Raw genomic sequence first — 54,093 nt, forward strand, 5'->3', positions numbered from 1 at the left:
GCGGGGCGCCTCCCACCATACGAATGCCGACCGTTTTTTTAGTTCCTTTTAATTTACTGGGGGCGGCCTCCGCCGTATGCTGGCCGGGGCGGGGGGGGGGGGGCTGGCGGGGTATCCGCGCCATGGATGGCGCGGCTAAGCCCCCAGGGATGGGTTCACGGCGTCCCCGCCAGCCCCACCCTCCCGGCCAGCCCTCAGCGATCCTGCTTTTCGCCACCAACCCAAGCCACCCACGAGGGGCTGCGCCGTTGGCTGGAAACTACGGCCACCAGCCGTGCCCGTACCGGGCGTAATGATCGGCGGCCCGCTCAAACGGGTTGCGCGCACTCACTCCCCCGCACAGCAGATACACCGGCAGGTACAACGGGCCCAGCACCAGGTACTGGTAGACATGCGCGCGCTCGTGATCATCCAGCCGGATCAGCGGCTCCACGCCCCACCCGGCCTGGTGCGCGTAGGTGCGGCAGGACATTCCCAGATCATGCCCGGTATGCAGGATCACATTGCCCAGGGTGATTGCCCCGCCCGGCCCCCACGGCCAGTGGTCGAACACCAGGGCGCAGTCGCGGCCGCTCCAGCGCGCTTTGGCGCCCCCCAGCATCCCGGCCAGTCCGGCCAACAGGCCGATCAGTGAATTGGGCAGCGTCCATGCCGCGCCCAGCGCCTGCAGCGCGCGCAGCCAGAGCGGCCTGGGGCGCCCGGTCGTGTTCAATCAGCCTCGTTGGGGATCAGCAACCACAGGATCAGGTAGACCAGGATGCCGGGAAACGCGGCCGACGCCAGCGAGACCAGCACATAGATCACCCGCAGCAGGGTGGCATTCCAGCCGAAACGATGGGCGATTCCGCCCATGACGCCCGCGATCATGCGGTCGTTCAACGAGCGCGACAGCGTCCTGGGTGCAGTGTTCATCGCGGCGCCTCCTCGGCTACGGGCACGGCCCGTCGAGCATCGCTCGACTCTACACGGGGTCCATGTCTACGGCGTGCGTTGGCGCAGGGCCTGCAGGCGCGCGCCGAACCAGGCTGCCGCCGTCTGTTCAGGCTGGCCCGGGCACTGGATGCGATAGGCCTTGCCGCTCATGCTGCTCTTGCTGGCCGCACGCTCGATGAACTGCTCGGCGCTGTCCACCATGTCCTTCTTCAACAGGTAATCGTATTTGCGTTGCAGGTGCGCACGCGCGTCATTGCCTTCGTACCAGCTGCCGTTGCGCTGGAACCGGCAATGGGAGCCGTCCAGGCTGGAGATCAACTGCGCGATCTCGGCACGTGCCGCGGCGCTGGGCGCGGCGCTCGCGATACCGGCCAACGACGCCAACAGCCCGGCAGACATCACCACCCCACCCGCTTTTAGGAAACGTCCCATGTCACCTCCGGTCAACTTCGCTGATTGTATCGGCTACACGCGACTGCCGGAGCTCCCGATGCGACGTCTCATCCTGGCCACCCTGCTCAGCGCTGCCGCCACCAGCGCCCATGCGCTCGACTGCCCGCAGGCCGGCCCGTCCGCGCTGACTCTGTCGCGTACCGTCTGGCTCACCACCGCCGTGTACGAAGGCACCGACAGGAGCCACAACGTGATCGACCAGTACCCGGCCGTCGTCGGCGTATCGCTCTGGGATGCCTGCAGCAACCGCTTCGAATACTTTGATCCGGCCAGCGGTGCTTCGCGGCGTGCGACCGGCGGCGCGGGCTATTTCCTGTTCACCGGTGATGGCATCAGCCAAATCACGCTTCCCGACAATGGCCCGACGCTGCGTCGGCGCATGGAAGTGCTCGACGCATCCGAGTTCACCTACTCGCGGCGGGTGCCGAGGCACTTCATCGCCGGCCAACCCGAGATCACCCTCCACGTCGTGCATACACCTTTCACCGGTACGCTCGCGTTGCCGGCGCGGCCGGACTCAGGCCCGCGTTGAACCCGGCGTGCGCAGCTTCAGCCAGCTGTCGATCGTCGCCGGTACTTCGCGTTGCGCGCGCCCGGATACGTAGATGCCGATGTGGCCCCCACGGAAGCTGGATTCGGTGTAGTCCTGGGTTCCCAGCAGGCCACGCATCGCCCGTGACGCATCGGGCGGCACCAGATGGTCCTGCTCAGCGTAGATGTTCAGCACCGGCAGGGTCACCTGCGACAGATCCACGGCCTCTTCGCCGATCGTCACCGTGCCGTTCATCAGCCCATTGCCCTGGTAGAACTGCTTGATGAAATCGCGGAACGCCTCGCCGGCCAGGTCCGGTGAATCGAAGATCCACTTTTCCATGCGCAGGAAGTCCTCCAGCGCTGCCTTGTCGTCAAGGATGTCGAGCAGTCCCACGTACTTCTGCACGTTCAGGCGGAACGGCTTGAGCATCAGGTAGCTGGCATTCATCAGATCGGCCGGGATGTTGCCCAGCGTGTCCACCAGCAGGTCCACATCCACCTGCTGCGCCCAATGCGAAAGCATGTTGTCGGCGGTCTGGAAATCGACCGGCGTCACCATGGTGATCAGGTTGCCCAGCTTCTGCCTGCGCAGTGCGGCATAGCACAGCGCGAATACCCCGCCCTGGCAGATGCCCAGCATGTCTACGGCACCACCGCTGCGCGCATGCAGCGCATCCACCGCGCCGTCGATATAGCGCAGCAGGTAATCCTCAAGGGTCTGGTAGCGCTCGGAGCGGTCCGGATAGCCCCAGTCCAGCACATACACGTCCTGGCCAAGTGCCAGCAGCTTCTGCACCAGCGAGCGGTCAGCCTGCAGGTCCACCATGTAGGGACGGTTGACCAGCGCATAGACAATCAGCAGCGGTGTGCGCCGGGTTGGCGCGTGCTCGCCGACGAAGCGATACAGCACCACCCTGCCATCGCGCCAGACCTCCTCGCGTGCAGTCACGCCATAGTCGACGTCCTCCACCTGCGGCAGCAGCTTCAGCCCTTCCATCAGCTTGCGCTGCATGGCCAGGGTCTCCTGCATCAGGTCATCGGCGTTGAAGCCCAGCGGCCCTTTCATCGGTCATGATTTCCGCGTGGTGGTACGGGGTGCCTTCTTCGCTGCCGGCGTCTTGGGCGCTGCCGCCTTCTTCGCAGGGGCGGCCTTCTTTGCCGCCTTGCGCGAGGCCGGTTTCACCCTGGCCGGCGCCGGCTGCGCCGCTGGATCGACAGCGGCGGTACCGGCCAGCACAGCCACCTGTGCCTGCACGCGGCGCAGGCTGCGCTCCAGCTCGGCGATCCGCTTGTGCGCGGCATCCATCTCCGTGCGGGTGGGCAGGCCGATCCGTTCACTCATCTGCTCGACCTCACGCTGCACACCCGCCCGCAAACGCATCTGTGCATTGCCCAGCGCGGCGTAGATCTGCTGGAATGGCTCGGACATGGCGACCTTGGCGTAGGCTTCCTCGGCCACCTCGATCCACAGATCGAACATCGCCCGGGCGCTGGTCAGCTGGCTGCCCGGCTGCTCATGCTCCCGCAGGCGCTGCTCGAACAGATCGAAGGCTTCTTCCAGTGCCTGCTTGATCTGCTCGACATACGCCTGCGAGTGCTGCTGATACTCTTCCTGTGCGCGCAGCAGGGTCTGCCAGCGCGCCTGGTGTTCGCGACCGGGGCCGAACGCCGGGCTCTGCAGCCACGGACCGGCCTGCAGCTGCCACTGCTGCAACCAGGCAGCGAACTCAGGCAATGCAGCGCTGGCATGGGTACTGCCGCGGGCGCCCTGCAGCATCCACTGCAGCATGCCGTCGCCCTGCCCCTTCACCGCTTCACGCCAGGCCTGGGCAACCTCGGCACTGCTGGCATCGCGACCGGCAAACCGCGCGGCCACCTCCTGCATCGTGCCGTACCAGCTACCGGCCTGCTGGCGGAACCGCCGCACGGCATCTTCCGGCGCGCCACCGCCCTGTTCGGGCAGCAGCTGGCCCCACCAGTCGAACAGGCGCTGCCAGCTGCCGGGATCATCGCCGGCAGGCGCGCCAGGCACCGCCGCATGGCGCAGGGCGTCCCCCCAGGCACCAAAATACTGCCGTGCCAGGTTCTCGAAATCGCTGCTGCCTGCGTCGTTGGCCGCCTGGCTCATCGCATACCTCTGCGGAACGGGTTCATGGCTTGGGAATGCGCAGGGTCTTGCTGATCATCAGCGACCCCGACAGGGCAAACAGCAGCACCAGCGGGTGCAGCTGCCAAGGACCGACCTGCCACTGGCCCAGCCACAGGTCGTGGCCGATGGCGTCGGTGCCGGCAGCGATGGCAAGCACGATCACCAGCGCCAGGCTGGTCGGAATCGGCGTGCCTTCGAAGTACTTCACCTTGCCCTCGTCACCGCTCATGGCCTCGGCGGTCACGTTGTAGCGGGCCAGGCGGCTGACACCGCAGCAGACGAAGTAGCTCAGCACCAGCCAGTCCCAGCCACCCTGCATGCCGCAGGCGTAGGCCAGCGCGGCCGGGGCCACGCCGAACGAAATCACGTCGGACAACGAATCCAGCTCGCGCCCCAGCGTCGAGCTGGACTTGCGCCAGCGCGCGATGCGGCCGTCCAGCGCGTCAAAGATGAAGGCCAGCGGGATCAGCGCCATGCCAAACAGCAGGTAGCCGCGCTCCCCGTCCTGCAGGAAGCGCATCGCGGCGAACACTGCGCCGGTGCCGCAGAAGGCGTTGGCCAGGGTGAACCAGTCCGCCAGATGGAACTCGCGCAGCATCGAGAAGTGACGTTTCATGAAGTCTCACGGGGCATCAAGGCCCACAGGGTACCGCGAGCGCTGCCACCGGCAACAGCGCCGACCGACCGCCACCTTCACCCGCCACTCACCCATCCTCACCTGCGGTGAATTTTTCGCCACCCATCTTGACAGCCTAGGGGGGTGGCGCCTGGCAGCGCTTATCCACAAAGTTGCCCACGTGTAATCCACACCCCCTGTGGACAACCACTTCTCACCGACTGCGACGCTGGACATTTCCTGATCACCACAAGCCGGGGTTTTCCTACTTCCCATGCCGAACCGTCGGCGCTATGGTCAGCGGCGGACCCGCCGCCGCCACGTCCGATTCCTTACTGATGGACGATGTCGATGCTGGAAGCACGCACCCTGGCCGCGCAGTTGCGGCAGCCCCACGGCGAGGCCGCGTTGGCCGTGGCCGAATCGATGAACCGCAGCAACGGCGCGCTCAACCATGCGGCGATCGGCCTGCTGGCAGTAACCCGCGCCGAGCAGGTGCTGGAAATCGGCCCCGGCAATGCCGCCTTCGCGCCCCTGCTGCTGCAGGCCAAAGACAGCCGCTACCTGGGCATCGATCTTTCCACCGCCATGGTCGAGTCCGGCAACCAGCGACTCAACGCCGCCGGCTTGTCGGCACGCGCGATGCTGCAGGCCGGCGACGTCCACGCGTTGCCGTTGAATGATGCCAGCATGGACGCGGCACTGGCGGTCAACACGCTGTACTTCTGGCCGAACCTGGCGCCAGTCCTGGACGAGCTGGCGCGGGTGCTGCGCCGCGGCGGCCGGTTGTGCCTGGCCTTCGGCGATGCCGGCTTCATGCGCAACCTGCCGTTTGCCGCCGATTTCCACCTGCACGAGCTGGACGCGGTGGAACTGGCCCTGCGCGTGTCTGGTTTCAGCATCTCGGCCTGGCGCGCGCATCGGGAAAGCGCGGCCGGCAACGATGGCCAGCAGCGGGAAAAGCACTTCCACCTGCTGCTGGCGCACCGGCGGTAATCGAGCCGCCGGGCATGGCCCATCCAGGCCAATAGCGCCGGCCCGTGCAAGACGGGCACCGCACCTCAGTCGGCAGCGGGAAGTCGGCGCCGCCACCGGGCAAAACACAGCAACTGCAGCGCCAACACCGCCAGCAAGCCCAACGGCCACGCCCACCACAGTCCAGCCAGACCATGATGTGCCTGCAACCACTTCGCCAGCGGCAGCTCCAGCAGCAGGACCGCCGCCATGCCCAGCAGTGCCGGCAGCAGCACTGTGCCGCTGCCCCGCATCACCCCGACCAGCACCGCGCTGATACCCATCGCCAGCACGCCCCATACCACCGCACGCAGCTGCAGCGTGGCCAGATCGCGTACCGCAGGCGCTTCCAGGATCAGGCCCACCAACCACGGCGCCGACACCATCACCAGCGTCACCACACCCGCCAGCAGCACTAGACCAAGCAGCACACCGGTCCGGGCGATGGCAGGCAGGCGCGTCGGACGCCCTGCGCCCATCGCATGCGCCGCGAGGATCGTGGCCGTGATACCCAGCGACATCGCTGGCAACTGCACCCAGCTCATCAGCTGATTGACCGCACCATAGGCTGCGGTGGCCTGGTAGCCATGGCGGTTGATCCAGCCCAGCAGCACGATTTCAGCGACGGCCAGACTCAGCATCTGCAGCGAGGCCGGTACGCCGATGCGCAGCATCGCGCGCACCAGGGCACCGTCGAAACGAACCGAACGCAACAGGGCGCGGTCCGGCGCCAGCGGATGGCCCACGCGATGCCAACGCCACAACAGCCAGGCCAGCGCCAAGGCCGAGGCGAGTACCGCCGACACCGCTGCGCTGGCCGTGCCCAGCCGTGGCAGCCCGGCCCAGCCCAGGATCAACAGCGGCGTGCACAGCAGACCAACCACGGTGGCCAACAGCAGCGCATGCAGTGGCGTCTTCGCATCGCCCACGGCGCGGCTGACCGAGGTCGCCAACCAGAGCAGGAAAAACACCGGCGCACCGAGCAGCAGGACACGCGCATAGACGATGGCCTCGGCCAGGATGGGGGCTGGCGTGCCCAGTGCCGCAAGCACCTGCGGCACCAAGGCGCCGCCCGCGACCACGACCAGCACCGACAGTGCCAGCACCACAGCCACGGCGGTACCGGCAGCCGCCTGCGCCTGCAGCGGTCTGCCACCTCCCCAAGCTTGCCCGATCAACACGGTGGCACCGGTGGCCAGGCCCACCACCAGCGCCAGCATCAGGAAGAACAATGGAAAGAACGCGGCTGCGGCGGCAACCGCGTGGGCGCCGAGCAGGTGGCCGAGGTAGATGTTGTCGAGCGTGCCTGCGGCCAACTGCAACGCATTGGTCAGCAGCATCGGCAACAACAGGGCCAGGTAGGTGCGCCACAGCGGCGGAACGACTGGCAGTGGGGGATTCATGGGCGAGCGCATGGGGTTCTCTGGGCAAGGCGATGCCCTGCCCGGCGTTTCCGCCAGCAAAGCAAGCACAGTGGGAAGCGGGTCGCAGCCCGGGGTCAGATGAAGCGGTGGCTCAGCAGCCGCGTGATGGTTCAACCATCGGTGCCATCCATGGGGTCGTCGAAGGCCAAGCGCAGGGCGTGGCCGCCGATGTCCCCGGGCCAGGCCTGCAACGCAGCCTCCAGGCCCGCGCGATCGTGCGCGAACAGCAGGCGGATGGCTTCCTCGAAGCCCGGAAGATCACCGGCAATGGCCTGCAGGAAGTGGTACGCGCGCTCGGTGTGGCGGCGCTGGCGGTCCTTGTCCACAGCCGCGCGACTGGCCGCTTCCACCAGCCGGCGCAGCACCACCGATGCGCCTCCCGGCTGCTCGGCCAGCCATGCCCAGTGCCGCGGCAGCAGCGTTACTTCACGGGCGACCACGCCCAGTTTGGGGCGCCCGCGGCCCCGCAGGGCTACAGGTTCCTCATCGGCAGAGGGCCCGGCGTCTGATCCGGTTGCCAACGGAAATGCCTTGGCTACCCGTGCCAGCAATTGCGCATCACTGCCGCGCGTATCGAAGTCATGGCTGCGCCCGGTGGCGTTGTCGAACACCAGCAGCCGACCGGCCGGATTGTCGGCGCGCAGCCGCTTGAGCGCCAGCGCAGCCACTTCCGGGGTACCGGAAGCAACCAGACGAGGGCCGTCGAAACAGCTGAAAGCAGGAAGTCGGGACGGGGACATGACGACGGCATCGAAGACGACGCGCGAATATTGCCCGGGTAATTTTACGAAGTCAATATCACCCGGGTATTAATCATCCCGCGCGCCCGTACGGCGTGCCGAACAACGCCGGTCCAGGTTACAGCCGGCTGTACGACCAACTCTGCATGCGTCCATCCCGGTACGGCATCACGCCGTGGAACGGGCGCGGATCAGCATCGAACACCAGCGGCAGGAAGTTGCGGTCGCCCTCCCACATGGGCAGCGTGTCCAGCTTGTCCACGTCCACCCATTCCAGGGTGCCTTCGTGGTTGCCGCCGTGCGGAGTGCCCTCGAAGCTGTCGATGACGAACACGAAGCCGAACCAGTCCTCGCCGTGCTTGCCGAAACCCGGCCAGCTGAGGGTGCCGCGCAGGCGCATGGCCGTGCAGTCGATGCCGGCTTCCTCGGCGATCTCACGGCGCATGCCGGCGGCCACGTCCTCGGTCGGTTCGACCTTGCCGCCCAGGCCGTTGTACTTGCCAATGTGGTGGTCGCCCGGCCGGGTATTGCGATGGATCATCAGCACCTGGCGACGATCAGGCGAGAGCACATAGCCCAGGGTGGCGACGATCGGGGTATACGGCATGCGCGGGTCCGGCGGTGGGTCAGCCGTCGATTATGGCCGATCAACGCACCAGCGACAGGCGCCGGTCACGGGCACTGTCCGCGCTGCCGTCCGGGTCGCGGCGCAGGGTGGCCACGCCATGACCGCGTTCGGCCAGGTATTCCAGCCACTTGCCCAGGAAGGTATTCATCCGCATGCGATGGCTGATCAGCTCGGCCGGCGGCGGGTACAGCCCCATGGTGTCCTGCCAGCGGCGGCCGACGTAGCAATGGGTGGTCTCGGCCTGGCGCGCATCGCGGTACAGCCGCACATAGGCCGAGGGGTCCGGTTCACCCGTGACCGGGTCGGCCAGGTCGTAGGTCAGGCGCAGCTCGACTGTGTAGCGGTGGCACTCGATCACATCCAGGCGCACGTCTAGGCCGTCGCCGATCGAGGAGATGTAGCTGCCGGCGACCAGCTCGGCCGGTGCGAACAGGCGCACCAGATGCCGGTAGTTCTCCGCGTACAGCCCCATCAGCCAGCTCAACCGGCTCAGGCGGGGAATGCGTTCGGTACGGGGCAAGGCTCGGGCCATGGGTCGATCCTACACGTTGGCCCTTCAACGTGGGGACTGATCGGCCCCGGCCAAAGTGCCCGCGTATCGACCAACGGCCGATACCCTCCGCGCAGGCAGGCCACGACCATTGGTCGTGGCGCGCCCGTCAATACAGCTCGCGCTGCAGCCCCAGCGTCCCCAGCACCTTGCTGGAGATCTCCTCGATCGAGGTATGGGTGGTGCTCAGGGTCGGGATGCGTTCCATCTGGAACATGACCTCGGCCGCGGCCACCTCGCGCTTGCAGGTATCCAGGTTGGCGTAGCGCGAATTCGGCCGGCGTTCCTGGCGGATCTGCTGCAGGCGGTCCGGGTCGATGGTCAGGCCGAACAGCTTGCGCCGGTAGTTGCGCAGTCGCGGCGGCAGGCGGTCGCTTTCCAGGTCTTCGTCGGTCAGCGGGTAGTTGGCCGCACGCACCCCGTAGTGCAGGGCCAGATAGATGCAGGTGGGCGTCTTGCCGGCCCGGGAGACGGCCACCAGGATCACGTCGGCATCGTCGTAATTGACTGCGATGCCATCGTCATGGGTCAGCGCGAAATTCATCGCATTGATGCGCCGGTGGTAGGTGTCGAAGTCGACCATGCCGTGCGCCTGCCCCACCCGGTTCAGCCGCGAGCTGGACAGTTCCCGCTCCAGCGGCTCGATGAACGGGGCGAACACATCCAGCATCAGCGCCCCGCTTTCGGACAGGATCACGCTCAGGCTCTGGTCCACGCAGGAGTTCACCACGATCGGCCTGACCTGGTAGCGCTCCCCCGCCGCCTGGATCCGGGCACAGGCTTCACGGGCTTTTTCGGGGTCATCGACAAATGACATCCGGTCGGTAATGAAGCTGAACCCGGAGAACTGGGTCAGCAGGCTATGCCCAATGGTTTCAGCGGTGATACCGGTTCCATCGGAAACGTAGAACACCGGACGGATGGTCGACATGCGCGCTTTTACCCCCTACGAAGCCTAAAAGGGCCGTCAACACAAGCTTGTGCCGACGGTGGTCTGCCCGGCATCATATCGACTTCTTCCTACGGACGCGGCCATTCAGCCCGCCTCGGGCGATGGCCAAACGGAGCATCGCGCTTGAACGAGAACATCCTGTGGTTGCACGAACTGCGTCTGGCCGACCTGGCCCGCGTAGGCGGCAAGAATTCCTCGCTGGGCGAGATGATCGGCAACCTCGCCGGTCTGGGCGTCTCCGTTCCTGGAGGTTATGCGACCACGTCTGAAGCCTTCAAGGACTTCATCGCGCACAACGACCTGTCCAAGCGCATCTTCGACAAGCTGGCCACGCTGGACGTCGAGGACGTCAACGCACTGACCATCGCCGGCAAGGAGATCCGCAGCTGGGTGATCGATGCGCCGCTGCAGCCGCAGCTGGACCAGGACATCCGCACGGCATACGCCAAGCTGAGCGCCGACAACGGCGGTGGCGACGTGGCCGTGGCCGTGCGTTCTTCGGCCACCGCCGAAGATCTGCCCGATGCCTCCTTCGCCGGTCAGCAGGAAACCTTCCTCAACGTCACCGGTGCCGACGATGTCGTGCACAAGGTCAAGGAAGTGTTCGCCTCGCTGTACAACGACCGTGCCATCGCCTACCGCGTCCACCATGGCTTCAAGCACGAGGATGTGTTCCTGTCCGCTGGCGTGCAGCTGATGGTGCGTTCGGGTGTCGGTTCTTCCGGCGTGCTGTTCACCCTGGACACCGAGTCCGGCTTCCGCGACGTGGTGTTCGTCACCTCGTCCTTCGGCCTGGGCGAAATGGTCGTGCAGGGCGCGGTCAACCCGGACGAGTTCTACGTCTACAAGCCCACCCTGCAGGCCGGCAAGCCGGCGATCCTGCGCCGTTCGCTCGGCAGCAAGGCGATCCGCATGGTGTATTCGGATGTCCCCGGCGAGCGCGTCAGGATCGAGGACACCCCGGCCGAACTGCGCACCACCTTCTCGATCAACGATGAAGACGTGGCCGAACTGTCGCGCCAGGCACTGACCATCGAAAAGCACTACGGCCGCCCGATGGATATCGAGTGGGCCAAGGACGGCGTCAGCGGCAAGCTGTTCATCGTGCAGGCGCGCCCGGAGACGGTGAAGTCGCGCAGCCACGCCACCCAGATCGAGCGCTTCGCGCTGACTGAAAAGGGCGGCAACGTGCTGGCCGAAGGCCGCGCCGTTGGTGCCAAGATCGGCGCAGGTGTCGCCCGCGTGGTGAAGACGCTGGAAGACATGAACCGCGTGCAGCCGGGCGACGTGCTGATCGCCGACATGACCGATCCCGATTGGGAGCCGGTGATGAAGCGCGCCTCGGCGATCGTCACCAACCGCGGTGGCCGTACCTGCCACGCCGCAATCATCGCGCGCGAGCTGGGCGTGCCGGCCGTGGTCGGTTCGGGCAACGCCACCAAGGTCATCGAAGATGGCCAGCTGGTCACGGTCAGCTGCGCTGAAGGCGATACCGGCTTCATCTACGAAGGCAAGCTCGGTTTCGAACGCACCACCACCGATCTGGGCAACATGCCGCCGGCACCGCTGAAGATCATGATGAACGTGGCCAACCCGGAACGTGCCTTCGACTTCGGCCAGCTGCCGAACGCCGGCATCGGCCTGGCGCGTCTGGAAATGATCATCGCCAGCCACATCGGCATCCACCCGAATGCGCTGCTGGAATACGACCGCCAGGACCCGGCGACCCGGAAGAAGATCGACGAGAAGATCGCCGGTTATTCCGACCCGGTCGGCTTCTACGTGGACCGTCTGGCCGAAGGCATCGCCACCCTCACCGCCTCGGTCGCGCCGAACCCGGTGATCGTGCGCCTGTCGGACTTCAAGTCCAATGAGTACGCCAACCTGATCGGCGGCAGCAACTACGAGCCGCACGAAGAGAACCCGATGATCGGCTTCCGCGGCGCCAGCCGCTACGTCGATCCCAGCTTCTCGGCCGCCTTCGCGCTGGAGTGCAAGGCCGTGCTGCGCGTGCGTAACGAAATGGGCCTGGACAACCTGTGGGTCATGATTCCGTTCGTGCGCACCCTGGAAGAAGGCCGCAAGGTCGTCGAGGTGCTGGAACAGAACGGCCTGAAGCAGGGCGAGAACGGCCTGAAGATCATCATGATGTGCGAAGTGCCGTCCAACGCACTGCTCGCCGATGAGTTCCTGGAGATCTTCGACGGCTTCTCGATCGGCTCCAACGACCTGACCCAGCTCACCCTGGGCCTGGACCGTGATTCGTCGATCGTTGCCCACCTGTTCGACGAACGTAACCCGGCGGTCAAGAAGTTGCTGTCGATGGCGATCAAGTCGGCACGTGCCAAGGGCAAGTACGTCGGCATCTGCGGCCAGGGCCCGTCCGATCATCCGGATCTGGCCGAGTGGCTGATGCAGGAAGGCATCGAGTCGGTATCGCTGAACCCGGACACCGTGGTGGATACCTGGCTGCGCCTGGCCAAGTTGAAGGCCAAGGGTTGATCGGTTGACGCTTGATGGCTGACACCGATTTCATCGGTGCCTGCCCATAATCAGGCTGCATGCAAGCCCCGCTTCTGCGGGGCTTGCTGTTTCTGGCGTCCCCGCACGCCACATCCGCCCCTGCAAAGGAAACGCCATGATCGCTGCTGTATCACCCTCGCCCGCTACGACCTCCTGGTACCACTCCCTCAACTGGGAACGCCTGCTGGAAACCTACGGCGTACCGTTGCTGGCTGCGATCGTGGTGCTGCTGGTCGGCATGTGGCTGTCGCGGCGCCTGTCCAATGCGATGCCGCGCGCCACAGCGCGCATGGGCGTGGACCCGATGCTGGGCAGCTTCCTGCGCAACGTTGTGTATGCGGCCTCGCTGGTGATCGTGGTCATTCTGGCCATCGGCACCCTGGGTGTGCAGATCACCCCGCTGCTGGCCGTGCTCGGCACCGCCGGCCTGGCTGTAGGCCTGGCACTGAAGGACTCGTTGTCCAACATCGCCTCCGGCGTGATGCTGGTGACATTGCGCCCGTTCCGTGTCGGCGACGTGGTGACGATTGCCGGGCAGACCGGCACGGTGCGCGAGGTGCGCATCTTCCAGACCGTGATCACCGGCGCTGACAACCAGCACACCACCATTCCGAATACGCTGATCACCGCCGCGCCGATCATCAACCTGACCGCCGAACCGACCCGCCGCGTCGAACTGGTGGTAGGCATCGGCTATGAGGACAACATCCAGCTGGCGCGTGACACCGCGCTGCAGCTGATGAAGGCCGACCCGCGCGTACTGCAGACGCCGGCGCCGGACGTGGTGGTGTACGAACTGGGCGCGCATGCGATCAACCTCGGCATCCGCTGCTACGTCAAATCGGCCGACCACTTCGGTACCAAGGTCACCCTGCTGGAACAGATCAAGCTGGGCTACGACAAGGCCGGCATCAACATTCCGTATCCGCAGCAGGACATGCATCTGTACCTGCACGGAAAGGATGCCGGGGTGATCGAGGCCGATGCACTGGTGCGCGACAAGCCCTGATCGGGAGTGCCGACCAACGGTCGGCACACACCCACCGGCATCGGTAGCGCCGGGCCATGCCCGGCGATGCGGCGTCAGACCACCGCGGTCTCTTCCAGCACCGGATAATCGGTGTAGCCCGCTTCACCACCACCGAAATACGTCGCGCGATCTGGCAGATTCAGCTCAGCACCGGCGCGCAGCCGTTCCGGCAGGTCCGGGTTGGCGATGAACGGCCGTCCGAAGCCGATCAGGTCGGCCCAGCCTTCCGCCAGACCCTGCTCTGCGCGCTCGGCGCTGTACTTGCCGGCGTAGATCAGCGTTCCCGGATAGACCATGCGCAGCGCCTGCTTGAATGCCACCGGCATCAACGGGGCATCCTCCCAGTCGGCCTCGGCGATGTGCAGGTAGCCCACGCCAAGCCCGCCCAGCAGGTGCGCGGCGGCCAGATAGGTCGCCTGCGGCGTGTCGTCCACCGCGCCCTGCAGCGTGGTCAGCGGCGCCAGGCGCACACCTACGCGGTCACCGCCGGCCACTGCGACAACCGCCTGCACCACCTCACGCAGGAAGCGCAGGCGATTCTGCAGCGCGCCGCCGTAGCCGTCGGTACGCAGATTGGCCTGCGAATCGATGAACTGGTTGATCAGGTAGCCGTTGGCGCCGTGCAGCTCGACGCCGTCGAATCCCGCCGCCAACGCGTTGCGGGTGGCCTGCGCATAGTCGGCGATGATGCCCGGAATCTCGTCCTCGGCCAGCGCGCGCGGTATCGAGTGCTGGAGCATCTCGCCCACTCCGGATTCCGGGCCGGCACCGGTCGGGTCGACGAACACCTTCACGCCTTCGGCCAGCAACGCCGAAGAAGACACCGGCGCCGAACCCCCGGGTTGCAATGCTACGTGCGAAACGCGACCGACATGCCACAGCTGGGCATAGATACGGCCACCAGCGGCGTGCACCGCATCGGTCACGCGCCGCCAGCCCTGCACCTGCTCGGGGCTATGGATACCCGGCGTCCAGGCATAGCCCTGCCCCTGAGGGCTGATCTGGGTGCCCTCGCTGACGATCAGGCCGGCACCGGCGCGCTGCGCGTAGTACTCGGCCATCTGTGCAGTGGCAACATTGCCGGCCGCCGCACGCGAGCGGGTCATCGGCGGCATCACGATACGGTTGGGCAGCGTCATCGCGCCCAGGCGGTGAGGAGTGAACAACATGGCGGCATTCTCTTGCGGGGGATTGCCGGCAAGGATGGGGATGACGTTCCGCGAGCAACAGGCGCATCCACGCAAAACAGTTGTGCTGCCACGGCAACGATGCCGCATCCACCCAAGGCGTGGATTACAACGTCGGCTCGATCAACGCCCCGCCGTGCGCGATCCGGTCGTAGCACGTGCGCACCACGTCCTCACCGTACTTCAGCTCCAGCCGGCGCACGATGAAGTGACCGCGGGCCATGTCCTGGTAGTAGTCGGTGAACATGGTGTTCAACGTCGCACCGGCCGCGGCGCCGACGATCGGCACCGCCTGCGCGGCGAACTTCTCGGTAACCACCACACCGAATCGGGCGGCCACCTTTTCCACCAGTTTGGCCAACAACTTGCCGGCCTCCTTCGGTGCCACGCCCAGGGTCAGGTCGCGGCCGGTGACCACGCGTCCGGCCAGCTCGGCCGACAGGTGGCGCATCACATCGGTGGTAAAGCCACGGGCCAGGTAGTAGCCGGTCTCGCTGGCGTCATCACGTGGCGAATTGCCGCCCAGCGCAAACACTTCCAGGCAGGCCTGGCGGGTACTGAACTGCGATAGATCGAAGCCCTCGCTGCGGGCCACATCGGCCACGGCCCGCATCATGATGGTTGTCGACACCGGCAGTTCGATGAAAAGCGCGGCGAAGCCAAACGCACCGCCGACCGCGCCGGAGGTGGCCGCTGCCAGTTTGTGCCAGCGTGTCGAAGCACGCTTGCCCGGGGTGTTGCCCATGCTCCACAGCGCCGCCTGCGCCGACTTGGACAATGCCGCCTGCACCGCGCCGTGGATCCGGTTGGAGACGGAACTGGGCAGCGCTTTCACCGCGAACTCCAGTGGCGTGCCGACCACGTTGGCCATGCGCGCGGTCAGCGTCGGCGCCTCCAGCAGGGCAACTGCCCGCTGCAGGTCAGACCAGTCGCCCGCATCGTGGGCGATATCGCGGGGCAGCAGGATGGGCTCGTTCATGGGCTGATCTTAGCGCTGGAGAGTTGAACGGTTCGTGGTGGCCCGGTCGCAAGGGGGCTATGATCCCGGCAGCCGCCCTGTATGCCGGGCGGCATGGATGAACCACTACAAGGACGCGCCATGTACGCACGAGTGCTGCTGATCGGAACCCTCTTCCTTGCCAGCCTCGGCTGGGCAGGCCGCGTGAATGCCGAAGGCCGCTGCCCGCCCGGCTCCTACCCCATCGGCAGCGAGTCGGGGGTAATGGGATGTGCGCCGATTCCTGGGGGAGGAGGTGGCGAATACGCGCCCTCATCGGTCGGGAGCTGGAAAAAAGTACCGCAGTGGATCGCCTATGCGCGTTCGCCGGACGGTCTGGTACTTGGCTGGAGTGTTTTCCAGCACAAACAGAAGGGGGCAAACAAGCAGGCGCTGAAGGCCTGCGACGCGCGCAGCGGACAGAAGTGCGAGATTGTTGCCTCGTTCACCGGGAAGTGCTCCACCGCACTGCGGCGCAACGATACCGCCCAGCTTGAAGTGGTGCTTCGCGATTTCACCGAAGCGTCCAACCTGGACAGCGAGGAAGTAACGCGGATCTGTTCCAATGGCTGCCAGAGGATCACTTCCGATTGCGCCCGCGACTTCCATGCAGGCGTAGGCGGCCCCGACCGAGGGCCGAACTGGTTCCCCTGAGCCGGCACGCCGCGACGTAGCGCTCGCCGGGCATGGCCCGGCGCCGGCACGATCGTCAGACGCCCGGCAGGCCCGACAGTGCGCCCATGAACTGGCGATAGTGGCGCAGCTCGGCAATCGAGTCGTGCACATCGCTCAGGGCGGTGTGGTTGCTGTTCTTGCCCACGCCAGCGGCCACGGTGGGTGCCCAGCGCTTGGCCAGTTCCTTCACCGTGGACACGTCCAGGTTGCGGTAATGGAAGTACTTCTCCAGCCGCGGCATCTGCCGGTGCAGGAAGCGGCGGTCCTGGCAGATGGAGTTGCCCGACATCGGCGACACGCCGGCCGGAATCCACTGCGCCAGGAAGGCCACGGTCTGCGCTTCAGCCTGACCCAGCGTGGTGGTGCTGTCGATGACGCGCTGCCACAGGCCCGAGCGGCGATGCTGGTTGCGGTTCCACTCGTCCATCGCTTCCAGCGTTTCAAGCGGATGATGGATGGCGAACTCCGGGCCCTCAGCCAGCACGTTGAGCTGGGCATCGGTGACCACCGTGGCAATCTCGATGATCGAATCGTTGTCGGTATCAAGCCCGGTCATTTCCAGGTCGATCCAGATCAGTCGTTCGTTGGCCGCGCCGTTCTCCACCATCATGTCGCCTCGTTGCTGGGCAGGCGCGAGGCCGGCCGGTTAAAGGAAAGATGCAATCATCATACCCTTTCGCCGCTCAGCCCTCGCCGGCATGATCTTCCAGCAACAGCGGCGGTTTGCCGCGCTTGGCGCGGAAATAATTGGTCAGGCGATTGCTCGCCTCCTTGGCCAGCACGCCCGCGTGAACCTCCACCCGGTGGTTGTGCCGGGCATCGCCCAGCAGATCGAACACGCTGCCGCAGGCGCCGGTCTTGGGATCGCTGGCGCCGTAGACCAGGCGCGCGACGCGGGCATGCACGATCGCCATGGCGCACATCGCGCACGGCTCCAGCGTGACGTACAGCGTGCAGCCGATCAGCCGGTGGTTGGCCAGCACTTTGCCACCTTCGCGCATCGCCACGATCTCGGCATGCGCACTGGGGTCGTGCGCGGCGATGTTGAGGTTCCAGCCCTCGCCCAGCACTTGGCCATCGGCACCGACCAGCACCGCGCCCACCGGGATCTCGTTGAACTCGCGTTGTGCACGCTCAGCCAGCGCCAGCGCGTGGCGCATCCAGTGTTCGTCGGCATCGTGCACCGGCACGCCCAAAGCGTCGGTCATTGCGTTTCTCGGGTTGCGGGACTCATGCCGGGCCAGTTTAACGTAGGGCTCCGGGCACGGTTGTCCCTCGTCACGACGCGTCGCGATGAGGGAGGCGATGCAATGCCGCTTGATCTTATGTGAAGACTCCTTCACGCTGCGCGCGCGCCCACCGTCGCCGTGATGGTCGTGCGCTGCCAATGACTGGCGCTGATTTCACCTTACAGGGGGTAGTTTTGAACGCAGTTGCAGACACCACCGTGCAGGCCAACCCTGCCGGAAAAGCCGCATGGATCACGCTGGCGATCGCTTGGTTGTGCTTCCTTATTCCGTTCCCGGGCCTGGGCCTGTTCCTGGGCTGGCCGCTGAACCTGGTCGCCTTCATCCTGGCCATCGTCGCCATGTCCAAGGGCGGCGCCAAGAAGGGCCTGTTCCAGCTGCTGGGCTCGTTGATCGTGTCGCCGGTGGTGTATTTCATCGGTCTGGCAATCTTCGCCGGCACCATGAGCGGCATCACTGAAAAGAGCCGCGCCGAGTACACCGCTGCAGCGGCCCAGGCCCAGGCCGAGATCAGCAACGCTGCTGCCGAGGCAGAAGCCGCCGCCGGCAACGCCGCCAACGAAGTTGCCAGCGATGTGCAGGCCGCCTCTGCCGTTGAAGTCAGCACCTCGACGCTGTTCCAGGATTACCAGGACAACGAGATTGCCGCTGACGGCAAGTACAAGGGCAAGGCCCTGCTGGTTTCCGGCACGGTCGATTCGATCAGCTCGGACTTCATGGACAAGCCGGTCGTGCAGCTGAGTGCCAAGCCGTTCGGCTTCGTACAGGCCAGCGACCTGCCCAAGGACGTGGCTGCCGGCATGAAGAAGGGACAGCAGGTCACGCTGGCCTGCACCGGCAATGGCGAAGTCATCGGCTTCCCGGCGCTGTCCGGCTGCACCGTGCAGTAAGACGCAGTACACGGTGACACCCAAAGCCCCGCTTCGGCGGGGCTTTCTGTTTGCAGCAGCCCCATCTCTACAATGGAGGCCTTCCCGAAGCACCTTGGACGATTCAATGACCACCCTGCGCCCTTCCCGTGCCAGCGACGGCGACTGCCTGATCGACCTCTGGCGACGCGCCGTCGATGCCACCCATCACTTCCTCAGTGCCGAAGACCGGCAGGCCATCGACGTTGAAGTGGCCGGCTTCCTGCCGCAGGCGGCACTGACCGTGGCCGTGGATGCGCAGGACCGGCCGCAGGGTTTCATGCTGATCGACGGCTCGCACATGGAGGCGTTGTTCATTGATCCCGAGGTGCGCGGCAGCGGCATTGGTCGGCAGCTGCTGCAGAGCGCCCTGGCCGCGCATCCACGACTGACCACCGACGTCAATGCGCAGAATGCGCAGGCCGTTGGCTTCTACCAGCGCATGGGGTTCGTCGAAACGGGGCGCTCGCCGGTGGATTCACAGGGCCGTCCGTATCCGCTCATCCACCTGCGCCATCAGGGCTGACCGGCCTCGAACGCTGGCGAGTACCGCACCTCCCCCTGTGCCATCGGCGGCTGCAGGGTCAGTGCCTGGAAGTATTCTGCCGGCACGCCTGGAAGCACCAGATCCGGCACTGCGCGGAAGCCGAAACGCCCGTAGTACCCCGGCTCGCCCAGCAGCACACAGCCGCGCGCGCCTTGGCTGCGCAGCGCATCGATCGCGGCCTGCATCAGCGCCGTACCCACGCCACGCCCCTGTTGATCGGGCAACACCGAGATCGGGCCCAGGCCGAACCAGCCCGGACTGCCGTCCTGCACGCTGACTGGCGAAAGCGCCACATGACCAACAAGCTGGCCAGCCTGCTCTGCAACCAGCGAGATGCTCAGTTCGCCGCGTTCGCGCAATGCGTCGACGATGAACTGCTCGGTATGGCTGCTGTGGGCAGCATCGCGGAACGCAGCTTCGGTGAGCGCGTGGATGGCGGCGTGGTCGTTGCTGGATTCGGGGCGGATTGTAAGGTTCATGGCGGGCATCGTATCTGGGTGAGGAAACTGTGAATTGATGATTCAAGTCACAGATTTACGGTAAGCGCTTATTGCGACGTTTCGTCGCCCTGGCGCCCTCGAATCTCCTGTGCCGCAGGCGATTCGCTGCTGACGCCCGTCGCGGGGCGCGTCAATAAACCGGCATTCCGGGCCGAAGGCGACTGGCGCCAGGTTTCCCGGGCACTCCATAATCGCTGGACCTGTCACCAGGGAAGGATAGATGGACATGGATGCACGATGCAGTAACACGCCATGGACCTAGCGATGCATACGCACGGTGCCCGCCCCCTGCTGCAGGCGGCCGCCCTGCTTGTTCTGTCGGCATGCTCGCCGTACTCAGGCGCCGAGCGCGATGTCGCCGCAGGTGGGCGCGGCCTTGCCAAGCTCAATCCCGCACCACGGCAGGCCTACGAACTGGTGCTGACACTGAAGGATGCCCCCGGCCCGTTCGCCGTTGTCGAGGGCGTCGCCCAGTACGACGCCAGCAATTACCCGGACTGTGGGCGGATCGTGCCTGCGACCGGGACTGCGGGGCGCATCACCAGCCAGGAGCCGGTCGAGCTGCGCAAGGTCGGCGAGAACGAGTACCGCGGCACGTTCTACCTCGACCGCATGCAGGACGAGGACTACTACGGACGCGGCGCCTGCCATTGGACGCTGACCGGTGTCGGCGCGATGCTGCGCGCGACTGACGGCGAGGCCGATACCCGTTTCCTGACGTTTCTCGATAGGGAACGCATGACCGATGGGGCGCCTTTGACACTTTACTATCCGTGGCTGATCTATCCACGTGCCGATACCGTCGCCAATTATGGCGCGAGTGGCGAACAAGATCCCACCGAGTACAGCTCCGATCTGCGCGACGCCTTGTTCTCGACCACGACCACCGTGCAGAAGATCACGCCGTGAATCGCCAGTTCCATGCTTCCCCCTATCCCCAAAGGAGGCCGACATTGCGAAACAAGATGCTTCCGTGCCTTGCTCTGCTTCTACTGACCGCCTGCAATCCGGAGACCGCCATGAACCAGGAACGTGCCGCTGCTGAAGCCGATGTCGCCCAGGGCGGCCGCGGCCTCGCCAAGCTCAACCCCAGCCCGCGCAAGGCCTATGAGCTGGTACTGCGCCTGAAGGATGCCCCGGGCGATTTTGCGGTGGTCGAAGGCGTTGCGCAGTACGACGTCACCAACGAAGACCAGTGCGGCCACATCGAGCCGGCCACCGGCACCGCCGCGCGCATCACCAGCCAGGAGCCGGTGGAACTGCGCAAGGTGGCTGATGGTGAATACCGCGGCACCGTGTACGTCGATCGCATGCTGGATGAGGATTACTACGGCCGCGGTGTCTGCACGTGGGAGTTCACGGGTGCGGGTGCGATGCTGAAGGCCACTGGCGCTGAAGGCGAGACCCGTTTCCTGACGTTCGTCGACGCCAAGCCGTTGACCGAAGGGAGCGCGCATACGCTGTTCTATCCGGATGAGGCCTACCCGCGCGCGCCCCTTGCTGCCAACTACCCAGCGACCGGCAAGGCCAATCCTGCTGACTACGTCGCCGAACTGCAGGGCAAGCTGTTCACGATGAGCCTGAGCGCCAGTGAGGTCACACAATGACCATCACTTCCCAGGACTATGCCGCGCTTTCCGATGATGCCTACAAGGACCGTGCGGTTGGGCGCCGCGATCCCGGCCAAGAAGAAAAAGTCACGCTCAACGGGCACGAGTACAAGATTCTTGAGCACGTCAACAATCGCCTCAACGGTTACCAAGGTACCGTCTACCGGCGAACCGACACCGACGAGATCGTCGTCGCTCATCGCGGCACCGAACAGATTGGACGTGATGCGATCCTGACTGACGGAGGCATGGTTGTCGCACGTACCAACGTACAGGCGCCCGACGCCATCGCGCTGACCCGAAGCGCTCTTGATTTCGCCAAGCAGGACGCCGCATTTGGAGGCCATGCTCCCGAGGTCACCGTCACCGGCCACTCCCTTGGCGGCACCCTGGCCCAGATCACCTCGCACCACTTCAACATCAAGGGCGAGACCTTCAACGCCTATGGTGCGGTCAGTCTCAGCTACCGCATCCCCGAAGGCGGCAGCACCCTGATCAACCATGTCATGGCATCCGACCCGGTCAGTTCCGCGTCGCCGCACTTCGGCCAGGTACGCATCTACGCCAACCCGGATGAGATCAAGCGACTGTCAGCGGCTGGCTTCAGCAATCACCCGCTGCGCGACCTGATCCCGGATCGGCCGATCCTTGCGGCAGGCAGCTCGTTCGGCGCGCACAAACTGGGTAACTTCCTCAACGAAGGCTCGGTGCTGAAACATCCGGAAACGCAGCAGTTGGCGAAGGACAACGCCAAGATGATCGAGGAGTACCGCGATGACGTGGAATCGCTGCGCCGTGGCGTGACCCGCACTGCGCGCGGCATTCCAGGTGGCGCGATCGATCTGTACGACCACGTCCGCGGCCCGCTTCAGCCCGGCGAACCCGCGCGTCGCGAAGCCGAGAAGAACGGCCAGCACACCAGCATGCTGCGCATGGATGATGCCAACCATGCCGGCAACCCGTTGTTCAACGATGCGATCCGCGGCGTGCACGCGCAGGACGTACGCGCTGGCCGCGCACCGGACGTGATGAGTACGCAACTGGCCGGCTCGTTGGCCGCTGAAATGCACGCGGCCGGCGGCAAGCGCATCGACGAGGTGATGATGAACGCCGATGCTTCCCGCAGCTTCGCCGTGCAGGGTCAGGGCGGCGACCCCAGCCATCTGCGGGTATCGGTGGATACCGCGCTGGCGATGAACACACCGCTGGAGCAGAGCAGCCAGCGCATCGACCAGCAGGCTGCCGAACAGCGCCTGGCGCAGAACCGCGATCAGCAGCTGGAGCAGCAACAGAACGCGTCCCGCAGCATGCAGGCCTGATGGAGACAGCGGGAGCCCGTTCATTGGCTCCCGCTTTTCCTGTCGAGCTATCTCAGGGGCTGGACACGGCCGAGGCGGTTGCCGTATCTACCCGCACATAGGTATCCGGGCCGGAATCCGGGAAGCCACCACAGGCCTTGTCACCCGGTGCAACCGGATCGCACGGCCACTGCTGGCGTGTCACCGTATCGCGCAGGTCGAAGCTGCGGCCATTCCAGACCACGAAGGCCAGATGCTCGCGGTTCCAGTCGCTGAAACTGTGCGGGCCGGTCTTCTGCGGCGATTCCGGATACTGCACGAACCAGCGCATCGCCGGGCCGTACTGCAGCTTGCTGTGGTCGAGACTGACCTTGCCTTCGCGGCTGCGATGGCGGGCACGGTCGGACTCGGCAATCACCGGTGCGGCTGGCATTACCTTGGCGGTCACATCCACCGGCACACCATCGCTACCCTGCTGGTACACCCGCTGGCGGACGTAGGCCTGGCCGCAGCTGCCTGCCGCAACACGCACCGGCTCGGGGGAGCCTTCGCTGGGCAAGGCACCATCGGCGCAATCGAACGGTGCTGATACCAGGTACGTCGTGACCGACGCATCGGCGCCTTCGAACGAACGCACCCAGATGTCGCCCAGGCGAGCGATGAAGTCCGGCCGCTGACCCACGCCGGCCACGGCCTTGAACCACGCCTTCTGGCGTACCTCGCGCTCGCGCCAGCTCCGCGGCAGGTGGATGTCCTGCTCGGGCAAGGCGACCAGCAACGCGGCCAGATGGGGCGGCAACGTGCCTTGGCAGGCACCGATCATCAGATCGCCCTGCGGCGCCAGCCGCCCGGCCAGATCGACCGGACAGCGCGCACCCAGCTGGCGTTCGACGGCCTGGTCCGGCGCCAGCGGGATGATGGGGAGCGCGGCTGGGGGTGCAGGTGCCGCAGATGCGGGAACGGCATCAGGTGCAACCGCCACTGGCGTGGGCACCGGGACTGGTTCCGCTGCCGGCAGGGGCGCAGGTGCCTGCGCGGCTGGCTGAGAGACCGGCTCAGGGGCTGCGTTGGGCGCAGCGGCGGCAGCCACAGGTGCGGGTTCCGGCTCCGGCGCCGCCGCGGGGGCTGGAGCAGGTGCGGCCGGCGCGACTGGCTCGGCAGGTGCCGCAACAATCGCTGCAGCCGATGCCGGCTGCGGCACGGGCGCAGGTGCCACCACGGCCGGCGGTGTAACGGCCTCGATGGATGCAGGCGCAGGCGCTGTTTCCTGCGGCAGACCGGCCGCGACAACGGAGGCGGCAGGCGCCGCAGCGGGCGCCTCGGTGACCGCCACGGCTGGTGCCGTCGCGGCAGTCTCCGCCTCGACAGCCTGCGCAGCCACAGGGGGCTGTGCTGCTGCTGGCGGCTCCTGTGCCTGCGCCACCGCCGCGGCCAGGCCGAGCGGCAGCAACCACAGCGCGGGCAGGCGTGCGCCCGGTCGAACCTGGCAAATCAGGGAAGCATTTCGCATGTTGTGTCCTTACAAAAGAGATCCATATCCGCACCCGAAGGTGCCCGGCGTCGTGCGATGGGCCCGCCGGTCTCCGACCTGCAGGCGGTGCCCAGATTACATGGAACGCGAGCGATTCTGCTCCTGCTCGCGGCTTACCGAAACCGCCTGTTCCTGGCGTGCCGACGCATCGGCCGCCAGCTGCTGGCTGCTTTGCTCCAGCGGCTGCTGGGCGGCGGCCTCACGCTCCACCATCGAGCGCTGCATCGCGGGGTCACCCATGGCGCCCTGCACCGCGAACAGCGCCCTGCCATCGGTACCCGCCACCACGTGATCGATGCGGCTCATTCCCGCCCTCTGTGCGCTCAGCGCCAGTGCGCCTGCCGCATTGTCCAGTTCCTGCGCACTGCGCAGGCCGCTCTGTGGCCCCAACTGCTGCAGGTGGCCGCGCGCATCGGTGAACAGGCGGTTGCCCGCATGGGACGGATCGGACATGTCGCGGGGGCGCTCCGGTTCCGGCAGCTGCGCCCGCTCGCCTACCTCGCCGCGCGCAAGCCGGTCCATCACGTCCGGCGTCAGCTTCTGCTGCCACGCCTCGAAGCGCTTGAGGCGATCCTCCACGCCGTTGAGGGCGCCGTTGATCGCATAGGTCGCTTCCCGCACGTCTTCCCGTGCCTGCTCCGGCACGCGGCTCTGCCACTGCCACACGGCAATCCGCCCGGCATGCTCAGGCTGCGACGCCAGTTGCGGCTGATTGAGCAGGTCCAGGTCCAGCGCCTTGCCGGCGCGCTCGTAGTCTTCCTTGCCGGTCAATGGCAGATACCCGCGCCCGTGGTACTTCAGCGCATCGCCGGGCGTATCGTTGCCCATGCGGCCGCCGTACATCAGCTCGGCCAGACCCTCGGGACGGCCGCGCAGCGCTTCCTGGCGCGCAGACTCCAGCGTGTCACTGCCATTGCGCCAAGCGGCTTCCACCGGAATCTGCGAGATACCCCGGGTGTAGTTGAAGCTTTCGTTGAGCCGGCTCAGCCCACGCGATTCGTGCCCGGCCTGTGCCATGAAATTGGCCAGTTCACGGGGGGACTCGATACCGGCATTCGTCGCCTGCCGCAGCAGTTGCGACTCTCTATCGGTCGACACAGTGCAACTCCTGAATTCTCATCAGCGCGGATTCCTTTCCGCCGGTTGGAGCATGGCTCATGGAAGCGACACCTCGGCGACAGAGGACGGGTCGAAGTCCTCGAAGCGCACCCGTCCCAGTTCGGCCACCGAGAAATCCCGGATGTTCATCGCTTCGGTCTCGATATCCACGACCTTGCGTCTGACACCATCGACCCAGCACGCCCGATCCGCCGTCGCATAGCGGAAGGTATAGGTGCTGCTCCAGCGCTGGCGACTGCCGCCGTTGGTGATCACGCTGAAGGTGTCTTCCTCAACCATTGCATACGCAAAAGGGTCGCCAGCCAGGCCACCCCGGGTAGAACACGGCACCAGTTTGTCGTTGCGGGCGGCCAGCTGCCAGCGTCCGCGGCCGTCACCGCGCAGCAACAGCAGCACCCGGTTCGGCCCGTGCTGGCCCGGGACCAGTCCCTCCGGCAAGGGCTGGTCGATCACCAGCAACTGGTACTCGGTGCCATCGCCGCTGAGTTCGCCCCTGACGGCCTCCAGCAGGTTTGCGCCCGACGGAACAAATGCCAGGGCATCGTCCATGTGTGCGCCACGCCTGTCGTCCATCCCCTCCCACTCCTTCAATGTCGTCTTGCCGGTGCCTGCGCTGCAGTTGTACATCTTGGCAGCGACCGGCCACTCCGCGAAGGCCGATGATAGCCCCGGAAAGACCACAGCCGCGATGGTGGCAAGCGTCATCCGTTGGACGGGCAGACAGGGTCCTCATGGACGCAAAAGCTCCTGCAATCGATAGCGCCGGCGCGTCATTTTTCTGACGCGCGGAGAGCTTACCGCGAGGGGGCCGGTTGCGTCGAAGGGAGGAAGGAGTAAAAAGCGCTCTTGATCACAGAAGACGATGTATTGTCAGCACAGATCGTCGCCAGGGCTGGCGGCGGCCAGCGACGTTCATGTTCCACACCTGCGCCCCGGCTCTTCGGCGCTCCCCCCACAGCCAGTCACATGCAGTTGTTGAACACCAACGGACAGTATCTGGCTTCGGATTCTATGCAGTCGCCTACCGCCGCTTCCTCTGCTTCGGGCAGCGTCTTGGCCACACCCGCGAAGGTCTGCACTACGTCGCTGCCCTTGCTGCGGCTGCGTACTACCGCTGCGCATTGGCCAAGGGTGAATGCTGCGACCACCTTGCAATCGCTGGACCCACACTGCCTGACCGCAGTATCGCGCGCATCGCGCTCGTTCACCCCCAAGTGGATCGCATAGGCCTTGGGCGCGCTGCCTGCGGCAATCGCGCTCCACGCCTGCGCCATGTTCGCGACCATGCGTCCATCCTTAGCAGTGCCAGTGGATGTACCCCGCTTCTCAAGGGGTTTGGCGATGAACTCCGCGGCGCCTGGGAATGGTTCGAACTTGGGATCAGCCACCTTGCCCAGCACGTTCAATGAAACGCGCTGGATGAAGCGCTCTGCCGCCTTATACCCGTGCTTCCAGCCCGTACAGAACGCCTGTTCGGGCGGACTCTTGCATTCGCCGCCTGCACCCGAGCAGGCGGCGTTGGCTGCGGCGCCTGCCTCCTGTTTGCTTCCGCCATGTCCGAGGTACATCCCGCCCTGTCCGCTGTACGCCGGCGCCACGCAGGTGTTGGCAAATGTCACGATCGGGTAGCAGACGCCCTTGCATGCCTTCATGGCGTTGGTCAGCGCATCGTCACTGGTTTCATCATTGAGATGGACGAACCAAGAGCCATCTTCGGTATTGACCGCCAGCGCCCCCCACCAGTCACGCTTCGCATCCTTCCTCAGCTGCGCGTTCCGGGCTGCAGCGATGTTTCGTGCAATCTGGTCGGCGATATAGTCCTCCTCGGTGTACACATAGCTGCTGGCCTGTTGGCTCTGCTGCCACTGCACATAATTGTTGACGTTCTGTGCATGTCGCTGCATCTGTGCCTGGCGCCCGTCCTGGGCCATCGCCGGCACCACGACAGACGTGAGTAGGACGGCACATAACCATCGCAGGCCGCGGTCAGAAGCAGTATTCACTTTGCACTCCGCATTTCTTCGCACCAGAAGCCTGGCAACGATCCATGGCCTTGCGGCTCAGCTCATCGGCTTTCACTGTACGACCATCACCTGCCTCGACGAATGTTGCCCGGACACTGGGCCGGGAGTCTGCGTCGCTGGCGATCGCCATGCAGTGGTGACGGATCGGGAAGACAACCAGATCTTCGCATTCGCCCCACTTCTTGCTGCAGTCGCGTCGCGCCATCAGCTTGGCCTCGACCTCCGAACCGCCGACGGCGGTTGCGATCTGCTGCTTGGCATCGCTCACCGCCATGCCGATGAACATTTCCCTTCCTTCGGGAATCTGTGCAGTCATCGTTCCCGGAGGCGGCAACCCCTCCAGGCCAGACTTCTGCTGTGCGATCGCCCCACCACTTGCGAGCAGCGCGAGCAACAGCCCACATCCCATGTGCTTCATGCGTTGCGGCATGCTTTTTCTCCAATGATTGGCAGACCGGGCGCATATCGAGAGCACCCGAAGGCAATACGATAGCCCCCAAGGGTTCGCCATCGTATCGGGATTTCCCTACATTGAATCGGCTGAAGAATTACGCGGACGTGTTGATTCTTGCACGAACTTGACTATGTCCTGCGTGCTGCTCAATAGGGGCCGAAGCCGATGAACGGCACCAAGGCGACTTGGTACAGCAGCAGCATCGAACCCGAAGTCACCGCTGAGCCGCCGGCGCCCTGGCCAACTGCCCACAAGGCACGATTACTTCAGAGGCTGACCGCGCTTCAACCTAATCCACCACACGTTCGATGAAATCACTAAATTGCCCAAAAAAATAGTTTAAAATTTCTCAAACAGCGGCTCAGTGCAGCCTGAATAAATGACTTTGCAGCCATTACTTCCACGCTTCGTGCATATATTCATAGCCGTTGCCATCGCAACATCGACAGAGCCAGCTCGCGCATAGGTCGAGCCACCCAACTCTCCGTCGCTGGGGGAAACAAGCGCCGTGCATTGATTCTTGAAGGTCAGTACAACCTCACAGTTTGAGGCGCCGCGCTCGGAACAGTTGGCCAAGGACTCAGCGGATGCTTCTGACTTCGCTCGCTTCCCCAGGGCGACTCCCACATCCCCGTTGTCAGCCAATGCAATTGCCCCCCATGTTTTGATCCATCGGCCCATTGGCGTAGGACCGGTCTCCGCCGCTCCCTGCCCACCAGGGATTGGCGCGCACCCGCCAACGCCCTGCCCGCCCACGGGATACTGGCCGGGGGGGCATCGCCCCTCAGCATGAGCGGAAAGAGAGCTACCTAGAATCAACGCACTCGCTAAGAGTAGTAGCGCCATACTCCAACGAAATTGTACTGCTCTCATTGCAAAGCTCCTGCTGATCTACAGCCAAGTATTAATGCGGCGCGAGGCCCTTACGACCCATGTCGGGACTCGCCACGGCTGACGTTGAACTACTGCCCATTACGTTGACATTGGAACCAACAGAAGTACTTGCCCCTCCTTGAGTGGAGCCGCCCTTTTCCGGAGTGCTTGGCATGTAGCTACCTGGCGGCTGTCCATTCGGTCCCGGCGCAGCAGCAACGGGGCTGCCACCTATCTGCGAATATGCCATGAAGCCACCCAGCGTGCCCTGGAAGAACATCGCTGCCATTGGGGGCGCAGTCAGGATCAACGTTGTGAGGATCAGACCCATGCCGCCCTGCTGCAGCGCCTGGCTGGTCATGTCGACACTGCCATTGGGGTCCAAGAAGTACCTGTCGATCAACGCGCTGGTCCAGAATGCAGCCGACACACGAATAACCATGTCGAGCGCAATGGAGATCATCGCCGTCAGCACGGCCATTGAAAACATCGTGCCGATGCCATAGAACACCCACTTCTGGAACAACTGCTTGGTCTGATCGTACAACGGGACAGGACGATCAACTGCGTCAGATCGATAAGTGACGCCACAACGAAAGTATCGAGCCGACTGTCACAGTCGCGGTGTGGCCAAACGCCGACAAAGCTCAACTCTTGTTGCCGGGCAGATGACCGACAGTAAGGGGTCTGACATCACCAATGTGATACTCAGCAGGCCCAACTGCACATCTGGCAGCCTACCTTCATCGAATACATTAGTTGACCACTGACCCGTCAATTACAGCAGCAGCTTCAGAACTTCTCGAACTCAGGCTTCGTGCAGTTGGAATAGAAAACCTCACAACGCTTTCCGCCAGAATCGACACACTGCTGCCGCGCATTGCTCTTGGCGATAGAGAGTGTCTTCCCACTAGCTATTCCCGATTTTGAGTCAGAGTTCTTCGTCTTGGGAACGAGCCACACAGCACACTGATTGGCGTATGTCAGAATAACAGAGCAATCCTGCGCACCTTCAGCTTGGCACTTCCGGGATGCCTCCAGCTTCGCATCCCACCCGGAGTAAAGGCCTGTGGACACCCCTACAGCAGAGGTGGATTCCGAATGAGAAATTGCACCCCAAGTTGTGTGCCAACGACCGTTAGGAGTCGGCGGCAGCGCAGGCGCGCTCGAATCTCCGGTCGCTCCCCCTGGAATCGGGGCACAACCGCTGACACCTTGACCACCAATGGGAAAATAGCCAGGCGGACAACTCCCACTCTCCGCCAACGCGCCCCTAATGGAGAACAACCCACAACACACAAGGACGACAATGCATCGACGAAAAGCAGCACTCATAAATCCAGCCTATTTCCTACGCGGCCTCCAGCCCAGTAGACGTCTGACCACTTCCCTCAGAAAAGCCAAAATCGATCACGAATCTGGCTTTATAAAAATATGTCACCTAACACAGACTCGACTGTGGCTTCAAGTTAAAAAGAGAACTCTTATCAACCTGAAAAATCAGCACGCACGGATAGCTAGTCGAAAAATTCTTCTCATAACAGACTAACGGTAACGCCTAAACTCCGACATGCTGCAAGCAGAATAGGCCACCTCACACTTCCCACCGCCGTTTATCGAAGAGCACTCACTCAGCGCCGCAGCCTTCGCTTCATCTATCGTCTTCGCACTCACCGCCGTTGACTTTGCTGGAAAGTGCTCTCCAGCTGAAAACGTGAAATCCGCAATTGCTGCACATTGATTGTAGTAGGTCATCCGCACATAGCACTTTCTTCCACCGCGCCGCTCACACCTTTCAAGCGCTACCGCCTCTGCCTCCCGCTTGGAAGGTTGACCCACCACGGCCCCGGTGGCCATTGGCACTCCTGGTTGCGAATCTTTATCTTCCGCGACCGCACCCCATCTAGTTTCCCATTCGCCAGTGGCAACGGGCGCCTGTTGCTCGCCCTGCCCTGCGTTGCCTCCAGGAATTGGGGCACAACCAAGCACACCATTCGAACTCCCGATAGGATATTGACCAGGCGGACACCTCCCCTCCGCATACGAACTCAAAGGAAAGCCAATTGCAGCGATCAAAAAAAGCAACCTATACATTTAATGACTCCAATATCCTGCCAAACACTACTATAAAGACGTTATTTGCCTGGCGCCTTTCCATATGTCCCAGGCCCCATTCCAGGACCTGATGAACCGCCGTCATCGACTGATCGTCCACCAGTTGATTGTGCTGCGGCCGAGTTGTGATGCAAGACAGAATTAGTGGTCTGAGCCGGTGTATAGCTACCTGGCGGCTGTCCATTCGGTCCAGGCGCAGCCGCAACCGGGCTGCCGCCTATCTGCGAATATGCCATGAAGCCACCCAGTGTGCCCTGGAAGAACATCGCCGCCATTGGGGGCGCAGTCAGAATCAGCGTCGTGAGGATCAACCCCATGCCGCCCTGCTGAAGCGCCTGGCTGGTCATGTCGACACTGCCCTCGGGGTCCAAGAGGTACTTGTCGATCAACGCGCTGGTCCAGAATGCAGCCGACACACGGATAACCATGTCGAGCGCAATGGAGATCATCGCCGCCAGCACGGCCATCGAGAACATCGTGCCAATGCCGTAGAACAGCCACTTCTGGAACAACTGCTTGGTCTGATCGAACAGCAGGCACAGGATGAACAGCGGACCCAAGCCGATGAACAACGCCAAGGCGACTTCGTACAGCAGCAGCATCGAACCCGCCGTCACGGCCGGGCCACCCGTGCCCAGGCCAACGGCCCACAAGGCACGATTCTTGTCATCGCGCAGGTTACCGTCATCGAGCACCTTGATTGCATCAATGCTCGACAGGCCCACCTGCATCCAGGCCAGGCTCTTATCGATCTGGTCTTCCGGCGAATCATTCTTGCCGGTCACCACGTAGGTGATCTCGTTCTTGACGTCCTTGATCAGGAAGTTTTTCAGGCTGCCACCGAACATCGCCATGCTGGTGGCAACACTGACGATCAACGCGGCACGCGCCATGTTGGTCACCAGAACCATCATCGAGTCGCGGCTGCGTCCGGTGACGATACGGAAGCCCTGGATGAGCACCCACAGGGTCATCAGGGTCAACGCAATACCGCCAACCCACGCCATCATGTTGCCCAGCAACTCGATGCCGAAATCGTCGATCCGCTTGCGCAGGTAAGACAGGATCGACCGGAAGAAGACGAAGTCCCCGATCGACTGGACCCGCACGGCGTAACCCAGGAGCTCGTGGAGGCCGCCTGAAAAATCAAAGCTTGTGATCGATCGAATGTTCATTCCTGATGTTCCTGTCTGATTCCTTCACGCCGGGCGCCGTTACCCGGCAGGTGCATCCACGCATTCCGGCTTCGATCACTTGATGCTCAGCGCTGCATTCAGTGCGACGGTCTTGACCAGATCACTGGCCAGGCCCTTCTTGCCCTTCAATGCCTGCTGCGCCACGATCTTCTGATTGGCTTCCATCACCTCAATGTAAGAGTCGTACGCCTTGATGCGTGACTCGAAATTCTGGATCGACGCGTTCATCTCATTGGCGGTACGGAGCGAATCATTTGCAACCGCGTTCATGTCACCGAGGCGATTGCTACCGAAACGAATCGAAGCGATTTCATCGAGACTCTTGATGAAGGACGGCCCGGTCCTTTCCATGAAATCGACCGCATCGTTGTACTTTCGATTCTGCATCATGCGGATATTCACGCAGATCTGCTTCTGCTGATCCTTCCAGTCACCGGTGGAATCGAAAACGATGGAGGTCAGCATGCTCTTCAGATCGGCGCCGGTACCACAGGTTTCAGCGACCAGATACTTGGGAGTCACCCGGGTCAGCGGCGCGGCATCAGGCAGGCCGAAATCGTTGGTGATGCCCTGGATCTTCACCAGAAGCTCCTGGTACTCCTTGATCGTCTGCGTCCATTCTTTCACCCAGTTCGCGTTTTCCTTGATGTACTGGGTCTTTTCCTGAATCTTGGATGTGAGCGTATTGAGTTGGTTGAAAATGTGCTGGAACAGTGCAGGACCGGTTTCCTGCACGGGGCCGATGGCACCCGCATTCGTTGCCGAAAGAGCCAAGGCAACGCCGAGCACTTTGGCCACCGGCTTGAGTACCTTGCGGGCGTTGGCCCGATGCTTGACGTTATCCATGAAGAAACTCCTGTTGTGCTGATTGACGTCCACTTGCCTGTCTCCTGAGCGCGCCACCGTCAGGCGGCATCGGACTGGGCCCCTTTGCCCGAACCCTTTCGATTCTTGTAGAAATCTTCAAGCCACTGTTCCGGCGTCAGTTCATCCACCGTCACTCGTGCGCGTACCGCAGCCGTCTGCAATACGCGATGCATGATGTCGATGTTGTCAGTGGACGCCGAAATCACCGACAGAATGTCGTCCATCCCGCGGAGGTTGAGCTGGCACACGCTGGACGCGTGACCCTGCTTGACCAGGAAACAACGCGAGCGCTCATCCAAGGCGGTGACCACCTTGAACTCGGCCTCGGTCAGCTTCAGGCCGTCCATGTAGTCGCTCTTGCTGGCGTTCGGGTTCGGAAGCAGGATTAACGTGGCGGTCTGCTCGATCAGGGCTGCGGAGATGTCGCTCTTCAGCGCATCCTCCGGGCTCTGCGTCGCGAAGATGCCCAGGCCATTCTGCTTACGGATGGTCTTCTGCTTGTTCTTGGCGAACTCCTTCAGGCCACCCTCACCGTCCAGAATTTTCCAGAACTCGTCCATCACGTAGATCAACGGGCGACCGTCGATCAGCGACTCCAGGCGATGCAGCAGGTAGTTGATGACCGGCACACGCACTTCGGGGTTGTCGATGATGTCGGTGTAGTCGAAACCAATGATGTTGGCCTTGCTCAGGTCCACGGTATCGACCGGGTTGTCGAAGACCCAGCCCAGCGAGTTGCCCGAGGTCCAGCGGCGCATGCGCGCGTACAGGCCGTCATCGCCCATGTTGGGCAGGCTCTTCTGGAAATTGGTCATGCTGCGCAGGTGCATCGGCGTGTCTAGCATGCTCTCCACCGCGCGATAGATATCTTCTTCTTCGCGGGAGCTGTACTCACGCTTTCCTGCCAGCACCTTGATCAGGTCGGCCAGGAACTGCACATTGCTTTCGTTGTTCTCGCACTGGAACGGATTGAAGCCGGTCGGCGCGCCGTTCTCCAGGGCCAGATAGTTGCCACCACAGGCACGCACGAAGATCTCTGCGCCGCGGTCCTTGTCGAAGAAGAAGATGGTCGGCGATGGGTCGTACTTCTGCACCTGGCTGAGCAGGAAGTTGATCAGAGCGGTCTTACCCGTACCCGACTTACCGATCACCATGGTATTGGCGATCGCCTTCTCACCCAGCGAGTTCTCTGATGGGTGGGTAGCGTGGAAGTTGAAGTAGTACGGCTGGCCGTTGGTCGTCTGCAAGGTGGTGACACAGTCACCCCACGGATTGTTGTGCTGCTTGCCGGTGGCGAAGTTGTGCAGTGGCGACAGGCCAAGGAAGTTCAGCGAGCTGACGTTGGCCAGGCGGGTGCGGTAGCGCCAGTTGGCCGGAATCTGCGAGTAGAACGACGAGGTGACAGCCAAGTCTTCCTTGGTCGTCACGAAACCGGCGTTGGACAGCTCGGCACGGGTGGTAGCCACGTTCTGGGACAGCTTGGCCTGACTGTCACCATAGACCGCCATGATGAAGTGGTACTCGCCCAGCACGAAGTTGCCGGATGACAGATGGTCCATCGCCTGGTCGAGCTCGACGATCTGGCTGACGGCCTTGTCGCCGGAAGAAATCATCATGCCTTTGGTGCGGTCGAGCACCTTCAGCGCGTCCTGGCGCCCCATCGGGCTGAACGAATGGCTGATGACGTACTCGAAGTCCAGATACTTCAGGCCGTTGAGGATGCCCGGGTAGGTGCCCTCGGCATACTCCTTGATGTTGAGGATGGCGCCGAAGTGATTGACGCCGTTGGGCGTATTGATCACGAAGTCGCCGGTCTTGGCCGAGAACATGTGCCGGCTGACCGGCAGGTAGTCCTTCACTGGCGCCGACAGCACCGGCACGGGCTCATCGATGCGATTGATCAAGTAGCCGAAGAGCTCCAGGGTCTCGGAGAACACCACGCCATTCTTGGCTTCGTACATGCCCAGGCGGTACGGCGCGTAGTCGCGGATGACGGCTTCGACGTTGCCAGCCAGTTCCATCAGCTTCTCGACGGCCTGTTCCTGCTCGGCGCGGAGCTTGTCGACGTTGGCCGACTTCTCCACGAAGCGCTTGCCGGCCACTACCGGCCGGTAGAGCATGGTCAGGTACAGCTCGTTCTGCATGATGCGCTGCGAGGACAGCATGCCCATGTACTGGTCGGACACGTCCTGGTTGAAGCGCTGCTTGTAGCTGCTTTTGCCCTTCAGCGTGCGGCGACGGCGGATGTCATGCACCCAGAAGGCGACGTTGACGAAATCCGGCGCGCGCAGCGTCTGCAGCAACCGATTGAAGGTGTTGTGCCGATGCTCCAGCTCCCACTCCTCGCGCCCCACGAACGGCAACCCCTCTAGGTGCCAGGTCAACAGATAGTCGCCGCCCGTGGTCTTCACCACGTTTGGGGCTACATGCGAGGACAGGGGAATGAATTCGCTGATGGACGTATCTGGGCTGAACATACGACTGCTTCCAAAGGGTACTGCCGACGAAGATTCGGAGTGGACCAGGTGGGTGTCTGACGCCCACCTGGTCCGATCCAGCCCTCAATCCATTCGGGCCGGTTTGTTGCGGTAATGATTCGGATTGAAAACCCACATTCCCTCGTGTTCCTGCACGTTGCGAACCCGGAGCTTGAACATCAGCCTCAGGCCCAGCAGCCGGAAGATCATTTCGTCACGCTTGGCCATCTGACGCATGATGAAAATGGCCACCGGAATGGTCAGCAGGAACCAGAAGTTCGTGTACATGCTCAAGAGCAGCAACCCGCCGGCCACCATAAAGAACGGCAGGTAGGGAACGCCCAGGAACATCGCTGGGCGTGTGCAACCCCGGAACAGAACGTTCTTATGCACTGTAGTACTGGATGGCGTTCTGGATGTGGAGGGCCATGCCGCCCGCAGCACCGCCGCCGCACTTGCCGTCGCTGCCATCACCCAGCAGCATGCGGGCGATCTGCCCTGCAGCACCGATCAGCACGCCACCGATCAGGATCGACGCGACATCAGAGATGCGCTTGTGCGCGAACGCAATCTGGTAGCCGGCGAAGATGACCGCGATGGTGACCACGGCGATCGAGGCAATATTCAGCAGGCCATTGATGTTGTTGAAGAAGCCGCAGACCTTTTCGTCGGTGCCACCGAAATCGGTGGCGCCGGAGGCAAACACCTGCGGAGCAAACACGGCGCCAGCAAAGAAGGTGGCCATCAGCAGGGTCTTCAGCGTGCGCTGGGCCTGGACGAGGTCGAGATTGGATCGCTTCATGGATTGATTTCCTTGTTGATGGACTAACACAACTGAATCGACCAGCCGGGGGACTGGCCGTACCACGACTTCGTCAGAACACGAAGGCCGCATCCCCTGCGGGAATCTGTTGCACCGGCGCTGCCGCTGGCGCGTTGTATGCGTTGCCGTTTCCCGCCACGGGTGCGTTCCGCTCGCTCCAGGGGCGCAGCATGACCGGAGCATCGTCGCCGGCGACGGCTCCGGGAAGCTGCTGCGGCATGACAGGCCCACCCTGCCCCTGCCTGACCTGCGGATTCTGCTGCGGCGACTGCGGATAGCCCGCGCCTGCCGGGCCTTCCGGCTGCATCATTCGATCCACCGAGCCCAGCACAACGCGGGACAGCGCCTGATCGGCAAGATTTACCAGACTGCTGCGCGCCATCGCACCGGTGGACGGATAGACGGTATAGGCTCGTGCCGGATCGTTGGACGGCACATACACCGGAGTACTGGCCTGGGCGACGATGCGTGCCTGTGCCGGAGACGCCAGCTGCGGGTGATGCTCCACCTTGACGGTACGGCGCTCACCACGATTGATCACGTCGATCGGCGCAACGCCACTGGAGGCAACCTGCTGTCCACGACGGATCGAGTCATACACTTTCTGCACATAACCATGGCGGAAGCCGGTTTCGAAGTTGCCCGAGTAGTAGCAACTGAACGACTTGCCCCAATCCTTGCCCGAGCGCTTGTAGCACTCGGCAAGGATGCGGGAGCCCGCCTGCAGGTTCGGACACTGCTGGAAGGCCTTTTCGTACGAATCCAGACCGTATTTGGCCAGGTTGTAGCGATTGACCTGGGCCAGGCCGATGGAGAAGTTGTAACCCTTCTCCTCCAGCATGCGCACGGTGGCAAGCGCTTCATCCAGCGCCTTTGGCTGCCGCGCAAGTGCACCACCGACCACACCGATGGCGTAGGGGTTGCGCGAGGATTCCACATTGATGACGTGCTGCATGACGTCCATCGATACGGCCATCTCCGGGCACGCCATCATTTCAAGTCCTGGCAACATCGCTCAGCCCTCCTGCCCCTGGGCACGCCCAGGGTTGAAATCGATACCGGTGATGTAGCGCGAGCCTGCATGCGCCTTGATATGCACCACGATATCGATGGTCATCATCAACAGTCGCTTGATGACGTTGAATTCGAGCCCCGAACCTTCGGTCGAGGCCTTTACCATCAGAGCAAGCTGATCCCACGTCTGTTCCGGGCTGCCCGCATGGCAGCTGGTGATCGAGCCGGGGTGACCCGAAGCGCAGTTTCGAATGAAGTAGAACGCTTCATCGCCGCGCAACTCGGCCAGGATGATCCGCTCAGGCTTCATGCGCAGGCACGCTTCCATGCAGCTCTTGGCCGTCACGTTGCTGGCACTCTGCCCGCCCTTGGAATACAGCAGGTGCACGACATTGGGTTGGGTCAGAAACAGTTCGCGTGCATCTTCGATCGTGACCAGACGTTCGCTGTCCGGGATATGATTGACCAACGCTTTCATGAAGGTCGTCTTGCCGCTGCCGGTCGCACCGGATACCACGATGTTTTTGCGGTACATCACCGCGCGCCGGAAGAACTCGGCGTACTCGCGCGAATGGCGCAACTCCAGCAGTTCGCGATCCTGCTCGCTGACCCCACCATCCTGCTCGAGGATCTGGTTGAAGAAGCCATCCTCGTGATACTGGGTGAGCGACTTGGTGTGCTTGGACGGCAGACGGATGGTGATCGACACCTTGCCCGCATCGCAGGCCGGCGGGATCACGAACTGCGCACGCTGTCCGGTCGGGAAGGTCAGCGACACAACCGGGTCGGCATCGGTGATGCGCTGGCCGGTGTTGCTCTCGTTGACCACCGCGGTGCAGAACTGCCGGGCCCGTTCGAACGTCAGGCCCGGCACATCCACCTGCTGCCACCCTGCACGCGTCTCCAGGTACAGCTCGCCCGGACGGTTGATGCAGATTTCCGTCACGTCAGGCGAAGTCATGTACTCGGCGATGCCCAGCACTTCGTACTGATAGCGCAGGAAATCGCTGGAGACGAGGGCGAGAGGTGACACTTCGGCGTCCATGATCGTTCTGGTTTACCGGCGCGGGTTCAGCACGCTGGTGAAATCGACGTCCTTTGCGACGTAGACATTCACGATCGTGCCTTGGTTGATGGTGACAGTCGGCGGACGACGACCTTCGCTAAGGGCCTCATTGGCCAGACGCTCCATGGTGCGTGCGGTAGCGCTCTCATAGGGCGAACGGACGGCGAAGCCATTGCTGGCGACGGTGGTCGACTCCGGACCATGCTCTGCGGCGGCGTACTTGAACGCATCCGCAATCAGGCTGATCATCAGCGCCGAACCGATGCGGCTTGCCCAGTGAGCGCTGTACTGGCCCGGGTGACCGGCGCCACCCAACTGGTCCACGCCAGGGCTCGACATGGCAACGTCGATACCATTCGGGGTGGTGATGCGATCCCAGATGACTTCAACGCGCTTGCCAGTCGGGCCGCCACCGTACGCACCGTAGATCTTCGAACCCTTCGGCAGCAGCAGGTTACGGCCGTTGATCGAATAGACCGGCTCGGTCACCAGGCAGGAGGTATAGCCGGCGATATCGGTGATGATGCGGGTTTCCAGAACGCAGCGCAGATAAGTACCGCGTACCAGCAAGGCATCCGGGCTGCGGATGTAGCTGGCGTTGGACACATCCTCCACATCGGGCCCGCGACGTACCTTGGCTGGCGCGCCCGCCTGCCCGCCCATCATCGCCGCCTGCATCTGCAGGGTACGGGTCAGCTCATCGCCCTGTGCAGCCTGGCCTTCCACGGCATCGCCGTTACCAACGAAGCCTCCGCTACCCACGCCCATGCGGCGCTCGGCCAGGGTCGGGCCACGCGGCCCTTCGCTCTCGCTCATGCTCAGCGGTGACGGTGCGCGTGTCGGCCCCACCGGCTCCTCTGGCAGCAACGGCAGCGGCTGGGCCACCGGAATCGGTGCCGTGGCCGGATTGTCTGCCCCCACGTTGGGCAGGGTCGGAGTGGTGGCACGTGCCACTTCCGGAACCTTGGAGCCGGAATCCTTGTCTTCCTGCCCCTTGCGGAACAGCAGGAAGCCCATGGCCACCAGCAGCACCACGATGCCGCCCAGGAACAGCAGCGCCTTGCGGTTCAGGCGTTGCTCCTCGGCCGAGCGCAGCTGCGGTGCACCAGCGTCCAGATCCGGCGCAGGGCCGGCCTGGGTGTTGCCGAAATAGGGATTGGAAGACGCCTCGGGCGCAGCGCCAGAAACGCTGCCGTACGGGCTCTGGCTGTCGTCGCGCCCGTTGTTTGGATCGCTTCCGGGAGTGTTCTGCTGGCTCATTTCTTCACGTTCCTTCGCAGACCAACGACGAAATCGCCGTGGCGGATGACCAGGTACGGGTAGGTCCCGTGGACGATCAAGGTGTTGCCTTCAACGGTGGTGTTGACCACGAAATCCTCGCCGTACTCTTTCTCACGACCGAACACGGCCGGGAAAATGCCGGTCTTGTACTCCGGCGAGTTCGGAAGTTTCAGGTAGGTGAAACGACCATCGTCGTACGCATTGACCGGAATCAGCCACCCCATTTTCTTCGCCTTGCTGGTCGAATAGGAGTAGTTGAAGTTGTACTGGCGATCCTTGGCCAACTCCGTGCTCAACAGCGGCTGTGCCTCTTCCTCCACGGCCTCCTGGGCAACACCGAACACGGTGTCGTTCGGGTAGCTGAAAGCAATCTTGTACTGCACGCCGGCACGACGGGCCTGCTCGAGCTGGCGCCAATCGGTCGCCACCACCTTCAGTTCGAAGATGTACGAATGGGTCTCGGTGCGCACCATCATGTTGGTGTCGACATCGACGTTTTTCGGCTTGATGTAGAACACGTTCTCGCGGCGGGTCAGCTCCCAGCCGCTGCTGAAGCCGGTGCTGTAGTCGAGGATCTTTTCGTTCGGGCTCAACTCGATCTGGGTGGTCAGACCCAGGCCGGTGCGAACCGGATAGATGCGGTCCTTCTCATACTCGTAGTGGTCTACCGCCTGTGCCATCGCCGCAGCGGAAAACACCAGCGACAGCAACGACAGCAGCGCCAATGCGCTCCCCCTTACTTTTCGACTACTCATCGGTTGCTTGCTCCATCAGCATTTCCGGTGGAATTGTTCGGCGCCGGCTGCATGGTCTGCCCCTGCTGCATCGGTTGCCCCTGCATCGGTTGTCCCTGTATGGGCTGGCCCTGCATCGGTTGCCCCTGCTCATTGACTGGCACTGCTACAGGCTGGCCCGTTGCAGGATCAATCATGGTTGCCGCGGCGGGGTTGTTCGGATCGTAGATGCCCTGTGCCTGCTGCGCGGCCTGCTGCGCCTGCGCCTGCATCGCGCCATCGTCCGGCACCGGCACGCCACGTGCGTAATCGTTGTCGACGCGGTACTCGGTGACCTGGAACGCCAGCGGGTTGAGCACACGATCCTGCTCGGACAGCGCCAGGTTCTGGTTGTACTCGAAGCGCATCGTTACCAGCTGGTTGTCCAGGTAACTGGCTGCACCGGAGCGTTTGTCCAACAGGCTTCGCTGGATGCGCACCGATGCCCCGCGGAAGCTGCCGTTCGCTTCGGCGCCCAAGGGCGTGATGCTGAGAATCTTGACCCGGATGGCCTTTTCACGCCCGTACATCACGAAGGGATTCTGCGGATTGTTGCCGGCATAGCGCTGACGCATGCTCTGTGCCACCGGACTGCTGGACATGACAAACACCAGCTCCCAGTCACGCAGACCCATCACCGCCGAGTCGTAGGACTCCCGTGCCAGCACGTATTGGGCGACGTTGCTGCGATTGATAGCTTCGTTGGCGGTGATGGTCTCGCCCTGGAACGTGCCGCGTAGACGCGCAACCGTAGCCGTGCCGGTATACGCATCGGCCATCACCAGGAACGGCACCTTCTCCTTCAGCGGCAGCATGTAGTAGTAGCCACCGGCCAACGCCAGCGACATCAGCAACGAGCCTGTGGCGACCCACCAGGCGCGACGTTCGCTGCGCCGGGCCATGTCGGCCACGGTGATCTCGTAGCTGACCGCCTTGGCGACCGACTGCTCGACCTTGGGGCTGTTGCCTGCATCCTTCTTGCGGAACATGGGTTCTTCCGTACTGCTGAAACATCAATGGGCGTGGCGCCCCTGCGCCAAGCGCGGGGTGCAGCACGTTCGATGATTTCGGTGCGGCCTCAGCTGCCGCTGCTGGCTTCGGGATCCTGGGCCGACGCGGTCGGCGTCGATCCAGCGCTCTGCACGACGATCTGATTGCCGACGATGGAGACGGAAACGCCCTGTGCCGCATACGCTGCCGTGAGATCGATCACGGCCTGCTGCGCGTTGGTGGTGTCGATTTCAGACACCGCGCCGTACAGGGTAAAATCCGAACTGAGGCGATAGTCCAGCGTGCGGCCGGAATCCTTGGCCCAACGCTCGAGCATGGCCTTCAGCGTGCGATCCATCGGCGATGCCTGATAGACGTAACTGGAGTACAGCGGAATCTCGGTCGGAGCCGTCGCGAAACGGTTGACCGGCTTCCAGCGTCCCCCGAAGTCGGGTGCGGGCTTGGTAGCACAACCTGCCACCATCAGCGCCGCCACTGCGGCGATGGACATTTTTGCAATAAACGCCTGATTCATACGGGCTTCACTTTGACGTACGAAAAAGCAGTCCCGATGTTGGTCCCTTGGTCGTCCGGCACTGCGCGATGCACGCCGGAAACGTAGCGAATGCACTGCTTAACAGCACATGGGCACGGTTCCCCTGCAGCTCGAAAGCTGCCAACCAAGTCGCGTGGAGCAACCTCATCCGAGGCCCCTCTCACACACCCTCACCAACGTCGGAACCATCCCTGTTCCCATGGCTGAAACTCCTGGCCACTCTTGAAAGCATGACGAATCACACAGATCCGCAAGCCACGCATAGAGTCGCACAACTGCGCGTCAATTCGATGTCAGACAAGTCTGAATTTCGACCAACGTATGGCGCTTCTTTGACGCACTTCACTAATTCACTTCCATGAATGCGTGCATCCGTCACACTTTCAAGTCTGCAAGTTAGACATCAAGCATCGGCACGTCAACCTTTGGCAGTAGACGTGACGTGAAATAGCGATCCTTGTAATAGCGGATCTTGTCGCACTTCACCGGGTGCGGTATGCCTTCGTAGAGGAAAACTTCCTTGTCCGGCCCCATCGCCTTTAGTTCCTGCGGCAGCATCAGCGCGCGGCGCTCTTCGGTGAAGCTGTGGGTCTTTTCACGCGCGTGGGTGACGTTCTTCTTGCGGATGGTGGTGTAGCCCAGCATGTCCGAATAGTCGTTGGCATCCTGCTGCTCGCGCGGGGCGTAGAGGATCTGCAGCGCATGGTTGGTGATGATGGTGCGCGAGACTTCGCGGCCATAGGTCGCGTCAAGCTGCGACATGCTCTGGATGATCGGCAGCAGGCGCACGTTGTAACCGGCCATGTAGGACACCGCCGAGGCGATGATCTCGACCTTGCCGATGGAGGTGAATTCGTCCATCAGCAGCAGGCACTGGTACTTCAGGTCCGGATTGGACTTGGGCAGTTCCTTGGTATTGAGGTTGATCAGCTGGCTGAAGAACAGGTTGATGATCAACCGGCTCTCGGCCAGCTTGTTGGGCTGGATGCCGATGTAGATGGTCATCTTCTTCTTGCGCACGTCGGTGAGCAGGAAGTCATTGGTGCTGGTGGCCTTGTCCAGCACCGGATTGATCCAGGGGTTCAGCGGTTCCTTGAACGTACCCAGGATCGAAGCGAAGGTTTCATCGGCCTGCGACAGCATGTTGGCAAACGCCGAGCGCGCATTGCTGCTCAGGAACGGCCGCTCGGACAGGCTCTTGAGGAACTTCTTCAGGTCGGTGCCGTCGCCGGAAGACAGGCGGTACACCGCGCCCAGCGTCGGCGTGCCCTGCCCGCCCGGGAATCCGCTGCTGCGCTCGTCATCCCAGTTCTCGAACAGGTACAGGGTGAAGGCGATGAAGGCGTTGCGCGCCTGGCTGATCCAGAACTTCTGGTCTTCGGAGCCATCGGGATAGAGCATCGCACCGATGCTCATCAGGTCCGAGACCCGGAAGGCGGGGTCGTCGGAGACGTAGCTGAGCGGGTTCCAGCGATGGGTGCGACGGTCTTCGGCGAAAGGATTGAACAGGTAGATCTCCTGCCCCTGGCTGGCGCGCCAACCACTGGTCAGGTCGAAATTTTCCTGCTTGATGTCCAGCACCACCAGCGATTCGCCGTACTCCAGCAGGTTCGGGATGACCACACCGACACCCTTGCCGGAGCGGGTCGGCGCGGCCAGGATGACGAACTGCTGGCCGTCCAGGCGCACCAGCTTGCCACCGTGGCTGCCGACCACGATGCTCTGGCTCCCCTTCTTGAACATGCCGTGCTTGGCCAGATCGGCACTGGTGGCAAAGCGTGCATCGCCATGCAACGAGCGCTTGTCCTTCTTCAGCAGCAGCACCAGACCGACGATGGCCAGCACCAGCAGCGGCAGGCCGAAGCCAAGGTAGCCGGCCCACTTGATCTTGCCCACGAACGGGGCGACCTGCGGCTGGCCGATGGCGTTGAAATACTGGTAGTAGGTATTCCAGGTGAACAGCTTGGTATCCAGGCCAAGCAGCAGCAGCGTCAGGTAACCGGAAAACACGAACCCGAGCAGCAGGGTCGCCAACGTGATGATGGCGATGATCAGATACTTCTTACTGGGCGACACCCGAATCCTCCATGATGCGCCCGAGGGCGCGACGGCTTAGCGGCGGCGTCGTTGCGACACCTTCTTCCGCAGGTTGGTTTCATTCTCCAGCCCAGGCTCGACGCCCTCTTCGCGCTCCAGTACCTCCAGGTACCGACGCGCTTCGGCCAGCGACATCAGGTCGGTCACGCGTTCCCCATCGTCAACGATGACCGCATGGCCAACCACATCGCCCGGAGCGTACACCGGCTCGTGGGTCACCGCTACCAGTCGGAAGCGACCGCGCAGTTCCAGTTGATGCGTGTATTCCTGCATGTTTCATCTCCTTGATGGACGCCAGACACGTTCCTGCAGCATCTGATGATGCCTGCAGGCGCGTGGTGACGGCATGCAGGTGATGCGGACGACCGGTTGCGCCCCATGACCGGCAGCACCACCTGTCGAACACTGTTTTACCGCAGCCCGGGTGATGCCTGCTGCAGCGCAGCAGTACAATGTCGCGCTTCCCCGCCCCTTTGCGTCCCCGCATGAGCCCCAACTCCCCTCTGGCCGCGCGGCTGACGCCACGCCAGCGCACCCTGATCATCCTTGCCCTTTCATTGGGCGGCTTCGCCATCGGCACCAGCGAATTCGCCAGCATGGGCCTGATGCTGGAGATCAGCCGCGGCCTGTCGATCAGCGAGACCCAGGTCGGCCACCTGATCAGTGCCTACGCGATCGGCGTGGTTGTCGGTGCGCCGATCCTGGCCTTCGTCGGCGCCAGCTTCCCGCGCCGCAGGCTGCTGCTGGCGCTGATGGGCTTCTATGCCGTGGGCAACCTGGCCAGCGCACTGGCCCCCAACTACGGCACGATGCTGATCGCGCGCTTCGTTGCAGGCCTACCGCACGGCGCCTACTTCGGTGTGGCCATGCTGGTGGCAGCGGCCATCAGCCCGGCCGGCCAGCGTGGGCAGGCGATGTCGCGCGTGCTGCTTGGCCTGTCCGTGGCGATCCTGGTCGGCAACCCGCTGACCACCTGGCTGGGCCAGCAGCTGAGCTGGCGGACCGCCTTCGCGCTGGTCAGCCTGCTGGCAATCGCAACGGTGATGATGATCGCGCGCTTCCTGCTGCCTGATCCGGACGAGGTGCGCACCTCTCCGATGCGTGAGCTGCGCGCGTTCAACACCTCCCAGGTGTGGCTGGCGCTGTCGATTGGCGCGGTGGGCTTCGCCGGCATGTTCTGCGTGTTCACCTACCTGGCACCGACACTGGTGCAGGTGACCGGCGTGGCCGAGTCGTGGATGCCGTTGGCGGTGGGTGTGTTTGGTATCGGCGCGATCATCGGCAACATTGCCGGTGGCTGGCTGGTGGACAAGTTCCACTTCAAGGCCGCCGCCGTGGTGCTGGTGTGGTCGATCGTGATGCTGCTGCTGTACCCGCTGGCCGCGCAGTCGGTGTGGACCATCGGCCCGATGATCATCACCGTGGGCACCATGGGCGCACTGGCCGCGGTGCTGCAGACCCGCCTGATGGACGTGGCCGGCGAAGCGCAGACCCTGGCTGCGGCCTCCAACCATGCCGCCTTCAATACCGCCAATGCACTGGGCCCCTGGCTGGGCGGCATGGCGATCAGCGCCGGCTTCAGCCCGGCGTCCACCGGCTACGTTGGCGCTGCAACCGCGGTGGGTGGCCTGCTGCTGTGGTGCGTGTCGATGCTGCTGGACAAGCGGCGCAAGGCCGCCCCCGCCGGCAGCCACTGACGGGCTGCGCGATGTCTCAGCCGTTGCCCGCGTGGCGACGGCCACGGGCCGGGCGCAGCAGGGCGACATCGCTGGCCAGCAGGGCGGAACTCCCCGTTTCGCCGCGCTGCACATTGGCCAGCACCCGGCGCGAATTGGCCGCGCAGTCGATGCCTTCCGGGCGTGCCTGGATGTCCTCGATCAGGGCCAGCAGATGCGCGCGGCTCTGCGCCAGGCGCGCCTGCAGTGCTTCAATTTCGTCCACTTTCTGCTGCAGCATGCCGATCAGGGCATCGTGCTGCCATTGGCCGGTGTCGGGCGGCAACAGCGCGCGGATCTGCTCCAGGCTGAAACCTGCCTGTTGCGCACCGGTGACCAGCTCCAGCAGCAGCACCGCCTGCTCGGGATAGTCGCGATAGCCATTGGCCTGGCGCGGCACCACCAGCAGCCCAGCGCTTTCATAGAAGCGGATGCGCGACGCCGTCAGGCCCGTACGCCGGGCCAGCTCACCGATTTTCATCTGTCTGAATGCTCATATGGGACACCGCTTGACCTTCAATTCAACTTGAAGGTTAGCGTAGCGCCTTTCCCATGACGTGGAGTTGTCCGATGTCGCTGTTCTCGCCCCTGGCCCTGCCTTCCGGCGCGGTCATTCCAAACCGCATCGCCAAGGCGGCGATGGAAGAAAACATGGCCGACGCCGACCACGCGCCTTCGACGGCACTGCAGCAGCTTTACCGGGCCTGGGCCGACGGCGGCGCAGGGCTCATCATCACCGGCAACGTCATGGTCGATGGCCGCGCGATGACCGGCCCGGGTGGCGTGGTCCTGGAAAACGACGATCATCTGGACCGCTTCGCAGCGTGGGCGGCCAGCGCCCGTTCCTCTGGCGCGCACGCGTGGGTGCAGATCAATCATCCTGGCCGGCAGATGCCGGCGGCGCTCGGTCAGCCCACACTGGCACCCTCGGCCGTGGCGCTGGATCTGGGCGCACTTTCCAGGCAGTTCGCGCCGCCCCGGGCGATGACCGGGGCCGAGATCGAAGAGGTGATTGCGCGCTTCGTCCGCAGCGCAGAACTGGCCGAGGCCGCTGGCTTCAGCGGTGTGCAGATCCATGCCGCGCACGGTTACCTGCTCAGCCAGTTCCTGTCGCCGCTGTCCAACCAGCGCGAAGATCGTTGGGGCGGCAGCCTGCACAACCGTGCGCGCCTGCTGCTGGAGATCGTGCATGGCGTACGCGCAGTCGTGTCGCCCACATTTGCAGTGGCGGTGAAACTCAATTCAGCCGATTTCCAGCGCGGCGGATTCTCGCCCGAGGACGCGCGCGCAGTGGTCGAACTGCTGGCACCGCTGGGGGTGGACCTGGTCGAGCTTTCCGGTGGCAGCTACGAATCCCCGGCAATGACCGGCGGCGTTCGCGATGGACGCAGCCTGGCTCGGGAAGCGTACTTTCTGGAGTTCGCCCGCGACATCGTGGGCGTGGCGACCATGCCACTGATGGTGACCGGCGGCATCCGTCGTCGTGCGGTTGCCGAGCAGGTAGTGGACAGCGGCGTGGCGATGGTCGGTATTGCCACGGCATTGGCGCTGCAGCCGGACCTGCCGCAGCACTGGCAAGCAGGCCGCGAAAGCGCACCGCAGCTGCGTCCGATCCACTGGCGCAGCAAGCCGCTGGCGGCGACCGCGCACATGGCTGCGGTGAAGTACCAGCTGGGCCGCCTGAGCCGTCGCCGCCCGACACTGCCGAGAGTCTCCCCGGTATGGGCGCTGCTGCTGGCGCAGGCCGCAGCAGCCTGCCGTGCGCGCCGCTACCGACGCTGGATCAGTGCACGCCTCAGCGCAACTGGTAGCTGAAACGTTCGCCCGGTGCGGACGCCTCGTCCTGGCGTCGTACGCGCTCGAAGACGTCGATGATCTGCATGAAGCGCGGGCCCATCGCCTGCGCGGAATCCTGGTGATCGTTCCAGATCACGTGCAGGGGGCGCTCGGCGCTGGCGCTGAGCAGATCCCACAGTGCATCGAGATTGTTGCCGTAGAACTGTTCAACCCGCAGCAGGGCTGCCAGCTGCCGATGGAAGTCCCGCTCGTGGCCGATTTCGACGCCATCGAGAATGATGTCCATGTACTGTTGCCCGTGATTGCAGGCGAAGGACTATAGAACACCCGCCCTTTCCTTTGCCGCGGCCCTGCGCCACCATCGCAGGCCATGCCACCGACGTCCGCGCCAGCCCCTGTGCCTGCCCCGCCCAAGAACCGCGAGAAGCTGCTCGACGACCTGCTCTCGCTGGGCCGCAACTGGGCCTTGGCAATTGCCATCGCCGGTGCCGGCGCCGCGGTGCACTACAGCGAAACAGTTTACGAAGCGGGCCTTTGGCGCGGCCTGCTGCCCACGCTCTGCTTTCTGGTCAGCGTCATCTGGATCGTGCTGAGCATCATCCGCTTCGACCTGACCCTGCAGCAGTACTTCGAGCGCAAGCTGTCGCGCTGGCTCAGCCGCCTGCTGTACGTGGTGCTGCTCGGCACTGGCATCACCGCGGTGTTCTTCGTGATGCAGCTGGCCGAGAGCAACCACATTGCCAAGATGTGTGATTCGGTGGCCAGCGAGCCACACAGCCGCATCTACAGATCGGACGAATGCCAGCGGTTGTTCAAGCACCGTGCGGAATATCGGCGTCGCCTGGAAGCGGTGGATGGCGAGTTCGACTGAGCGCGGGCACTGACGGGGACAGTGCGGCATTCGGGCCAGGCCTGCGACGAACACGCCACGTAGATGTGGCTTGCGTCAGAGTTGCGCACGCCAGCCCCCCGCGCCCGACCTTCCCACATGCACCACCACCCCGCCCCTGCCTGCCACGATGCCATCGCCCTGCGGGCCGGCGTACTGGGCAGCGTGCTGGGCGTGGCACTGTTCAAGGCCTTCGCGTTTTCCACGGCTGCCGGCGGTTCGATGATGATCGCCGGCCTATGGTTGCTTGGCTGCGCACTGCTCGGAGCGTGGGCGCTGGCGGCCTGCCTGACCTGCCTTGCGCTGAGCCGACGCGTATTCGTGTTGATGCTGGCGCTGTCGACGGTGTTCCTGATCTGTATCGCATGATCCGGCGGCAGCAGCCGTGGGGTATCGGCACATTTGTTACAACGTAACAAGTGCTGCCAGTCCAATTGCGTGTGTCTTCGATCACGGATTGAATTCGATGGCCAGTCCGGCCCCCTCTCGAGACCCTTGCATGCTTCTACAGCCCCTGATCCGCGCCGCCATCGGCGCTCTCGCCCTTGCTTCGGTCAGCGCCTGTGCCACCTATGACGACTCGGCCATGCACGCCGCCTGTCAGGAGTCGCCACACGTGAAGGACCTGCCGCCCGAGGTGGCCGCACGCGAAAGCCGATGCGGCAGGAGCGTGGAGGTCTGGTCGAGCGAACGCAAAGGCAGTGACCAGCCATTGGACCTGAGCGGCAAGAAGAAGGACCGCTGAAAACCCGGGCGCAGCCTGCTCCGGCTGCGCCAGCACTCAGCTGACCGGCTGCCGTTCCGGGGCTCCCAACCAGCGGAACAGGGCGTGTTGCAGGCCCACGCCATCGTCACTGCCACTGGCCCAGGCCACGATGCCATCCGGGCGTATCAGCACGGCCGCCAGGCCCAGCGTCTCGGCGGCGGGCTGCGCAACACAGAGGATGCGTGACTGCCACGGATCGGCCTGCGCACAAAGTCCCGCGTCGGCACCGAACACCAGCAGCAGGGCCAGCCCTGCCCGCAGCAGCTCGCCCGTGCGGCGACCATCGGCCAGCATGAAGTCCGGCGCGCTTCGGCCGAGCAGCGGGTGGTCCTGGCCCAGATCCAGTTGTTGGCCCACGCCCCATACGCGCTCGGCGAGATACGTGGCGCCATCACGCGTTTCTGCCAGATCGCCCACGATGGCGGCCAGCGCACGTGAGCCCGCGCCTGGGCGCATCAGTGCAACCTGCGCGCGCGACCACTCCAGCACACGCGCGCCGATGGGGTGGCGTTCGGCCTGATAGGTTTCCAACAGGGCTTCATCTGCGCCGCGCACGACGGCGGCGAGCTTCCAGCCCAGATTCATCGCATCCCCCAGGCCCAGGTTCAGACCCTGCCCGCCCAGCGGCGAATGCACATGCGCGGCATCGCCTGCCAACAGCACGCGGCCACGGCGATAGGCGGTGGCCTGCCGTGCGCCATCGGTCCAGGTGGTGGCCAGCTGTAGTGTGGTGATCGTTGCTTCACGGCCGGAGATACGCCGCAGCAGCGCCTGTGCCGTATCGCGGTCGAGCGGCTGGCGATGGCCAGCGCCACCGTCGAAATCAGCCAGGGCGATCGTGCCCGGCGGATTGAAGTTGCACATGCCCTGCGCGGTGGTGTGACGCCCCGGGCTGAGCACCGCCGGATCCTCGAGCTCGACGCTGAGCGAGTGGCCGGTGAACTCCGGATCGGTACCGGCGAAGCTGAAACCGCACTGCTTGCGCACGGTGCTGCGGCCACCATCGCAGCCGATCAGCCAGCGCCCGCGAAAGGTCTGCCCGCCCGCCTCGACCTGGACCTCGTCAACCTTCGTCTGCACCTCCTGCACGCCCGCGCCGCGCAGGATCACCACGCCCAGCGCCTGCGCGCGCTCAGCCAGCACGGCCTCCAGCGCCTGCAATTTCACCGCCATCTGCGTGCCGACCGGGCTGGGCAGCCGCCAGGGCCAGCGATCGCTGTCGACGTTGTCCAGCGCGAACGGGATACCCGCGAAGTGCCCGCCCAGCCTGCGCGGCTGCGACAACCAATGCGCGGTGCCCGGCGGCGGCGGGCCTTTCTCCGGTTTCAGCACCTGGCCGGCGGCCACCGCGTCCAGCAGGCCGCGCCGGTCGAGCGCCTCCAGCGTGGGCGCGTTCAATCCGCGCAGCCCGAATGGCAGGCGCTTCAAGGGCGACTCCGGCGAAGCGGCCTGCTCCAGCACCAGCACCGAACATCCCGCCTGGCTCAGCTCGCAGGCCAGGAACAGACCGACCGGGCCGGCGCCGGCGATAACGACGTCGTACAGCATTGGAAATCCTCGTGAGCACCGGATCGGCGCTCTGGCGGCGACAATGTTACACTCGGTGTACGTTTCCACAAGTAAACCGCCCATGACCCCGCCGCCCGGCCGCCGCGAGCAGCGCAAAGCCGAGACCCGCCAGGCGATTTCCGACGTCGCCACCCGGTTGATCATCGAGCGCGGCTTCGAGGCCGTGTCGATGAGCGAGATCGCCGACGCCGCCGGGGTGTCGCGCAAGACGGTGTTCAACTACTTCGCCAGCAAGGAACAGCTGGTGTTCGACCGTGATGAGGAAGCGCGGCAGCTGCTGCGCGAAGGCATGGCCGCGCGCGCATCGATGACGCCGCTGGCCGCCTTCCAGGCGCTGGTGCGGGAACTGCTGGACAACGGCCATCCATTGCTGCGGATCAACGCCGGCGCAGCATCGTTCTGGAAAACCGTGGCCCAGAGCACGGTACTGATAGCCCATGCGCGGCAACTACAGGCGCTGCTGACCGATGACCTGGCGCAGTTGATGGCTGAGTCTGCGGGCCGACCTATCGGGGACGCCGACGCGCGACTGGCCGCGTCGATGCTGATGGCGTCGATGGTGGCCGCCTACGAACACGGGCTGCGCGAGCTGTCCTGCAGCGGCGATCCGCGGCAGGCGATGGTGCCGCTGATCGTGCGCGGCGCGACAGGAACGCTGGTGGCATTGGCCGGCACACCGTATACCGACCCGGCGCAGCGCCTGCCCAGCGCCCTACGGATCGGGACGCTGGACGAAGCCCCGGCAACTACCGCCCGGGGCCCGTGATGGCAGACGTTTTACTGGACGTTGATCACCACATCGTCCGGGGCCAGGAAATTGCCACTATTGCTGCGTGATGCCGAGATCACGTAGGTCCCGGGTGCAGTGATCGTGCCATTGCAATGCCGTACGGGCGTGGTGTTTCCACCATCCAGATTGCCGCTGGTCTCGCACAGCATCTTGCCGTTGGCGAACACGTAGAAATTGCTGGTGCCATCCACCCTCCCGCCACCGGTGATGTAGATTTCCGACGGCGATCCGGCTACGCGTGGCAACGTTCCAACTTCGAATCGTGCCTTCACCGGGTGCGGCAACAAGCTCGGACAGGTCATCACGAAACCGTCCCGCGAAAAGCAGACTTCAGCATGGGCAACTGCGGGAGCGGCCATCAGGGCCACGAGCAATACAGACGTTCTGAACTCCATTCCAGCGTCTCCAGATGATCCCAGCGGAATCGCTGGGACCACCGTGGTAGCGATGGTCGTGTTACAGGGGCATGAAGCAAAGGCAAAGCGCGACGCCGCCGGCGGATGGCCGCGCCGCTGAAAACCGCTGGTGGCGGGCATCTGCAGGAAAATGGCGCGACGTGCACCGATGCGTGCGGGATGTCCATGAATCCCTGCCAGATGATCGGCGCTGCGATCGTCAGCCCGAGCAGGACACCAGCATCGAGCGGGTCGCCATCTGGGTGGAGGTGAAGCCGTTCTTGTTGCCCACGGCGATGGCGTTGCCGTCGTCGCCATCCTTGCTGAAGACCACATAGCCACCCGGGCACATCTGCCCGGCCTTCTCGTAGCAGCCACTCCAGGAGCTGGAGCCGCTGCAGTCGATGGAAACACCGCGGCGACCATCGGGGGTAACGGTCATTTTGGCGGTGGTGCAACCGCTCAGCGCGGCGACGAACAACAGCGGGACGAACAACTTCATGGGTACTCCAGGGGTTGGGGATCAGCGAATGGGCGCCAAGGCTGGAGTGCCCGGATTGCGCGAACCTTGCGCCAGCTGCCCGCCCTGATGCGGCACCATGGCCGCACCGGCGCGCGGTGAAGGCACGCCATGTTCACGCAATGTTCCTGTAATACGGTGCCGGCGCGTGCCGAGCCGCCTCCCGCGCCCCCTTCCCGCCCAAGCCCTGCCGATGCACATCCTGCTGATCGAAGACGAAGCCGAACTGGCCGCCACCCTGAAGTCCGCCCTGCAGCGCGAGCGCTACGTGGTGGACCTGGCCAACACCCTGTCGCTGGCCCGCGAAGCCGCTCTTTCTGGATCGCACGATCTGGTGCTGCTGGACCGCACCTTGCCCGACGGTGATGGACTGGGGCTGATTTCGTTGCTGCGTGAGCGCAACCCGGGAGTGCCGATCATTGTGCTCAGCGCGCTGGGGCAACTGCCAGACCGCATTGCCGGCCTGGATGAAGGCGCCGATGACTACCTGCCCAAGCCCTTCGCGTTGGAGGAACTGTTTGCCCGGATCCGCGCGGCCGGGCGGCGCCCCAGCGGCATGCAGGTGGAACCGGTCAGCATCGGCCGGCTGGTGTTCGACCCAGCCTCTGGCGAGGCCAGCGTGGGTGGACAGCGACTGGAACTGCCGCGTCGCGAGATCCGGGTACTGGCCGCCCTGGCCCGACGGCTGGGCCGCACCGTGCTGCGCGAGTCGATCGAAATGGCGGTGTACGGCTTCGACGACGGCATCCATTCCAACACGCTCGATTCGCATGTCTCACGCCTGCGCCGCAAGCTGGCCGATGCCGATGCCGGGGTCGAGATCCACGCCATCCGCGGCGTCGGCTATCTGATGCGGGAAGCGAAGTAATGGCGCGCCGTCCCTCGCTGAAGCGCCCGCTGATCGTCAAGACCCTGATCTACCAGCTGCTGGCGTTGCTGATCGCATTTTTCGCCCTGCTGATGGTGCTGGTTCGCGTCGACAGCGGCGGCTACTACACCATCCAGACATTCGCCCCGATCGCCGCCGAAGCGGTGCATCGCGACGGCAATGGCGAACTGTACGTGGAGCACACGCCAGAGCTGGCCGAGCTGCTGAAGATCGTTCCCGGCGCGTGGTTCATCGCCGAGGACGAACACGGCCACCACGTCACCTTCGGCCATGTACCACCGGCGTATGCCTCGCTGGTTGGCGCGCTGGACGGTATTCCCTATGGCGACCTGCGCGGGCGCGATCGCAGCGACGGCCTGGCCGTGGTGGTCCGCCAGCACAGCGGACCGGCCGGCAAGCTGACCATCATGGCCCATGGCGAAACCGATTCGCTTACCTGGCAGATGGCGCTGGCCGCGCACATCATCACCCTGCCGATCTTCCTGCTGCTGGGCCTGGCCACCATCATCCTGACCCCGATCATCGTGCGCCGCGCCCTGGCGGGTGTAGAGCGCATCGCGCAGGAGGCACGCAACATCTCGGCCAGCCGTCGCGGCATCCGCCTGACCGAGACTGCCGCCCCGGTGGAGATCGCACCGCTTGTGACGGCAGTGAACGAAGCGCTGGACCGGCTGGACGAGGGACACGAACGGCAGCGCCGCTTCATTGCCGCTGCCGCCCATGAGCTGCGTACCCCCATCGCCATCCTGCGGGTCAAGATCGATGCAGCCGATGACTCCACATCGCGCAGCCTGGCGGTGGAGATCGCGCGGCTGGCGACATTGGCCGAGCAGTTGCTGGACCTCCATCGCATGGAAGAAGACGGCCCCAGGGAAACCCTCAATCTGGCCCGCGTGGCCAAGCGCGTTGCTGCCGATCTGGCGCCGCTGCTGATCCAGTCGGAGAAGACCGTTTCAGTCGCGGTGGAGCCGCACTTCCCGGTGCTGGGCGAA

Annotated in this window: 61 protein-coding genes (1 of these 61 only partly in view); 18 read left to right on the plus strand and 43 right to left on the minus strand. The window is 64.0% G+C overall.

Features of this window, described 5'->3' with window-relative positions:
* Nucleotides 1–259: 259 nt before the first annotated feature.
* The 3 genes from ACVOLJ_RS01285 to ACVOLJ_RS01295 form a co-directional block, all read right to left on the minus strand.
* On the minus strand, nucleotides 260–712 hold the full coding sequence (locus tag ACVOLJ_RS01285) for a hypothetical protein (protein WP_475280482.1): 453 nt from the start codon (nucleotides 710–712) through the stop codon (nucleotides 260–262).
* Nucleotides 709–912, minus strand: a complete 204-nt coding sequence (locus tag ACVOLJ_RS01290; protein ID WP_475280483.1) for a PspC domain-containing protein — start codon at nucleotides 910–912, stop codon at nucleotides 709–711. The genes ACVOLJ_RS01285 and ACVOLJ_RS01290 overlap by 4 nt, the downstream gene beginning before the upstream one ends.
* Nucleotides 913–978: 66 nt before the next feature.
* Nucleotides 979–1,332, minus strand: coding sequence for a YfeK family protein (locus tag ACVOLJ_RS01295; protein WP_475280658.1), 354 nt, complete (start codon nucleotides 1,330–1,332; stop codon nucleotides 979–981).
* A 91-nt stretch (nucleotides 1,333–1,423) separates the two neighbouring features.
* On the opposite strand from ACVOLJ_RS01295, the gene ACVOLJ_RS01300 reads away from it, so the two are divergent.
* Nucleotides 1,424–1,918, plus strand: a complete 495-nt coding sequence (locus ACVOLJ_RS01300; RefSeq protein ID WP_481563258.1) for a DUF4822 domain-containing protein — start codon at nucleotides 1,424–1,426, stop codon at nucleotides 1,916–1,918.
* Here the strand turns inward: ACVOLJ_RS01300 and phaC are convergent.
* Genes phaC through ACVOLJ_RS01315 form a run of 3 tightly spaced genes read right to left on the minus strand, consistent with a single transcriptional unit; the run spans nucleotide 1,904 to nucleotide 4,685 of the window.
* A complete protein-coding gene (gene phaC / locus ACVOLJ_RS01305) occupies nucleotides 1,904–2,986 on the minus strand; it encodes a class III poly(R)-hydroxyalkanoic acid synthase subunit PhaC (RefSeq protein WP_475280485.1) in 1,083 nt (360 codons plus the stop codon). The genes ACVOLJ_RS01300 and phaC overlap by 15 nt on opposite strands.
* Nucleotides 2,987–2,989: 3 nt before the next feature.
* Entirely contained in the window at nucleotides 2,990–4,048 is a 1,059-nt protein-coding gene (phaE, locus tag ACVOLJ_RS01310; protein ID WP_481563259.1) for a class III poly(R)-hydroxyalkanoic acid synthase subunit PhaE, read from the minus strand.
* Nucleotides 4,049–4,070: 22 nt separating this feature from the next.
* On the minus strand, nucleotides 4,071–4,685 hold the full coding sequence (locus tag ACVOLJ_RS01315) for a CDP-alcohol phosphatidyltransferase family protein (protein ID WP_475280487.1): 615 nt from the start codon (nucleotides 4,683–4,685) through the stop codon (nucleotides 4,071–4,073).
* 345 nt (nucleotides 4,686–5,030) lie between these two features.
* On the opposite strand from ACVOLJ_RS01315, the gene ACVOLJ_RS01320 reads away from it, so the two are divergent.
* Nucleotides 5,031–5,681 (plus strand): class I SAM-dependent methyltransferase, encoded by a 651-nt coding sequence (locus tag ACVOLJ_RS01320; RefSeq protein WP_481563260.1) that lies wholly within the window; start codon nucleotides 5,031–5,033, stop codon nucleotides 5,679–5,681.
* Between the two features lie 65 nt (nucleotides 5,682–5,746).
* On the opposite strand, the gene ACVOLJ_RS01325 is transcribed toward ACVOLJ_RS01320, so the two are convergent.
* From ACVOLJ_RS01325 to ppsR, 5 genes are all read right to left on the minus strand, one after another.
* A complete protein-coding gene (locus ACVOLJ_RS01325) occupies nucleotides 5,747–7,102 on the minus strand; it encodes an MATE family efflux transporter (RefSeq protein WP_481563261.1) in 1,356 nt (451 codons plus the stop codon).
* 131 nt (nucleotides 7,103–7,233) lie between these two features.
* Complete coding sequence (locus tag ACVOLJ_RS01330; RefSeq protein ID WP_475280489.1) at nucleotides 7,234–7,863, minus strand: DUF2239 family protein; 630 nt, start codon at nucleotides 7,861–7,863, stop codon at nucleotides 7,234–7,236.
* 118 nt (nucleotides 7,864–7,981) lie between these two features.
* Nucleotides 7,982–8,470, minus strand: coding sequence for an NUDIX hydrolase (locus ACVOLJ_RS01335; RefSeq protein ID WP_475280490.1), 489 nt, complete (start codon nucleotides 8,468–8,470; stop codon nucleotides 7,982–7,984).
* A gap of 40 nt (nucleotides 8,471–8,510) precedes the next feature.
* Entirely contained in the window at nucleotides 8,511–9,023 is a 513-nt protein-coding gene (locus tag ACVOLJ_RS01340) for a DUF1249 domain-containing protein (RefSeq protein WP_475280491.1), read from the minus strand.
* Nucleotides 9,024–9,150: 127 nt separating this feature from the next.
* Complete coding sequence (ppsR, locus tag ACVOLJ_RS01345) at nucleotides 9,151–9,972, minus strand: posphoenolpyruvate synthetase regulatory kinase/phosphorylase PpsR (protein WP_089236004.1); 822 nt, start codon at nucleotides 9,970–9,972, stop codon at nucleotides 9,151–9,153.
* 144 nt (nucleotides 9,973–10,116) lie between these two features.
* On the opposite strand from ppsR, the gene ppsA reads away from it, so the two are divergent.
* Both ppsA and ACVOLJ_RS01355 read left to right on the plus strand, forming a co-directional pair.
* Nucleotides 10,117–12,495 carry a phosphoenolpyruvate synthase gene (ppsA, locus tag ACVOLJ_RS01350; RefSeq protein WP_475280492.1) on the plus strand — a complete coding sequence of 793 codons (2,379 nt, stop codon included), beginning with the start codon at nucleotides 10,117–10,119 and terminating at the stop codon, nucleotides 12,493–12,495.
* Between the two features lie 136 nt (nucleotides 12,496–12,631).
* Complete coding sequence (locus ACVOLJ_RS01355; RefSeq protein ID WP_481563262.1) at nucleotides 12,632–13,525, plus strand: mechanosensitive ion channel family protein; 894 nt, start codon at nucleotides 12,632–12,634, stop codon at nucleotides 13,523–13,525.
* Between the two features lie 74 nt (nucleotides 13,526–13,599).
* Here ACVOLJ_RS01355 and ACVOLJ_RS01360 read toward each other — a convergent pair whose 3' ends face one another.
* Together ACVOLJ_RS01360 and ACVOLJ_RS01365 are read right to left on the minus strand one after the other, a co-directional pair.
* The gene (locus ACVOLJ_RS01360) at nucleotides 13,600–14,715 is read right to left on the minus strand and encodes an alkene reductase (protein WP_481563263.1); all 1,116 of its coding nucleotides are present in this window, start codon (nucleotides 14,713–14,715) and stop codon (nucleotides 13,600–13,602) included.
* A 124-nt stretch (nucleotides 14,716–14,839) separates the two neighbouring features.
* On the minus strand, nucleotides 14,840–15,712 hold the full coding sequence (locus ACVOLJ_RS01365; protein ID WP_475280495.1) for an EcsC family protein: 873 nt from the start codon (nucleotides 15,710–15,712) through the stop codon (nucleotides 14,840–14,842).
* A gap of 120 nt (nucleotides 15,713–15,832) precedes the next feature.
* Here ACVOLJ_RS01365 and ACVOLJ_RS01370 point away from each other — a divergent pair, with 120 nt between their 5' ends.
* Complete coding sequence (locus ACVOLJ_RS01370; RefSeq protein WP_481563264.1) at nucleotides 15,833–16,384, plus strand: DUF4189 domain-containing protein; 552 nt, start codon at nucleotides 15,833–15,835, stop codon at nucleotides 16,382–16,384.
* A 55-nt stretch (nucleotides 16,385–16,439) separates the two neighbouring features.
* Here the strand turns inward: ACVOLJ_RS01370 and orn are convergent, their stop codons facing one another.
* On the minus strand, nucleotides 16,440–17,012 hold the full coding sequence (gene orn / locus ACVOLJ_RS01375; protein ID WP_481563354.1) for an oligoribonuclease: 573 nt from the start codon (nucleotides 17,010–17,012) through the stop codon (nucleotides 16,440–16,442).
* A gap of 76 nt (nucleotides 17,013–17,088) precedes the next feature.
* Nucleotides 17,089–17,613, minus strand: a complete 525-nt coding sequence (tadA, locus tag ACVOLJ_RS01380; protein ID WP_481563265.1) for a tRNA adenosine(34) deaminase TadA — start codon at nucleotides 17,611–17,613, stop codon at nucleotides 17,089–17,091.
* Between the two features lie 215 nt (nucleotides 17,614–17,828).
* Here tadA and ACVOLJ_RS01385 point away from each other — a divergent pair, with 215 nt between their 5' ends.
* The gene (locus ACVOLJ_RS01385; protein WP_475280498.1) at nucleotides 17,829–18,542 is read left to right on the plus strand and encodes an OB-fold protein; all 714 of its coding nucleotides are present in this window, start codon (nucleotides 17,829–17,831) and stop codon (nucleotides 18,540–18,542) included.
* A 106-nt stretch (nucleotides 18,543–18,648) separates the two neighbouring features.
* Nucleotides 18,649–19,086, plus strand: a complete 438-nt coding sequence (locus ACVOLJ_RS01390; RefSeq protein ID WP_481563266.1) for an acetyltransferase — start codon at nucleotides 18,649–18,651, stop codon at nucleotides 19,084–19,086.
* Here the strand turns inward: ACVOLJ_RS01390 and ACVOLJ_RS01395 are convergent.
* A complete protein-coding gene (locus ACVOLJ_RS01395) occupies nucleotides 19,077–19,586 on the minus strand; it encodes a GNAT family N-acetyltransferase (RefSeq protein WP_481563267.1) in 510 nt (169 codons plus the stop codon). The two genes, ACVOLJ_RS01390 and ACVOLJ_RS01395, sit on opposite strands and share 10 nt — an antisense overlap.
* 285 nt (nucleotides 19,587–19,871) lie before the next feature.
* On the opposite strand from ACVOLJ_RS01395, the gene ACVOLJ_RS01400 reads away from it, so the two are divergent.
* From ACVOLJ_RS01400 to ACVOLJ_RS01410, 3 genes are read left to right on the plus strand one after another with little or no spacing between them, the layout of a single operon-like run.
* Nucleotides 19,872–20,516, plus strand: coding sequence for a hypothetical protein (locus tag ACVOLJ_RS01400; RefSeq protein ID WP_481563268.1), 645 nt, complete (start codon nucleotides 19,872–19,874; stop codon nucleotides 20,514–20,516).
* Nucleotides 20,517–20,560: 44 nt separating this feature from the next.
* A complete protein-coding gene (locus tag ACVOLJ_RS01405; protein ID WP_481563269.1) occupies nucleotides 20,561–21,214 on the plus strand; it encodes a hypothetical protein in 654 nt (217 codons plus the stop codon).
* The gene (locus ACVOLJ_RS01410) at nucleotides 21,211–22,536 is read left to right on the plus strand and encodes an XVIPCD domain-containing protein (protein ID WP_475280503.1); all 1,326 of its coding nucleotides are present in this window, start codon (nucleotides 21,211–21,213) and stop codon (nucleotides 22,534–22,536) included. Before ACVOLJ_RS01405 ends, ACVOLJ_RS01410 begins: the two co-directional genes overlap by 4 nt.
* Before the next feature lie 52 nt (nucleotides 22,537–22,588).
* Here the strand turns inward: ACVOLJ_RS01410 and ACVOLJ_RS01415 are convergent, their stop codons facing one another.
* The 22 genes from ACVOLJ_RS01415 to ACVOLJ_RS01520 form a co-directional block, all read right to left on the minus strand.
* Nucleotides 22,589–23,497, minus strand: a complete 909-nt coding sequence (locus ACVOLJ_RS01415; RefSeq protein WP_475280504.1) for a hypothetical protein — start codon at nucleotides 23,495–23,497, stop codon at nucleotides 22,589–22,591.
* Between the two features lie 624 nt (nucleotides 23,498–24,121).
* Entirely contained in the window at nucleotides 24,122–25,144 is a 1,023-nt protein-coding gene (locus ACVOLJ_RS01420; protein WP_475280505.1) for an XVIPCD domain-containing protein, read from the minus strand.
* 57 nt (nucleotides 25,145–25,201) lie between these two features.
* The gene (locus tag ACVOLJ_RS01425; RefSeq protein ID WP_475280660.1) at nucleotides 25,202–25,738 is read right to left on the minus strand and encodes a hypothetical protein; all 537 of its coding nucleotides are present in this window, start codon (nucleotides 25,736–25,738) and stop codon (nucleotides 25,202–25,204) included.
* Nucleotides 25,739–26,127: 389 nt separating this feature from the next.
* Complete coding sequence (locus ACVOLJ_RS01430; protein ID WP_475280506.1) at nucleotides 26,128–27,168, minus strand: DUF4189 domain-containing protein; 1,041 nt, start codon at nucleotides 27,166–27,168, stop codon at nucleotides 26,128–26,130.
* A complete protein-coding gene (locus ACVOLJ_RS01435; protein ID WP_475280507.1) occupies nucleotides 27,152–27,619 on the minus strand; it encodes a DUF4189 domain-containing protein in 468 nt (155 codons plus the stop codon). Before ACVOLJ_RS01435 ends, ACVOLJ_RS01430 begins: the two co-directional genes overlap by 17 nt.
* A gap of 363 nt (nucleotides 27,620–27,982) precedes the next feature.
* Nucleotides 27,983–28,516: a DUF4189 domain-containing protein gene (locus tag ACVOLJ_RS01440; protein WP_475280508.1), complete on the minus strand. Its 534-nt coding sequence runs from the start codon at nucleotides 28,514–28,516 to the stop codon at nucleotides 27,983–27,985.
* 31 nt (nucleotides 28,517–28,547) lie between these two features.
* Complete coding sequence (locus tag ACVOLJ_RS01445) at nucleotides 28,548–29,063, minus strand: type IV secretion system protein (protein ID WP_475280509.1); 516 nt, start codon at nucleotides 29,061–29,063, stop codon at nucleotides 28,548–28,550.
* 245 nt (nucleotides 29,064–29,308) lie between these two features.
* The gene (locus ACVOLJ_RS01450; RefSeq protein ID WP_475280510.1) at nucleotides 29,309–29,851 is read right to left on the minus strand and encodes a DUF4189 domain-containing protein; all 543 of its coding nucleotides are present in this window, start codon (nucleotides 29,849–29,851) and stop codon (nucleotides 29,309–29,311) included.
* Between the two features lie 210 nt (nucleotides 29,852–30,061).
* Nucleotides 30,062–30,610 (minus strand): DUF4189 domain-containing protein, encoded by a 549-nt coding sequence (locus ACVOLJ_RS01455; protein ID WP_475280511.1) that lies wholly within the window; start codon nucleotides 30,608–30,610, stop codon nucleotides 30,062–30,064.
* A 41-nt stretch (nucleotides 30,611–30,651) separates the two neighbouring features.
* On the minus strand, nucleotides 30,652–31,806 hold the full coding sequence (locus ACVOLJ_RS01460; RefSeq protein WP_475280512.1) for a TrbL/VirB6 family protein: 1,155 nt from the start codon (nucleotides 31,804–31,806) through the stop codon (nucleotides 30,652–30,654).
* A 75-nt stretch (nucleotides 31,807–31,881) separates the two neighbouring features.
* Nucleotides 31,882–32,673, minus strand: coding sequence for a hypothetical protein (locus ACVOLJ_RS01465; RefSeq protein WP_481563270.1), 792 nt, complete (start codon nucleotides 32,671–32,673; stop codon nucleotides 31,882–31,884).
* 59 nt (nucleotides 32,674–32,732) lie between these two features.
* Complete coding sequence (locus tag ACVOLJ_RS01470) at nucleotides 32,733–35,171, minus strand: VirB4 family type IV secretion/conjugal transfer ATPase (protein WP_481563271.1); 2,439 nt, start codon at nucleotides 35,169–35,171, stop codon at nucleotides 32,733–32,735.
* Nucleotides 35,172–35,255: 84 nt separating this feature from the next.
* Entirely contained in the window at nucleotides 35,256–35,564 is a 309-nt protein-coding gene (locus tag ACVOLJ_RS01475; RefSeq protein WP_154880788.1) for a VirB3 family type IV secretion system protein, read from the minus strand.
* The gene (locus ACVOLJ_RS01480; RefSeq protein ID WP_222389030.1) at nucleotides 35,557–35,973 is read right to left on the minus strand and encodes a TrbC/VirB2 family protein; all 417 of its coding nucleotides are present in this window, start codon (nucleotides 35,971–35,973) and stop codon (nucleotides 35,557–35,559) included. Before ACVOLJ_RS01480 ends, ACVOLJ_RS01475 begins: the two co-directional genes overlap by 8 nt.
* Nucleotides 35,974–36,046: 73 nt before the next feature.
* Nucleotides 36,047–37,006 (minus strand): lytic transglycosylase domain-containing protein, encoded by a 960-nt coding sequence (locus ACVOLJ_RS01485; RefSeq protein WP_481563272.1) that lies wholly within the window; start codon nucleotides 37,004–37,006, stop codon nucleotides 36,047–36,049.
* A 3-nt stretch (nucleotides 37,007–37,009) separates the two neighbouring features.
* Entirely contained in the window at nucleotides 37,010–38,053 is a 1,044-nt protein-coding gene (gene virB11 / locus ACVOLJ_RS01490; protein ID WP_475280516.1) for a P-type DNA transfer ATPase VirB11, read from the minus strand.
* Between the two features lie 12 nt (nucleotides 38,054–38,065).
* Complete coding sequence (locus ACVOLJ_RS01495) at nucleotides 38,066–39,334, minus strand: TrbI/VirB10 family protein (protein WP_475280517.1); 1,269 nt, start codon at nucleotides 39,332–39,334, stop codon at nucleotides 38,066–38,068.
* Entirely contained in the window at nucleotides 39,331–40,110 is a 780-nt protein-coding gene (locus ACVOLJ_RS01500) for a TrbG/VirB9 family P-type conjugative transfer protein (protein WP_475280518.1), read from the minus strand. Before ACVOLJ_RS01500 ends, ACVOLJ_RS01495 begins: the two co-directional genes overlap by 4 nt.
* Nucleotides 40,107–41,117 carry a VirB8 family type IV secretion system protein gene (locus ACVOLJ_RS01505; RefSeq protein ID WP_475280519.1) on the minus strand — a complete coding sequence of 337 codons (1,011 nt, stop codon included), beginning with the start codon at nucleotides 41,115–41,117 and terminating at the stop codon, nucleotides 40,107–40,109. The genes ACVOLJ_RS01500 and ACVOLJ_RS01505 overlap by 4 nt, the downstream gene beginning before the upstream one ends.
* A gap of 89 nt (nucleotides 41,118–41,206) precedes the next feature.
* Nucleotides 41,207–41,653 carry a hypothetical protein gene (locus tag ACVOLJ_RS01510; RefSeq protein ID WP_025878721.1) on the minus strand — a complete coding sequence of 149 codons (447 nt, stop codon included), beginning with the start codon at nucleotides 41,651–41,653 and terminating at the stop codon, nucleotides 41,207–41,209.
* A 417-nt stretch (nucleotides 41,654–42,070) separates the two neighbouring features.
* Complete coding sequence (locus tag ACVOLJ_RS01515; protein ID WP_481563273.1) at nucleotides 42,071–43,750, minus strand: type IV secretory system conjugative DNA transfer family protein; 1,680 nt, start codon at nucleotides 43,748–43,750, stop codon at nucleotides 42,071–42,073.
* Between the two features lie 36 nt (nucleotides 43,751–43,786).
* The gene (locus ACVOLJ_RS01520) at nucleotides 43,787–44,044 is read right to left on the minus strand and encodes a hypothetical protein (protein ID WP_475280521.1); all 258 of its coding nucleotides are present in this window, start codon (nucleotides 44,042–44,044) and stop codon (nucleotides 43,787–43,789) included.
* Between the two features lie 212 nt (nucleotides 44,045–44,256).
* Between ACVOLJ_RS01520 and ACVOLJ_RS01525 the strand changes: the two genes are divergently transcribed.
* Nucleotides 44,257–45,468: an MFS transporter gene (locus ACVOLJ_RS01525; protein WP_481563274.1), complete on the plus strand. Its 1,212-nt coding sequence runs from the start codon at nucleotides 44,257–44,259 to the stop codon at nucleotides 45,466–45,468.
* Between the two features lie 16 nt (nucleotides 45,469–45,484).
* Here the strand turns inward: ACVOLJ_RS01525 and ACVOLJ_RS01530 are convergent, their stop codons facing one another.
* On the minus strand, nucleotides 45,485–45,967 hold the full coding sequence (locus ACVOLJ_RS01530) for a MerR family transcriptional regulator (protein WP_481563275.1): 483 nt from the start codon (nucleotides 45,965–45,967) through the stop codon (nucleotides 45,485–45,487).
* A gap of 89 nt (nucleotides 45,968–46,056) precedes the next feature.
* Between ACVOLJ_RS01530 and ACVOLJ_RS01535 the strand changes: the two genes are divergently transcribed.
* Entirely contained in the window at nucleotides 46,057–47,301 is a 1,245-nt protein-coding gene (locus ACVOLJ_RS01535; RefSeq protein ID WP_481563276.1) for an NADH:flavin oxidoreductase/NADH oxidase family protein, read from the plus strand.
* On the opposite strand, the gene ACVOLJ_RS01540 is transcribed toward ACVOLJ_RS01535, so the two are convergent.
* Complete coding sequence (locus ACVOLJ_RS01540) at nucleotides 47,282–47,569, minus strand: barstar family protein (protein ID WP_475280525.1); 288 nt, start codon at nucleotides 47,567–47,569, stop codon at nucleotides 47,282–47,284. The genes ACVOLJ_RS01535 and ACVOLJ_RS01540 overlap by 20 nt on opposite strands.
* Nucleotides 47,570–47,680: 111 nt before the next feature.
* Between ACVOLJ_RS01540 and ACVOLJ_RS01545 the strand changes: the two genes are divergently transcribed.
* From ACVOLJ_RS01545 to ACVOLJ_RS01555, 3 genes are all read left to right on the plus strand, one after another.
* Nucleotides 47,681–48,154, plus strand: a complete 474-nt coding sequence (locus tag ACVOLJ_RS01545; RefSeq protein ID WP_481563277.1) for a hypothetical protein — start codon at nucleotides 47,681–47,683, stop codon at nucleotides 48,152–48,154.
* Nucleotides 48,155–48,271: 117 nt separating this feature from the next.
* Nucleotides 48,272–48,541 (plus strand): hypothetical protein, encoded by a 270-nt coding sequence (locus tag ACVOLJ_RS01550; RefSeq protein ID WP_481563278.1) that lies wholly within the window; start codon nucleotides 48,272–48,274, stop codon nucleotides 48,539–48,541.
* Nucleotides 48,542–48,671: 130 nt separating this feature from the next.
* Nucleotides 48,672–48,917, plus strand: coding sequence for a hypothetical protein (locus ACVOLJ_RS01555; protein WP_481563279.1), 246 nt, complete (start codon nucleotides 48,672–48,674; stop codon nucleotides 48,915–48,917).
* A gap of 36 nt (nucleotides 48,918–48,953) precedes the next feature.
* Here the strand turns inward: ACVOLJ_RS01555 and ACVOLJ_RS01560 are convergent, their stop codons facing one another.
* A complete protein-coding gene (locus tag ACVOLJ_RS01560; protein WP_481563280.1) occupies nucleotides 48,954–50,486 on the minus strand; it encodes an FAD-dependent monooxygenase in 1,533 nt (510 codons plus the stop codon).
* Nucleotides 50,487–50,568: 82 nt separating this feature from the next.
* On the opposite strand from ACVOLJ_RS01560, the gene ACVOLJ_RS01565 reads away from it, so the two are divergent.
* On the plus strand, nucleotides 50,569–51,273 hold the full coding sequence (locus ACVOLJ_RS01565) for a TetR/AcrR family transcriptional regulator (protein ID WP_481563281.1): 705 nt from the start codon (nucleotides 50,569–50,571) through the stop codon (nucleotides 51,271–51,273).
* Nucleotides 51,274–51,284: 11 nt separating this feature from the next.
* Here the strand turns inward: ACVOLJ_RS01565 and ACVOLJ_RS01570 are convergent, their stop codons facing one another.
* Together ACVOLJ_RS01570 and ACVOLJ_RS01575 are read right to left on the minus strand one after the other, a co-directional pair.
* Nucleotides 51,285–51,833 carry a hypothetical protein gene (locus ACVOLJ_RS01570; RefSeq protein ID WP_475280531.1) on the minus strand — a complete coding sequence of 183 codons (549 nt, stop codon included), beginning with the start codon at nucleotides 51,831–51,833 and terminating at the stop codon, nucleotides 51,285–51,287.
* 79 nt (nucleotides 51,834–51,912) lie between these two features.
* On the minus strand, nucleotides 51,913–52,194 hold the full coding sequence (locus ACVOLJ_RS01575) for a hypothetical protein (protein ID WP_475280532.1): 282 nt from the start codon (nucleotides 52,192–52,194) through the stop codon (nucleotides 51,913–51,915).
* A 211-nt stretch (nucleotides 52,195–52,405) separates the two neighbouring features.
* Between ACVOLJ_RS01575 and ACVOLJ_RS01580 the strand changes: the two genes are divergently transcribed.
* Nucleotides 52,406–53,080: a response regulator transcription factor gene (locus tag ACVOLJ_RS01580; RefSeq protein WP_475280533.1), complete on the plus strand. Its 675-nt coding sequence runs from the start codon at nucleotides 52,406–52,408 to the stop codon at nucleotides 53,078–53,080.
* Nucleotides 53,080–54,093 carry the 5' portion of a sensor histidine kinase gene (locus ACVOLJ_RS01585; RefSeq protein WP_475280534.1) on the plus strand. 336 nt of this gene lie beyond the right edge of the window, so 1,014 of the gene's 1,350 nt are visible here — the first part of the coding sequence; it begins with the start codon at nucleotides 53,080–53,082; its stop codon lies off the right edge, out of view. The genes ACVOLJ_RS01580 and ACVOLJ_RS01585 overlap by 1 nt, the downstream gene beginning before the upstream one ends.

This window comes from Stenotrophomonas sp. STEN046, assembly GCF_056759755.1.

What these genes read in the sequence shown, in the direction of transcription:
- ACVOLJ_RS01315 (WP_475280487.1), bottom strand. Translation starts at nt 4,685, where the DNA reads ATGAAACGTCACTTCTCGATGCTGCGCGAGTTCCATCTGGCGGACTGG.
- ACVOLJ_RS01500 (WP_475280518.1), bottom strand. Translation starts at nt 40,110, where the DNA reads ATGAGTAGTCGAAAAGTAAGGGGGAGCGCATTGGCGCTGCTGTCGTTG.
- virB11 (WP_475280516.1), bottom strand. Translation starts at nt 38,053, where the DNA reads ATGGACGCCGAAGTGTCACCTCTCGCCCTCGTCTCCAGCGATTTCCTG.
- ACVOLJ_RS01360 (WP_481563263.1), bottom strand. Translation starts at nt 14,715, where the DNA reads ATGTTGTTCACTCCTCACCGCCTGGGCGCGATGACGCTGCCCAACCGT.
- ACVOLJ_RS01570 (WP_475280531.1), bottom strand. Translation starts at nt 51,833, where the DNA reads ATGCCCGCCACCAGCGGTTTTCAGCGGCGCGGCCATCCGCCGGCGGCG.
- ACVOLJ_RS01435 (WP_475280507.1), bottom strand. Translation starts at nt 27,619, where the DNA reads ATGCCGCAACGCATGAAGCACATGGGATGTGGGCTGTTGCTCGCGCTG.
- ACVOLJ_RS01470 (WP_481563271.1), bottom strand. Translation starts at nt 35,171, where the DNA reads ATGTTCAGCCCAGATACGTCCATCAGCGAATTCATTCCCCTGTCCTCG.
- ACVOLJ_RS01565 (WP_481563281.1), top strand. Translation starts at nt 50,569, where the DNA reads ATGACCCCGCCGCCCGGCCGCCGCGAGCAGCGCAAAGCCGAGACCCGC.
- ACVOLJ_RS01440 (WP_475280508.1), bottom strand. Translation starts at nt 28,516, where the DNA reads ATGAGAGCAGTACAATTTCGTTGGAGTATGGCGCTACTACTCTTAGCG.
- ACVOLJ_RS01460 (WP_475280512.1), bottom strand. Translation starts at nt 31,806, where the DNA reads ATGAACATTCGATCGATCACAAGCTTTGATTTTTCAGGCGGCCTCCAC.
- ACVOLJ_RS01480 (WP_222389030.1), bottom strand. Translation starts at nt 35,973, where the DNA reads ATGAAGCGATCCAATCTCGACCTCGTCCAGGCCCAGCGCACGCTGAAG.
- ACVOLJ_RS01395 (WP_481563267.1), bottom strand. Translation starts at nt 19,586, where the DNA reads ATGAACCTTACAATCCGCCCCGAATCCAGCAACGACCACGCCGCCATC.
- ACVOLJ_RS01505 (WP_475280519.1), bottom strand. Translation starts at nt 41,117, where the DNA reads ATGTTCCGCAAGAAGGATGCAGGCAACAGCCCCAAGGTCGAGCAGTCG.
- ppsR (WP_089236004.1), bottom strand. Translation starts at nt 9,972, where the DNA reads ATGTCGACCATCCGTCCGGTGTTCTACGTTTCCGATGGAACCGGTATC.
- ACVOLJ_RS01290 (WP_475280483.1), bottom strand. Translation starts at nt 912, where the DNA reads ATGAACACTGCACCCAGGACGCTGTCGCGCTCGTTGAACGACCGCATG.
- ACVOLJ_RS01535 (WP_481563276.1), top strand. Translation starts at nt 46,057, where the DNA reads ATGTCGCTGTTCTCGCCCCTGGCCCTGCCTTCCGGCGCGGTCATTCCA.
- ACVOLJ_RS01465 (WP_481563270.1), bottom strand. Translation starts at nt 32,673, where the DNA reads ATGGATAACGTCAAGCATCGGGCCAACGCCCGCAAGGTACTCAAGCCG.
- ACVOLJ_RS01400 (WP_481563268.1), top strand. Translation starts at nt 19,872, where the DNA reads ATGCATACGCACGGTGCCCGCCCCCTGCTGCAGGCGGCCGCCCTGCTT.
- ACVOLJ_RS01410 (WP_475280503.1), top strand. Translation starts at nt 21,211, where the DNA reads ATGACCATCACTTCCCAGGACTATGCCGCGCTTTCCGATGATGCCTAC.
- ACVOLJ_RS01540 (WP_475280525.1), bottom strand. Translation starts at nt 47,569, where the DNA reads ATGGACATCATTCTCGATGGCGTCGAAATCGGCCACGAGCGGGACTTC.
- ACVOLJ_RS01520 (WP_475280521.1), bottom strand. Translation starts at nt 44,044, where the DNA reads ATGCAGGAATACACGCATCAACTGGAACTGCGCGGTCGCTTCCGACTG.
- ACVOLJ_RS01510 (WP_025878721.1), bottom strand. Translation starts at nt 41,653, where the DNA reads ATGAATCAGGCGTTTATTGCAAAAATGTCCATCGCCGCAGTGGCGGCG.
- ACVOLJ_RS01320 (WP_481563260.1), top strand. Translation starts at nt 5,031, where the DNA reads ATGTCGATGCTGGAAGCACGCACCCTGGCCGCGCAGTTGCGGCAGCCC.
- ACVOLJ_RS01555 (WP_481563279.1), top strand. Translation starts at nt 48,672, where the DNA reads ATGCTTCTACAGCCCCTGATCCGCGCCGCCATCGGCGCTCTCGCCCTT.
- ACVOLJ_RS01300 (WP_481563258.1), top strand. Translation starts at nt 1,424, where the DNA reads ATGCGACGTCTCATCCTGGCCACCCTGCTCAGCGCTGCCGCCACCAGC.
- orn (WP_481563354.1), bottom strand. Translation starts at nt 17,012, where the DNA reads ATGGTGGAGAACGGCGCGGCCAACGAACGACTGATCTGGATCGACCTG.
- ACVOLJ_RS01455 (WP_475280511.1), bottom strand. Translation starts at nt 30,610, where the DNA reads ATGTATAGGTTGCTTTTTTTGATCGCTGCAATTGGCTTTCCTTTGAGT.
- ACVOLJ_RS01365 (WP_475280495.1), bottom strand. Translation starts at nt 15,712, where the DNA reads ATGAACGAGCCCATCCTGCTGCCCCGCGATATCGCCCACGATGCGGGC.
- ACVOLJ_RS01580 (WP_475280533.1), top strand. Translation starts at nt 52,406, where the DNA reads ATGCACATCCTGCTGATCGAAGACGAAGCCGAACTGGCCGCCACCCTG.
- ACVOLJ_RS01575 (WP_475280532.1), bottom strand. Translation starts at nt 52,194, where the DNA reads ATGAAGTTGTTCGTCCCGCTGTTGTTCGTCGCCGCGCTGAGCGGTTGC.
- ACVOLJ_RS01370 (WP_481563264.1), top strand. Translation starts at nt 15,833, where the DNA reads ATGTACGCACGAGTGCTGCTGATCGGAACCCTCTTCCTTGCCAGCCTC.
- ACVOLJ_RS01495 (WP_475280517.1), bottom strand. Translation starts at nt 39,334, where the DNA reads ATGAGCCAGCAGAACACTCCCGGAAGCGATCCAAACAACGGGCGCGAC.
- ACVOLJ_RS01450 (WP_475280510.1), bottom strand. Translation starts at nt 29,851, where the DNA reads ATGAGTGCTGCTTTTCGTCGATGCATTGTCGTCCTTGTGTGTTGTGGG.
- ACVOLJ_RS01355 (WP_481563262.1), top strand. Translation starts at nt 12,632, where the DNA reads ATGATCGCTGCTGTATCACCCTCGCCCGCTACGACCTCCTGGTACCAC.
- phaC (WP_475280485.1), bottom strand. Translation starts at nt 2,986, where the DNA reads ATGAAAGGGCCGCTGGGCTTCAACGCCGATGACCTGATGCAGGAGACC.
- ACVOLJ_RS01425 (WP_475280660.1), bottom strand. Translation starts at nt 25,738, where the DNA reads ATGGACGACAGGCGTGGCGCACACATGGACGATGCCCTGGCATTTGTT.
- ACVOLJ_RS01325 (WP_481563261.1), bottom strand. Translation starts at nt 7,102, where the DNA reads ATGAATCCCCCACTGCCAGTCGTTCCGCCGCTGTGGCGCACCTACCTG.
- ACVOLJ_RS01390 (WP_481563266.1), top strand. Translation starts at nt 18,649, where the DNA reads ATGACCACCCTGCGCCCTTCCCGTGCCAGCGACGGCGACTGCCTGATC.
- tadA (WP_481563265.1), bottom strand. Translation starts at nt 17,613, where the DNA reads ATGACCGACGCTTTGGGCGTGCCGGTGCACGATGCCGACGAACACTGG.
- ACVOLJ_RS01340 (WP_475280491.1), bottom strand. Translation starts at nt 9,023, where the DNA reads ATGGCCCGAGCCTTGCCCCGTACCGAACGCATTCCCCGCCTGAGCCGG.
- ACVOLJ_RS01295 (WP_475280658.1), bottom strand. Translation starts at nt 1,332, where the DNA reads ATGTCTGCCGGGCTGTTGGCGTCGTTGGCCGGTATCGCGAGCGCCGCG.
- ACVOLJ_RS01485 (WP_481563272.1), bottom strand. Translation starts at nt 37,006, where the DNA reads ATGTTGCCAGGACTTGAAATGATGGCGTGCCCGGAGATGGCCGTATCG.
- ACVOLJ_RS01525 (WP_481563274.1), top strand. Translation starts at nt 44,257, where the DNA reads ATGAGCCCCAACTCCCCTCTGGCCGCGCGGCTGACGCCACGCCAGCGC.
- ACVOLJ_RS01530 (WP_481563275.1), bottom strand. Translation starts at nt 45,967, where the DNA reads ATGAAAATCGGTGAGCTGGCCCGGCGTACGGGCCTGACGGCGTCGCGC.
- ACVOLJ_RS01330 (WP_475280489.1), bottom strand. Translation starts at nt 7,863, where the DNA reads ATGTCCCCGTCCCGACTTCCTGCTTTCAGCTGTTTCGACGGCCCTCGT.
- ACVOLJ_RS01335 (WP_475280490.1), bottom strand. Translation starts at nt 8,470, where the DNA reads ATGCCGTATACCCCGATCGTCGCCACCCTGGGCTATGTGCTCTCGCCT.
- ACVOLJ_RS01560 (WP_481563280.1), bottom strand. Translation starts at nt 50,486, where the DNA reads ATGCTGTACGACGTCGTTATCGCCGGCGCCGGCCCGGTCGGTCTGTTC.
- ACVOLJ_RS01550 (WP_481563278.1), top strand. Translation starts at nt 48,272, where the DNA reads ATGCACCACCACCCCGCCCCTGCCTGCCACGATGCCATCGCCCTGCGG.
- phaE (WP_481563259.1), bottom strand. Translation starts at nt 4,048, where the DNA reads ATGAGCCAGGCGGCCAACGACGCAGGCAGCAGCGATTTCGAGAACCTG.